The sequence below is a fragment of the Pseudomonas sp. W5-36 genome (assembly GCF_046540455.1).
In the GTDB taxonomy this organism is placed as follows: Bacteria; Pseudomonadota; Gammaproteobacteria; order Pseudomonadales; family Pseudomonadaceae; genus Aquipseudomonas; species Aquipseudomonas graminis_B.
Genome location: NZ_JAXCIQ010000009.1, coordinates 57,672 through 113,724 on the forward strand (window position 1 = coordinate 57,672; position 56,053 = coordinate 113,724).

At 59.1% G+C, this 56,053-nt stretch carries 56 protein-coding genes and 1 pseudogene (2 of these 57 only partly in view); 38 read left to right on the forward strand and 19 right to left on the reverse strand.

Going from position 1 to position 56,053, the window contains the following annotated elements; genetic code table 11:
• A protein-coding gene (locus SLW74_RS16150; RefSeq protein ID WP_410929489.1) for an NADP-dependent oxidoreductase crosses the window boundary here: on the reverse strand, window positions 1–383 show its beginning. 622 nt of this gene lie to the left of the window's left edge; the window shows 383 of its 1,005 coding nt (coding positions 1–383); the start codon lies at window positions 381–383; its stop codon lies beyond the left edge, outside the window.
• A gap of 267 nt (window positions 384–650) precedes the next feature.
• Here SLW74_RS16150 and SLW74_RS16155 point away from each other — a divergent pair, with 267 nt between their 5' ends.
• From SLW74_RS16155 to SLW74_RS16175, 5 genes are all read left to right on the forward strand, one after another.
• On the forward strand, window positions 651–1,412 hold the full coding sequence (locus SLW74_RS16155) for an SDR family oxidoreductase (RefSeq protein ID WP_410929490.1): 762 nt from the start codon (window positions 651–653) through the stop codon (window positions 1,410–1,412).
• Window positions 1,413–1,504: 92 nt separating this feature from the next.
• A complete protein-coding gene (locus SLW74_RS16160; RefSeq protein WP_410929491.1) occupies window positions 1,505–2,989 on the forward strand; it encodes a mechanosensitive ion channel domain-containing protein in 1,485 nt (494 codons plus the stop codon).
• A 320-nt stretch (window positions 2,990–3,309) separates the two neighbouring features.
• Window positions 3,310–3,798, forward strand: coding sequence for an Hcp family type VI secretion system effector (locus SLW74_RS16165; protein ID WP_410929492.1), 489 nt, complete (start codon window positions 3,310–3,312; stop codon window positions 3,796–3,798).
• A 9-nt stretch (window positions 3,799–3,807) separates the two neighbouring features.
• Window positions 3,808–4,782: a hypothetical protein gene (locus SLW74_RS16170; protein ID WP_410929493.1), complete on the forward strand. Its 975-nt coding sequence runs from the start codon at window positions 3,808–3,810 to the stop codon at window positions 4,780–4,782.
• Complete coding sequence (locus SLW74_RS16175; RefSeq protein WP_410929494.1) at window positions 4,779–5,156, forward strand: hypothetical protein; 378 nt, start codon at window positions 4,779–4,781, stop codon at window positions 5,154–5,156. Before SLW74_RS16170 ends, SLW74_RS16175 begins: the two co-directional genes overlap by 4 nt.
• A gap of 348 nt (window positions 5,157–5,504) precedes the next feature.
• Here the strand turns inward: SLW74_RS16175 and SLW74_RS16180 are convergent, their stop codons facing one another.
• The gene (locus SLW74_RS16180) at window positions 5,505–8,216 is read right to left on the reverse strand and encodes an AAA domain-containing protein (RefSeq protein WP_410929495.1); all 2,712 of its coding nucleotides are present in this window, start codon (window positions 8,214–8,216) and stop codon (window positions 5,505–5,507) included.
• Between the two features lie 711 nt (window positions 8,217–8,927).
• On the opposite strand from SLW74_RS16180, the gene sseB reads away from it, so the two are divergent.
• The 3 genes from sseB to SLW74_RS16195 all read left to right on the forward strand — a co-directional run bounded on the left by sseB (window position 8,928) and on the right by SLW74_RS16195 (window position 10,831).
• On the forward strand, window positions 8,928–9,719 hold the full coding sequence (sseB, locus tag SLW74_RS16185) for an enhanced serine sensitivity protein SseB (protein WP_410929496.1): 792 nt from the start codon (window positions 8,928–8,930) through the stop codon (window positions 9,717–9,719).
• Between the two features lie 82 nt (window positions 9,720–9,801).
• Entirely contained in the window at window positions 9,802–10,242 is a 441-nt protein-coding gene (locus tag SLW74_RS16190; RefSeq protein WP_410929497.1) for a hypothetical protein, read from the forward strand.
• Window positions 10,243–10,384: 142 nt separating this feature from the next.
• Window positions 10,385–10,831, forward strand: a complete 447-nt coding sequence (locus SLW74_RS16195; RefSeq protein WP_410929498.1) for a GNAT family N-acetyltransferase — start codon at window positions 10,385–10,387, stop codon at window positions 10,829–10,831.
• Between the two features lie 131 nt (window positions 10,832–10,962).
• Here the strand turns inward: SLW74_RS16195 and SLW74_RS16200 are convergent, their stop codons facing one another.
• The 6 genes from SLW74_RS16200 to SLW74_RS16225 form a co-directional block, all read right to left on the reverse strand.
• Window positions 10,963–11,298 (reverse strand): hypothetical protein, encoded by a 336-nt coding sequence (locus SLW74_RS16200; protein WP_410929499.1) that lies wholly within the window; start codon window positions 11,296–11,298, stop codon window positions 10,963–10,965.
• A 54-nt stretch (window positions 11,299–11,352) separates the two neighbouring features.
• Complete coding sequence (locus tag SLW74_RS16205; protein WP_410929500.1) at window positions 11,353–11,838, reverse strand: YrhB domain-containing protein; 486 nt, start codon at window positions 11,836–11,838, stop codon at window positions 11,353–11,355.
• 713 nt (window positions 11,839–12,551) lie between these two features.
• The gene (locus SLW74_RS16210; protein ID WP_410929501.1) at window positions 12,552–13,352 is read right to left on the reverse strand and encodes a hypothetical protein; all 801 of its coding nucleotides are present in this window, start codon (window positions 13,350–13,352) and stop codon (window positions 12,552–12,554) included.
• 235 nt (window positions 13,353–13,587) lie between these two features.
• Complete coding sequence (locus tag SLW74_RS16215; protein ID WP_410929502.1) at window positions 13,588–13,917, reverse strand: hypothetical protein; 330 nt, start codon at window positions 13,915–13,917, stop codon at window positions 13,588–13,590.
• A gap of 63 nt (window positions 13,918–13,980) precedes the next feature.
• The gene (locus SLW74_RS16220) at window positions 13,981–14,307 is read right to left on the reverse strand and encodes a hypothetical protein (RefSeq protein ID WP_410929503.1); all 327 of its coding nucleotides are present in this window, start codon (window positions 14,305–14,307) and stop codon (window positions 13,981–13,983) included.
• Window positions 14,249–14,680 carry a hypothetical protein gene (locus SLW74_RS16225; RefSeq protein WP_410929504.1) on the reverse strand — a complete coding sequence of 144 codons (432 nt, stop codon included), beginning with the start codon at window positions 14,678–14,680 and terminating at the stop codon, window positions 14,249–14,251. Before SLW74_RS16225 ends, SLW74_RS16220 begins: the two co-directional genes overlap by 59 nt.
• A 1,137-nt stretch (window positions 14,681–15,817) precedes the next feature.
• On the opposite strand from SLW74_RS16225, the gene SLW74_RS16230 reads away from it, so the two are divergent.
• Together SLW74_RS16230 and SLW74_RS16235 are read left to right on the forward strand one after the other, a co-directional pair.
• Window positions 15,818–16,297, forward strand: a complete 480-nt coding sequence (locus tag SLW74_RS16230) for a DUF6882 domain-containing protein (protein WP_410929505.1) — start codon at window positions 15,818–15,820, stop codon at window positions 16,295–16,297.
• Window positions 16,298–17,420: 1,123 nt separating this feature from the next.
• Window positions 17,421–19,250, forward strand: a complete 1,830-nt coding sequence (locus SLW74_RS16235; RefSeq protein WP_410929506.1) for a hypothetical protein — start codon at window positions 17,421–17,423, stop codon at window positions 19,248–19,250.
• Between the two features lie 115 nt (window positions 19,251–19,365).
• On the opposite strand, the gene SLW74_RS16240 is transcribed toward SLW74_RS16235, so the two are convergent.
• Entirely contained in the window at window positions 19,366–19,944 is a 579-nt protein-coding gene (locus SLW74_RS16240; protein ID WP_410929507.1) for a hypothetical protein, read from the reverse strand.
• 305 nt (window positions 19,945–20,249) lie between these two features.
• Between SLW74_RS16240 and SLW74_RS16245 the strand changes: the two genes are divergently transcribed.
• The 3 genes and pseudogenes from SLW74_RS16245 to SLW74_RS16255 all read left to right on the forward strand — a co-directional run bounded on the left by SLW74_RS16245 (window position 20,250) and on the right by SLW74_RS16255 (window position 23,315).
• On the forward strand, window positions 20,250–21,179 hold the full coding sequence (locus tag SLW74_RS16245) for an LD-carboxypeptidase (RefSeq protein ID WP_410929508.1): 930 nt from the start codon (window positions 20,250–20,252) through the stop codon (window positions 21,177–21,179).
• 1,080 nt (window positions 21,180–22,259) lie between these two features.
• Window positions 22,260–22,454 (forward strand): annotated as a pseudogene (locus SLW74_RS16250) (HAMP domain-containing protein); the annotation flags it as partial.
• Complete coding sequence (locus SLW74_RS16255) at window positions 22,452–23,315, forward strand: methyl-accepting chemotaxis protein (RefSeq protein ID WP_410929563.1); 864 nt, start codon at window positions 22,452–22,454, stop codon at window positions 23,313–23,315. The pseudogene SLW74_RS16250 and the gene SLW74_RS16255, both read left to right, overlap by 3 nt.
• A 38-nt stretch (window positions 23,316–23,353) precedes the next feature.
• Here the strand turns inward: SLW74_RS16255 and SLW74_RS16260 are convergent, their stop codons facing one another.
• Both SLW74_RS16260 and SLW74_RS16265 read right to left on the reverse strand, forming a co-directional pair.
• The gene (locus tag SLW74_RS16260) at window positions 23,354–24,544 is read right to left on the reverse strand and encodes a benzoate/H(+) symporter BenE family transporter (protein WP_296314553.1); all 1,191 of its coding nucleotides are present in this window, start codon (window positions 24,542–24,544) and stop codon (window positions 23,354–23,356) included.
• 128 nt (window positions 24,545–24,672) lie between these two features.
• On the reverse strand, window positions 24,673–25,116 hold the full coding sequence (locus tag SLW74_RS16265; RefSeq protein WP_065989338.1) for a MarR family winged helix-turn-helix transcriptional regulator: 444 nt from the start codon (window positions 25,114–25,116) through the stop codon (window positions 24,673–24,675).
• Window positions 25,117–25,197: 81 nt separating this feature from the next.
• Here SLW74_RS16265 and SLW74_RS16270 point away from each other — a divergent pair, with 81 nt between their 5' ends.
• Genes SLW74_RS16270 through SLW74_RS16280 form a run of 3 tightly spaced genes read left to right on the forward strand, consistent with a single transcriptional unit; the run spans window position 25,198 to window position 27,447 of the window.
• Window positions 25,198–26,364, forward strand: coding sequence for a PLP-dependent aminotransferase family protein (locus SLW74_RS16270; protein WP_410929509.1), 1,167 nt, complete (start codon window positions 25,198–25,200; stop codon window positions 26,362–26,364).
• A 60-nt stretch (window positions 26,365–26,424) separates the two neighbouring features.
• Entirely contained in the window at window positions 26,425–27,027 is a 603-nt protein-coding gene (locus tag SLW74_RS16275; protein WP_192134425.1) for a glutathione S-transferase family protein, read from the forward strand.
• A 33-nt stretch (window positions 27,028–27,060) separates the two neighbouring features.
• A complete protein-coding gene (locus SLW74_RS16280) occupies window positions 27,061–27,447 on the forward strand; it encodes a lysozyme inhibitor LprI family protein (RefSeq protein ID WP_369319448.1) in 387 nt (128 codons plus the stop codon).
• A gap of 179 nt (window positions 27,448–27,626) precedes the next feature.
• On the opposite strand, the gene SLW74_RS16285 is transcribed toward SLW74_RS16280, so the two are convergent.
• On the reverse strand, window positions 27,627–27,992 hold the full coding sequence (locus SLW74_RS16285; RefSeq protein ID WP_410929510.1) for a glutathione S-transferase N-terminal domain-containing protein: 366 nt from the start codon (window positions 27,990–27,992) through the stop codon (window positions 27,627–27,629).
• A 79-nt stretch (window positions 27,993–28,071) separates the two neighbouring features.
• On the reverse strand, window positions 28,072–28,617 hold the full coding sequence (folE, locus tag SLW74_RS16290) for a GTP cyclohydrolase I FolE (RefSeq protein WP_065989346.1): 546 nt from the start codon (window positions 28,615–28,617) through the stop codon (window positions 28,072–28,074).
• A gap of 235 nt (window positions 28,618–28,852) precedes the next feature.
• On the opposite strand from folE, the gene SLW74_RS16295 reads away from it, so the two are divergent.
• Complete coding sequence (locus tag SLW74_RS16295; protein WP_410929511.1) at window positions 28,853–29,047, forward strand: hypothetical protein; 195 nt, start codon at window positions 28,853–28,855, stop codon at window positions 29,045–29,047.
• A gap of 467 nt (window positions 29,048–29,514) precedes the next feature.
• On the opposite strand, the gene SLW74_RS16300 is transcribed toward SLW74_RS16295, so the two are convergent.
• The 3 genes from SLW74_RS16300 to SLW74_RS16310 form a co-directional block, all read right to left on the reverse strand.
• Window positions 29,515–30,075: a Smr/MutS family protein gene (locus tag SLW74_RS16300; protein ID WP_065989376.1), complete on the reverse strand. Its 561-nt coding sequence runs from the start codon at window positions 30,073–30,075 to the stop codon at window positions 29,515–29,517.
• A 106-nt stretch (window positions 30,076–30,181) separates the two neighbouring features.
• A complete protein-coding gene (locus SLW74_RS16305; RefSeq protein ID WP_065989377.1) occupies window positions 30,182–30,502 on the reverse strand; it encodes a hypothetical protein in 321 nt (106 codons plus the stop codon).
• Between the two features lie 234 nt (window positions 30,503–30,736).
• Window positions 30,737–31,360 carry a cysteine hydrolase family protein gene (locus tag SLW74_RS16310; protein WP_410929512.1) on the reverse strand — a complete coding sequence of 208 codons (624 nt, stop codon included), beginning with the start codon at window positions 31,358–31,360 and terminating at the stop codon, window positions 30,737–30,739.
• A 253-nt stretch (window positions 31,361–31,613) separates the two neighbouring features.
• On the opposite strand from SLW74_RS16310, the gene prmB reads away from it, so the two are divergent.
• Window positions 31,614–32,522 carry a 50S ribosomal protein L3 N(5)-glutamine methyltransferase gene (prmB, locus tag SLW74_RS16315; RefSeq protein WP_065989379.1) on the forward strand — a complete coding sequence of 303 codons (909 nt, stop codon included), beginning with the start codon at window positions 31,614–31,616 and terminating at the stop codon, window positions 32,520–32,522.
• Between the two features lie 301 nt (window positions 32,523–32,823).
• Here prmB and SLW74_RS16320 read toward each other — a convergent pair whose 3' ends face one another.
• Entirely contained in the window at window positions 32,824–33,624 is an 801-nt protein-coding gene (locus SLW74_RS16320) for a hypothetical protein (protein ID WP_065989380.1), read from the reverse strand.
• 128 nt (window positions 33,625–33,752) lie between these two features.
• Window positions 33,753–34,748 (reverse strand): alpha/beta hydrolase, encoded by a 996-nt coding sequence (locus SLW74_RS16325; protein WP_065989381.1) that lies wholly within the window; start codon window positions 34,746–34,748, stop codon window positions 33,753–33,755.
• Window positions 34,749–34,875: 127 nt separating this feature from the next.
• On the opposite strand from SLW74_RS16325, the gene aroC reads away from it, so the two are divergent.
• From aroC to SLW74_RS16355, 6 genes are all read left to right on the forward strand, one after another.
• Entirely contained in the window at window positions 34,876–35,967 is a 1,092-nt protein-coding gene (gene aroC, locus SLW74_RS16330) for a chorismate synthase (RefSeq protein WP_065989382.1), read from the forward strand.
• Window positions 35,968–35,998: 31 nt separating this feature from the next.
• Complete coding sequence (locus SLW74_RS16335; RefSeq protein ID WP_192134598.1) at window positions 35,999–37,153, forward strand: MFS transporter; 1,155 nt, start codon at window positions 35,999–36,001, stop codon at window positions 37,151–37,153.
• Window positions 37,150–37,764 (forward strand): methylthioribulose 1-phosphate dehydratase, encoded by a 615-nt coding sequence (locus tag SLW74_RS16340; RefSeq protein ID WP_192134414.1) that lies wholly within the window; start codon window positions 37,150–37,152, stop codon window positions 37,762–37,764. The genes SLW74_RS16335 and SLW74_RS16340 overlap by 4 nt, the downstream gene beginning before the upstream one ends.
• 110 nt (window positions 37,765–37,874) lie before the next feature.
• Window positions 37,875–38,420 (forward strand): 1,2-dihydroxy-3-keto-5-methylthiopentene dioxygenase, encoded by a 546-nt coding sequence (locus tag SLW74_RS16345; protein WP_065989385.1) that lies wholly within the window; start codon window positions 37,875–37,877, stop codon window positions 38,418–38,420.
• A 6-nt stretch (window positions 38,421–38,426) separates the two neighbouring features.
• On the forward strand, window positions 38,427–39,110 hold the full coding sequence (gene mtnC, locus SLW74_RS16350; RefSeq protein WP_410929513.1) for an acireductone synthase: 684 nt from the start codon (window positions 38,427–38,429) through the stop codon (window positions 39,108–39,110).
• A 322-nt stretch (window positions 39,111–39,432) separates the two neighbouring features.
• Window positions 39,433–40,149, forward strand: coding sequence for a LuxR C-terminal-related transcriptional regulator (locus SLW74_RS16355; RefSeq protein WP_410929514.1), 717 nt, complete (start codon window positions 39,433–39,435; stop codon window positions 40,147–40,149).
• Window positions 40,150–40,317: 168 nt separating this feature from the next.
• Here SLW74_RS16355 and SLW74_RS16360 read toward each other — a convergent pair whose 3' ends face one another.
• Complete coding sequence (locus tag SLW74_RS16360) at window positions 40,318–40,596, reverse strand: DUF3509 domain-containing protein (RefSeq protein WP_065989389.1); 279 nt, start codon at window positions 40,594–40,596, stop codon at window positions 40,318–40,320.
• Window positions 40,597–41,107: 511 nt separating this feature from the next.
• Here SLW74_RS16360 and SLW74_RS16365 point away from each other — a divergent pair.
• The 14 genes from SLW74_RS16365 to SLW74_RS16430 all read left to right on the forward strand — a co-directional run.
• The gene (locus tag SLW74_RS16365; RefSeq protein ID WP_065989390.1) at window positions 41,108–41,644 is read left to right on the forward strand and encodes an ankyrin repeat domain-containing protein; all 537 of its coding nucleotides are present in this window, start codon (window positions 41,108–41,110) and stop codon (window positions 41,642–41,644) included.
• Between the two features lie 67 nt (window positions 41,645–41,711).
• Complete coding sequence (locus tag SLW74_RS16370) at window positions 41,712–42,236, forward strand: hypothetical protein (protein ID WP_192134410.1); 525 nt, start codon at window positions 41,712–41,714, stop codon at window positions 42,234–42,236.
• Window positions 42,237–42,345: 109 nt separating this feature from the next.
• Window positions 42,346–42,537, forward strand: coding sequence for a PLDc N-terminal domain-containing protein (locus SLW74_RS16375; RefSeq protein WP_037009073.1), 192 nt, complete (start codon window positions 42,346–42,348; stop codon window positions 42,535–42,537).
• Window positions 42,538–42,737: 200 nt separating this feature from the next.
• Complete coding sequence (gene speE / locus SLW74_RS16380; protein WP_065989394.1) at window positions 42,738–43,598, forward strand: polyamine aminopropyltransferase; 861 nt, start codon at window positions 42,738–42,740, stop codon at window positions 43,596–43,598.
• 127 nt (window positions 43,599–43,725) lie between these two features.
• Complete coding sequence (locus tag SLW74_RS16385; RefSeq protein WP_192134406.1) at window positions 43,726–43,977, forward strand: helix-turn-helix domain-containing protein; 252 nt, start codon at window positions 43,726–43,728, stop codon at window positions 43,975–43,977.
• Window positions 43,974–45,185, forward strand: coding sequence for a type II toxin-antitoxin system HipA family toxin (locus SLW74_RS16390; RefSeq protein WP_410929515.1), 1,212 nt, complete (start codon window positions 43,974–43,976; stop codon window positions 45,183–45,185). Before SLW74_RS16385 ends, SLW74_RS16390 begins: the two co-directional genes overlap by 4 nt.
• Window positions 45,186–45,455: 270 nt before the next feature.
• Window positions 45,456–47,528: an LTA synthase family protein gene (locus SLW74_RS16395; protein ID WP_410929516.1), complete on the forward strand. Its 2,073-nt coding sequence runs from the start codon at window positions 45,456–45,458 to the stop codon at window positions 47,526–47,528.
• 169 nt (window positions 47,529–47,697) lie between these two features.
• Window positions 47,698–47,934 (forward strand): hypothetical protein, encoded by a 237-nt coding sequence (locus SLW74_RS16400; RefSeq protein WP_065989399.1) that lies wholly within the window; start codon window positions 47,698–47,700, stop codon window positions 47,932–47,934.
• A 249-nt stretch (window positions 47,935–48,183) separates the two neighbouring features.
• Window positions 48,184–48,522 carry a ribonuclease E inhibitor RraB gene (locus SLW74_RS16405; RefSeq protein WP_065989401.1) on the forward strand — a complete coding sequence of 113 codons (339 nt, stop codon included), beginning with the start codon at window positions 48,184–48,186 and terminating at the stop codon, window positions 48,520–48,522.
• Between the two features lie 460 nt (window positions 48,523–48,982).
• Window positions 48,983–50,392, forward strand: coding sequence for a circularly permuted type 2 ATP-grasp protein (locus tag SLW74_RS16410; RefSeq protein WP_065989403.1), 1,410 nt, complete (start codon window positions 48,983–48,985; stop codon window positions 50,390–50,392).
• Between the two features lie 12 nt (window positions 50,393–50,404).
• Window positions 50,405–51,364 (forward strand): alpha-E domain-containing protein, encoded by a 960-nt coding sequence (locus SLW74_RS16415; RefSeq protein WP_065989404.1) that lies wholly within the window; start codon window positions 50,405–50,407, stop codon window positions 51,362–51,364.
• Entirely contained in the window at window positions 51,361–52,212 is an 852-nt protein-coding gene (locus SLW74_RS16420) for a transglutaminase N-terminal domain-containing protein (protein WP_065989410.1), read from the forward strand. Before SLW74_RS16415 ends, SLW74_RS16420 begins: the two co-directional genes overlap by 4 nt.
• Window positions 52,213–53,069: 857 nt before the next feature.
• Window positions 53,070–54,275 (forward strand): acetyl-CoA C-acetyltransferase, encoded by a 1,206-nt coding sequence (locus SLW74_RS16425; RefSeq protein ID WP_410929517.1) that lies wholly within the window; start codon window positions 53,070–53,072, stop codon window positions 54,273–54,275.
• A gap of 67 nt (window positions 54,276–54,342) precedes the next feature.
• A protein-coding gene (locus SLW74_RS16430; RefSeq protein ID WP_410929518.1) for a 3-hydroxyacyl-CoA dehydrogenase NAD-binding domain-containing protein crosses the window boundary here: on the forward strand, window positions 54,343–56,053 show its 5' portion. 431 nt of this gene lie beyond the right edge of the window; the window shows 1,711 of its 2,142 coding nt (coding positions 1–1,711); the start codon lies at window positions 54,343–54,345; its stop codon lies beyond the right edge, outside the window.

The following is a 56,053-nucleotide window of genomic DNA, read 5'->3' on the forward strand; positions in this document are numbered from 1 at the left end:
AGCGCCGCCAGGTACACCGGCAACGGCACGAGCTTTGGATCGACCTTGTTGAAGCCCTTGGGCTCGCCGACGAAATAATCCTGCACTCCCAGCACGCCCTGAACGTAATCGCCCACCGCGAATTTCGGGTGCTGCGACTCGATCACCTTGCCCGCACCCAACGCGCGCATCACCGCACCCAGCTCGACCGGTGCGATGTACGACTTGCCCTCGTTCATCCAGCCGCGCATGGCCGGGTCCAGGGACAGGTATTCACTTTTCACCATGATCTGTCCCGGGGCGAGGTCGGCAACGGGCACGGTCTGGAAGGTGAAATCTTCGCGGCTGGCGGCACCCACCGGGCGGCGCGCAAGGAGGAATTGGCGGTTGTTCAAGGCAGTCATGGCAGGCTCTCGTTTGCGGTGGCTGAAGGTTTTACGGATCGCAGCAGTGATAGACCGTAACGGTCCGGACAGCAAGGAATGCCACTGTACCGAATGCCCGCCGATCCATGCTGCTGATGGCCCTTGTGGGTCATCATCATCGCCACCAATGGCCCGGCAACCGGCCTCCTGATAGTGCTGACGCCGATTGTGTCGCGACCGCTAAGCTGCGGCCCACCACGGCATGTGCCGAGCCTTCTATTAATACGTACAAAAAAGGACGATCCCATGAGCATGACGTTTTCCGGCCAGGTTGCGTTGGTCACCGGCGCCGCTGCAGGCATTGGCCGAGCGACCGCGCTGGCGTTCGCCGAACACGGCCTGAAGGTGCTGGTGGTGGATCTGGACAGCGCGGGCGGCGAGGGCACGGCCCAGTTGATTCGGCAGGCGGGAGGCGAAGCGCTGTTTCTGCCGTGTGACGTGACCAAGGACGCCCAGGTGCAGCAGATGATGGCCCAGGCCGTGGACGCTTACGGCCGCGTCGATTACGCCTTCAACAACGCCGGCATTGAAATCGAGCAGGGCCGCCTCGCCGAAGGCAGTGAAGCCGAGTTCGACGCGATCATGGGCGTCAACGTCAAAGGCGTCTGGCTGTGCATGAAACACCAGTTGCCGCTGATGCTGGCCCAGGGCGGCGGGGCGATCGTCAACACCGCATCGGTCGCCGGACTGGGCGCGGCGCCCAAGATGAGCATCTACAGCGCGTCCAAGCACGCGGTAATCGGCCTGACCAAGTCGGCCGCCATCGAGTACGCCAAGAAACACATCCGGGTCAACGCCGTGTGCCCGGCGGTCATCGACACCGACATGTTCCGCCGCGCCCACGAAGCCGACCCGCGCAAAGCCGAATTCGCCGCGACCATGCACCCGGTCGGCCGCATCGGCAAAGTCGAAGAAATCGCCGCCGCCGTGCTCTACCTGTGCAGCGACGGCGCCGCGTTCACCACCGGTCACTCGCTGGCAGTGGACGGGGGCGTCACGGCGTTCTGATCGATCAGACCCTTTCAGCAAAAAAGCACACTGGCGCTCCCTGCGAGGTATTCAGCTAAGCTCCACGGGCTGTCCACCCTCAGGGAACGTCGATGGATCATTTGTGGTTCGCCTATCCGCTGATCAGCGCTGCCGTGCTGCTGGTCATCGACCTCACGCTCTGGCAATGGCTGCACCCGCGCTGGCTGCGGCGCAAGCTTGTGTGCCGCCTTGTGCTGTTCGTGCTGTTCAGCATGGCGCTGCTGGATGGCGGGCTCAGTCCGCTGTATCCGGTGCCCGCCGACTGGTCCGTTCCCCGGCATGTGCTGGCCACCATTCTGACCATCGCCTGGTGGCTGTTTGGCGCGCGGACCCTGACCGTGCTCGCGGTCGTGGTCATGGAGCCACGGATCGGCGGCAAGGGTCATCTGCTGCAAGACGTCATGGGCGCGATCATCTTTCTCGTCGCATCAGTGGCGGCGGCCGGCTACGTGCTCGACCTGCCGGTCAAAGGCCTGCTGGCCACCTCCGGCGCCGTGGCGATCATCTTCGGCCTTGCCGTGCAAAGCACGCTGGGCGACGTGTTCTCCGGCATCGTCCTCAACGCGACCAAGCCGTTCCGGGTGGACGACTGGATTCGCGTCGATGACATCGAAGGCAAGGTCATCGAAATCGATTGGCGCTCCACCCACCTGCTGACCGCCGAAGGCAGCATGGCCGTGATCCCCAACGCTATGGCCGCCAAGACCCGCATCGTCAACTTCAGCCGACCGGACCATTTCCACTCCGTCACCCTGTCCATCGAGCAGTCCATCCGTCTGCGGCCCAGCCTGGTGCTGGATTCCCTGGAGAAAGCGCTGCTCGGCTGCCGCGAATTACTGGCCCAGCCCGCGCCATCGGCGGTCGTGGTCAAGTCCGGCCTGCGCATCGTCGAGTACGAAGTCACCGGCTACGTGAAATCCCGGGACCGGCGTTCAGCGGTGCGCAATCAACTGTTCGACCTCATTCACCGGCAGCTCGCGTCCACCGAAACCCGCCAGGACCAGCAACGCCCCGCAACGCGACAGTCTGCCGTGCTCAACACCGTCAATGCGATGCGCATGCTCAGCGACGCCGACCGCGCGCAGCTGGAACAGCACATGCGCCTGGGGGCTTATCCGGCGAAAGACATCGTGCTCGCCGAGGGCGTGGTGCCTGATGCGCTGTTCATTATTGAGTCCGGGGTAGTGTCGGCTTCGCTGCAACGGCCGGATGGCTGGCTGGAAGTAGGGCGCATGGGGCCGGGTGAGCTATTGGGTGAGACGGGTTTTCTGGACGCGACCCCGACGGTGGCGCGTTTTTGCGCGTACACCGACTGCATGATTTACCGGATCGACAAAGCGGATCTGGAGCCGTGGCTGACGGAGCATCCGGAGTTGATTGGGGCGTTGGCCGGGTTGGCGAAGTTTCGGGCGAAGGCGCGGGCGGCGATGCTGGAGGCCAAGCCTGTGGTGGCTGATGCCAGTGGGTTTCTGGGTTGGTTGCGTAAGAATGTCAGGCGGTTTGAGGTGACGCGGGGGCAGGGGGCTGATGATAGAAGAGCAGGGAAGAATGGCTGATAAGCCTGCTGGTTGCTGAGAAGTAACACTGTCGCGGTCAATTGGCGCTTGGCGAAAGCCACTCGATGAAGTCGCCGAACGAGGCTGACGGTAGATCTGGAATCACAAGACCTGCTACACGTTATCGATGCCCAAGGTGATTTCACCGAGTATTCGCACAAGGGGACAAGGGCTCTGGGCAAGCTGGCGTTTGCGCTCAAGTACCTTCATTGTCTGTAGCTGACTCTGCTGAGGGAACTGATGGTTTATGGTGATGTCGTAGTGGCGCTGTACGCCAAATTAACGTGTAGCAGATGGGCTACCAAGGAAAGGTGAAAAAAATGGCTTTCGACGCTTTTATTCAGATTGAGGATATTCCGGGCGAAGCGCTGGACGAGAAGTACGGTAAGTGGATTGAAATTACCGGCTATAATTTTGGTGTTAGTCAAAGCACCTCCGCAACCGCAAGTTCCTCAGGCGGCGCCTCATCTGGTCGCACTACCATGACCAACTTCACCTTTACCAAATACCTCGACAGCGCTAGCTGCAAGTTGCTAGAAGCCAGTTGCGCTGGCCAGCATCTCAAGGAAGTAAAGCTTGTCCTCTGCCGCGCTGGCACTGACAAGTTGAAATACTACGAGGTGGTACTTGAAGAAGTCATCATCGCCGATTACACCCAGACCGCCAGTTCCGGCACCCCCATGGAAATCGTACAGCTCAACTACGGGCGAATCAAAACCACCTACACCCAGCAGAAACGTGTCGATGGAACCGCGGGTGGTAACGTGGCAGGGGGATGGGATCGCATCAACAATAAAAAATATTCGTGAGGCATGACCATGGCCCAGGTGCGATCCTTCATCAACTCAAAAACACAGACCTTCGACTCTTTGAAGGCCAGTATCCCGCTGCCCAAGAATACTAAAGCTAAGTTTGTTGCCCTCAACTCCCACATCTCGGGCGGAGTTGTGCTTGCCGGTGAACTGGTGATTGTGGGCGATGCCTCAACACCGTCGTCTACAGCTCAAGAAGCATTCCTGATGGCAAAGGCTGCCGTGGTGCATACGGCATTGCTTACCAATGGGGTGGAAGCTGATGATTTTTTTCTCGACAATTTTGAGCTGCTCAAACAGGCGATATCCTACACGTCCATGGGTGTAGGAGCTGCGAGTGATGGTTGGGCTAAGCATATGGAAGAGATCAAGAAATCGCTTCAAGCCATCGAAAAACTTTACCGGGAGCACATGGGCTCCGGCACTATGACTCAACGAGATACTTTCTACTCTAAGCGAACAGAACTATTCATGAAGCTTGACAAGCAACTGGATAATTTTCTGTCATATGGGTCCGGGCTTCGCAACGAAGGCTCAATCAAAAGAATGCTCGGGCTCTCAACCAACAGCTATCTGCATGCCGGAGAAATCGCGGGATACGCCGACAAGGTATCTGGGGTGGCGCAGGCCGCTAAATGGGTAAAACGAGGCACCTATATTGGGACAGCGCTTGATGTAGGCGCCACCGCACTGGCAATTCGAAATGCTTGCGCGGTGGGACGCGAGGAACAGTGTACAAGAGCAAAATATGTTGAAAGCAGCTCTCTCGTTGGAAGTTTAGCAGGAGCTGGTTTCATGGGATATGTGGGCGGCTTTGCTGCAGGAGCTGCTTGCGTAATCATTGGTGTTCCCACTGGCGGAATGGGTACACTCGCGTGCGGAGTTGTCGGAGGGGCATTAGGAGGAATGGGCGGTGGAGCCTTAGGTGGAGCGGGCGGCGAAGCATTTGGTGATGTTTTATACGGTAAATTCGGAAAATGAATAGCATTCAGATTGGCTTGGCTAACGGGATCGTATTGTTGCTTTTGTCGTTAGTGTGTTTTTCAATAGCGTTTATTGCCCATAAGTATATTGACGCTATCGAGAGTCGTCTGACCAACTGCTCTTATGTGAGTGATACGCGAAAAGTGTGGGGTAATGCTGGTTTGATGGGAAAAGTCATGCGGGGTGGAGTTATTGCTGCCGTAGTAATGATGCCAAAGATCCATGCTAAACGAGGTTTGGTCGATGCTGGAGAGGTTGGACGCCTCCCTAGTTACTATAAAAAACTTCTGGTTGTTCCCATCGCTTTGGGTTCTGTATTGATTCTTTGTCTCATCGCTCTTAATCTAGCGTCGCGTCTGATCAGTCAATGATTATGCCTCCCCACTAGCCACATTTGCGCGCGCCGGGAACTGTCGCAGCGTGGAACCCCGCGTTGCGATCATTGGCCATTCGCGATGTTGTAAAGGGGAACGGATTTATTTGCTGGGTGAAGTAAATCCGTCTCATATTGAGGGCTCGAAAGCGATCCCTCACCAGCTGTTGCTTTCGATCCGATCACTGAAGCAACCAATGACAAATCTTGAGCCTTACCTGCGCAATGATGTCTCGTGTGGGACGCAATTACCTTCACTGCCTTTCGATCCACCAGATTGCGGCCTGGCTACAGGCAGCTTCGGATCGAAATCTACCAGCGGCGAATGGCCCCGCCGCCGCAGCGCTTAGGCACTCTGAGTAGGACTCGCCCACTGCCCGATGAAGTCGTCAATTCTCCGCTCGATGTCACTTTCCACTGTCCGAAGCCGAAGAATCGGAATGCCACTTCTGGCCAAAATCTCATTTTTCATAGCGTCCCGAGCTGCCTGCACAGGTTGGTCGTGGTAACCCCCATCAACCTCAATCACCCCGATTGGTTTCTTGCCTACTTTAAAATAGAGCACGAAATCGCAACTGGCGCGCCTCATGAACGCCCGCTGGCGCTCCGTCCAGTCGAGGCTACCCGGCGATGCAAGCTGATCCAGCTGGATCTGGGTGTGATATTTCAGTGCCTGATAGGGCGGGGCTGACAGCGCCTCGCGCAGTAACTGAGCAATGATCTGCTCAGACTTGTAGCGCGAATCCTCAGCCCTAAGCCGGGCGTCCAGGCGGGCGAGCGACTGGTCGTACTCGCGGTACAGCAAGTCGAATGCCGATACCACGGGCGCGCGCACGATATGCTCGCCTTGCGCGTAATAGCTGATGTAGCGGATCAGCGCAGCGATGTGGCCATTGTTGTCAGTAAATACCTCATCGCCGGTCACCAGGGTGAAGCGATGTTTGGCCCGCGAAACTGCCACGTTGATCATGCGTGGATCGTCGACGAAATCCAGGCGTTTTTGCATTTGGTTGTAGCGCTTCTTGTCTAGGACGGTAGAGAAGACAATTTCGTCGCATTCGCGGCCCTGAAACTTGTGCACGGTGTCCTTCACGAAATCCGTCGGTAAGTGCGTGCCGGAAAGGCTGACCTGCGCCCGAAACGGAGCAATGTACCCGCGGCCTTCGCTGTCCACTCCGACGGGCTCCCCCTCGTCCTCAAGCACCTTCAGCAGAGAGTCCAATTCCCGAAGGTTGGTGTTAGTCCTGGCGTGGTTACCCTTGGCTGTGACCACCAGCCGCAACGGGTCTTCGCCCTTGTCCTCTGTCATTGGCACCAGCGCGTTGTCGTAGAACTGCTGGTTGCAGAACTGAATGATCGTGGGGTGGCAGCGGTAATGTTCTTTCAGCAGAGTTCTGGGCAGCGCGTCCTGGAACACGGCAATGCACGAATCCAGCAAGCTGTAGCGCTCGCAATCGTAGACATCGGCGGGCGCTTGAAGCCCGAGTGACACAGGTATATGCGGCAACTGTCGGTTGTCTCCAACAACGATCAGATTCTTTGCGCAGCCTAGCGGCAGGATGCCTGGCACGATGTCTTGCAAAGAAGCTTCGTCAATGATCACGTAGTCGAGAACTGCTCCCGGAGCGATGGAGTTCACGATCGAGTGCGTGCCGCTGCCAAGGATAGGGAAGCGCTTCACAAAGACGTCGAAATGCTTGCAGTAAGTTTTGGCATCAAAGCTATCCGACGGCGGCACCTGAAGTTGCAGATGCTGCTTCAGATGGTGCATGGACGCTGATGTAAGTTCGTTCAGCAAGGCTGTGAAGTTCGCACGTGCCAACGATTCACGGCACGCCCGGAGCTCCGCTTCCTTGTGCCGAAGCGACTCATCGTAGTAATGCATCTGCAATGCTTGGAAAACAGCCATGCGCGCTTCGCTATTGGCGAATGGCTTGGTGCGAAAGATTCTAAATTTGAACAGCAGCTCGACTCGGTCTTTGAGATGAATGCGCTGTTCGCCGAGGTAAGCCAGGTAGGCCATGAGGTCAGTAGTCTTGCGCGGTGTCAGGCCGTACTTGTCGAGCGAGCCTATGAGCTGCACATCGCTTTCTGCTTGCCACTGCTGCAAGTGGCGTCGCTCAATGACCAGCTCGTCCAGCTCAATTTGCAGTTGTGCCGCCCTGTTGTGCTCTTGCAGGTGCTGCTTCAAGAGGGTCAGCAACGCTTGGATATCCTCCAGGGACGGCGCAGGCTCGTGCGCGCATGTTGGCCAAGCAGGCAGGTCAGCGAAGAAGGCCTCACGTTTTTTCTGGTTCCCGAGTTGGGCGACCAAGTGGCCCAGGCCGTACTTCTCCAGCTTTTCATAGACGTTTTCTACGGCAGCATTGTTGTTCGACAGCACCGCTACCGTCTGCCCACGTAACAAAATATTGGCCAGGATATTGAGGATTGTCTGGGTCTTGCCGGTCCCTGGCGGGCCCTCGATCACGCTCACTTGCGCGCTGAACGCTCGCTCGACCGCCTGAAGCTGACTCTCGTTAAGCCCGAACGGGTAAATAAGCCCTTGACCCGGCGTCAGCGTGCCGTTGCGGCCCGTACAATAGGCATCCAACGCCGTACCAGCGATGGCGGGAAGTTTGTTTAGCTGGCGCACCACATTGTCGGCAATGTCGCGATCAGTCTTGGACTCAGCCTGATCCCGCCGGGCATTCGCAACGACGGTGATATAGCGGAAGACCGGCGTTTCCTTCATCGCTGTCGGCGCGGTCAAACCGATGCTGTCCATCTTGTAGACATAAGGCTTTTTGGCGCCCGGGTAGTGCACTACGGCGTATCGCTCGTCGTAAATCGTAGCCTTGGCAATGGGCGTAGCTATCATGCTGCCGGGCTTTTGCAGCAATACGTTGGTCAAGTCGCGGCTGGGCGAAACTTGGCAATTACTGAGCGGGCGGGTGTATTTTTTTTTGGAAGGAAAGTGACAGGTCAGTTCCAGGGCTTTGTACTGGTCGCTCCAGCGAATCGTCCAATCGCTGATCTTTCCGGTCTTGTCCTCACCATCCATCTTTATCGAAGCCATCTTCCCTGTCCCTATGCGCATGACGTCCGGCTTGCTTTGCGCCGAACGTTACCTTTCTCCTAAGGGGGTCATAGTGCCATCGTTGCATCCAAGGTCGATAGCCGGTTTATGCGTTTATTCATCTTGCGTATTCCGACCTGGCTAGAAACCTATTGCCTGCGACAGCTGTTGACCTACAGCTGCCTGTTGCGAAGTGCGGGAACCAGCCAGAAGCGATCTGTCGCGAATACTCGGTCTTTGGGATGGTGGGCGATGCGAGCAGCAGTTGCGGTTCGCCGCTGATACTAAACATTGTGGTGCTGGATGGCTGCGGTAGGCTGCCGTGAATTTGCCACAGCAACGGCGCGGCGACGGCGAGTCAGGACCAACCGAAATCAATGCTCACCGATAAGGTTAAGTGATATACCCGCTGAGGGACGGAACATGACCCTGATTACCAGCCTTGAATCAATGTTGGCAAGTGCTGCAGGTCTCAGCACTTGGGTATCGTGGCCGGCTACAGCATTGTATGGGAGCTGTTTGCACTGCTGCGGCAGCTTCGAGGTTAATCATCGCCTGCCCATAGGCGTACTTGCCTTAGACTGAGTCCGCTGCTCCTTACACTGCCGTTTGCCCCAGATTCATTCGTTTACTGTTCTTCCTGTTTTCACAATCACGTGAAAAACTACGCGCTGTTTGCGCTCATTTTTGATTGAACCACGGATGGATATCATGGATACCCAGCAAGAAAACACCCTCGAACAATCACTCAGGATGGCGGCGGATGAACCGGCCCATCGACCTGACTTTTTCACGACGCTGTTGAATTCCACCGTCTACGTGCTTGGCACTGCCGGGACCGGCAAAGGTCATTTCACGCTCGAAGCGGGTAGCGATATCAGCATCGCGAATTGGCACAAAGCTGACGGCTCCCCGGTCATCCCGTTTTTCTCTTCATTGCAAACACTCCAGGCATCCATAGAGAGCGAAGAGTCCTACGTAGAGATCCCGGCAAGATCGCTGTTTGAAATCACACTGGGCGCGCCGCTTTTCCTCAATCCAAAGTCTCCTTACGGTAAAGAGTTCTTGCCGGAGGAAGTGCGCCATTTGCTCTCCGACGGGATCGGCCAGAAGCCGGCGCAGCGCACGGTCGAAAAAAACACGAACGTACTGCTCGGACAGCCGTCGCAATACCCGTCAAGGATGGTCAATTCGCTCACGCAGTTACTCGCCAAACATCGCAACGTAAAACGTGCATTTCTGGCGTTGATGCATGACGCATCGGTTGATCAAAAGCCTCATCTGATCATTGGTATTGAAGCGGACGGAGACATTGAACGGGTCATGCGCGAAGCCGGTAGTGTTGCCGGAGATACCGCCCCGGATGGCGAACCCGTTGACCTCTATCGCGTGACCGAAGGGGGGGAAGGCCTTAGCGATTACTTCCTCAAGGAAACAACGCCTTTCTATGAACGGAAGTCGGCAGGCTGGCTGCGGTCATTGCTTGGTATTGGCAAAGCGTGACAGCGATCAAGCCTGGGCTAAGCGCAGAGCAGGCTTGCGAAATCTTGGTTGGGCTGTGCAGTTTTTTAATGGAGGAACAAGAATGGCTGAAATAAGCAAAGTCTCCGCCGAGTTGGTAGAGCAGATCAAAGCGCTAAGTCGCCAGGGAATCGCCTTACTCGGCCTTACTGGGGATGATGCGCCGGCCGATGTGGTTGCGGCGATTACGGAGCGGGTGCGCAATTGCAAAGCGACTGGCACAACGCTGTCCGAGGAGGAAATGTACGCGCTTGGAGCGTTGCTAGGTAACCAGTACGTAGAAGGGCAAGGCTGGCACTGGGGCGATGTCGTTTGGGATTATGATGAGACGACTGCTGCTGTAGGAGTGCTCAACCACGACAACTCTTTGTTCATCAATCCTATTGGCTGGGTGGCTAAGGTGATGGAGTCCGAGGGTGGTGTTGGCTTTATGCTGAACTACAGCTTGGTGAGCGTACACCAGGTTCCGGTTCGCGAGCCTGATAGCGCGACAGGCCTGTACTGACGCCTCACTCTAAAGAAGGGTGCCGAGCTCAAATTGAACGCTGGTCTTCCTGAATCGACCAGCCGCTACCTGCATTGCCAATAGCAATGCACTTCAAGAGCCTCCTAAGCCAGATAGCTTTCCACCCAATCAAGGAAGATCCATGGGCCAAGTCGATATTCAACTGATCACCCATCTGCACCCGCAAATTCCGGTGTTGGAAAAAGAGGCTGTTGAAGAAGGTTTCAGGTTTCTGACCCGGCTGATTACCGAGTGGGACTCCGGGATCAATCGCTTCAATGCCCGCGGCGAATGCCTCATGGCCGCATATCGAAACCAGCAGCTAATAGGCATCGGAGGCCTTTCAGTTGATCCCTACGCCGACAAGAACATGGCGAGGTTGCGACGGGTCTACGTCAGCGCTTCATCAAGGCGGCATCACGTGGGACAGACGTTGGTAAAGGCGCTTGTTGCACATGCCGCGCAGCGCTTTCAGAGCGTGTGCCTTTTCACCGATACCGCTGTTGGCGATGCGTTTTATCTGAAGTGTGGCTTCTTGGGCATAGATGATGATCATGCCACCCACGTGATGTGCTTGAGCAACATCTGACTCTGCCGGGAATGTCTCTGCGTAGGCACCTCACGTTGCGACATTAAGCTATCCGCGATGTCCGGCTGCGAGACCCTGATTCAGTTCAATTCCGTCTACACGTGTGTAGAGCTGGGGCCCGTAGACAATATTCATTCTTTTTCAGGTACGAACATTTCGGCTTTAGAAGACACCCGGGGATCTTGGCATAGCTCTGTGAGCGCTTTCAGCGAATGCCCGAATACCTGAAAGTAGATATTCTCCACCTCGTTATCGTCGTCAAGAAATATGGACATACTAATAGCGTTGCCTACGTATCTTTTGATCCCTAAGTACATTTCGACAAAGTCGAGCTTCAATTCCTCAATCAAGTGCTCTGCAATATCCTTAGATAGTCGCTGAGAGCTCTCAAACTCCCATCCATCCTCGCGTAAGAGTTTAACAGCCCCGATAGGAACCAAAAAAGCAGCTATGTATTTTTGCTTCATCACTTTTGTACCTACACCCACGTGACTCGTAGAGACTGTCATGTAGCCGCATAGTCACGACGGATAGCGCTCTTGAAGGTACTCGTCAATGTACTCTGCTATAGGCTTAACCGTACCCAATTCGAACAACTCACCGGTATTCCGGTCAATCAGAAATGGGCTATTTCCCGCTAACTGATCAGACGAATCACCAGTTCGTAAATACTCAGCTGACTGATAGCAAAAGAACCACCCCTCCGCGAACTCACCTTCATGCGTAATCTGCAAGGGTATCTCTGAATCCTCAAGATACTCTTTCGCCTTAGTCAGAGCATATTCATAGTCGAACATCAATAGGTCCTCAACAACTGCAATGCCCGCCTGCCATTCAGCTTGATAAAACGCAGACCTGACGCTTTCGACACGGCGGATATTCAGGCTAAGGGACGGGGCAGGTTCGCCCCAATGATTTCTAAACTGAGCACCACCTTGGTAGCCCATTTCCTGCCTTATTCGGTCTTCGATCTGATGCCACGAAGGCACGATATGCCAAAAGAACATTCAACGTCTCCCTGACAATTCCCAGCTTGGGACGCCGCTCGCTTTTTATCATGGTTAAGCGAGTGCAAGAAATTTGGAAACTGAGTATTTCATGACCCAAACGGCCGCCCTAGGTCCCGCCTTCCCGCGATCACGTAGGACGCTTCTGAACTTAAGCAATATCGTCCGCCCCCTCAAGCCGCGCTTTGCGGCGGAGTGTGGTAGACCGATACGGTATCTGAGGAACCCGACGTCGCAGCGTGATAGCTGGATGCGTCGTCAACCGAGCAGTCATCTGCCCGCACCGAGGGTTGAGCCTGGAGCGGGGCGGGTGCCGCCAAAAATGCGGACCCAGGTCTCGCTGCCTCCCTGGAGGGGCCGCCGCTGACCGGAGGTTGCGCCGAGCACTGCCTGTCGGAGACTTGGTAGAGGAGGGTGCCGTGTTCTCGGCATTTGTGGTCCGGTTGCCAGTGAGGCTGTTTCACTGGAGAGAGTTCGAGTCAGAGGGGACTCGTTAGGCGTTCACCACAGCGCCGTTACCGGGTTCCGTCTCGGCGTCCTCTATGACCGCTACGGTCAGGTGGTCGAATTTCTCTGCCAAGCGCCTAAAGTGGCGCTCAGGCTGGGATCCCTATAAAGAATCGCGCTGGGGTTTACCAGCAGCGGATAGGGCACTGCTAATGCCGGTACGTTTTTTTTGTTCTGCCAGGCTCAGTCATCGTCGCGAGTCGTGATCAGGCCGCATTTCCACTAGCATCCTCAAACGTCACCTTGTCGAAATCCAAAACCTTATTCATCACATCCAGAGCACTACCCTTACCTTCAACCGTATTGGTCTTGTAGTTGAAATCAAGTGAAATCCAGCCCTGCAACTTCGCCTCATAATTATTAGGGTATTGGGCCTGCTCAATTGCGGGCAGATTATTGTAGTGGTCGAGTGCGGCAGTAAAAAAATCTGTCAGTTTTCCCGTCCCATTATATTCGGCGATCGAACTGGCTACGATTTTCTGCCGCCAAGCATATTCCTGATCAGATGACTCACTCCACGCCGCGCGGCGTTCATTAGTCGTAAAACTTCCACTATCATCATAAATAATCAGTGAAAGCTGATCGCTCGACATTCCAGCAAACGGGTTCTTGCCGCTGCCATTTAAAAATTGCGTAGCATTGCTCGCACGCGCCAACAACACAGGATCTTGAGTGTCAGGCACTTCAGCGTCATTGGCTTTCTTGTTGGTAAAGTAACCGTCGCCGGAAATCTTACTCAAAAGCTCACTCGCTTTCGCACCAAGCTCCTTCCTGCTTAAACTCGAATCCCTTTCAGTCGCAAGCGCGGCACTCTTACTCAACTGCACAGAGAGCGAAGAAAAGCCACGGGCCTCTTTGGGGCGATCAACAGCAGCTTTTTCAACTGAGGTTTGGCTTTTCGTTATTGATTCAGTTGGGGCTGTCGCCACATTGAGAACTTGTGAACCCGAAAGTCCATTTGAGTTAATTGAAATGACCAAAATAAGACGCTCCCTGTTGTCAGCCATCCCAAATTACGTGGGCTGTAAAATATCATCGGCAGCGCTCTCAAAACCTGAAACGCTTTACGTTGAATGGGCAAACGAAATCGGCGTAGGCCAAGCGTGTAAGCATGGCCAGCAGTACGGCCCCGTCCGAAGATTCACTCAAACCGGGCTTTGCGGCGGAGTGTGGTAGACGGATCCGTTATCTGACGAACCCGACGCCGCAGTGTGATAGCTGGATGCGTCGTCGACCGAGGAACTATCCCGCGGCACCCAGGGTTGAGCCTGAAGCGGGGCAGGTGCCGCCGAACACAGCAGCGGCGCCCACAGTATTGACGGCGTGTTTCGCCAATGAACTCAAGGCCGGGTGCTGTTTGCTCAAGGCGTTGACCGCCGCGCCTTTACCGGCTTCCGACGCGGCGAAGCCACCGGTCAGCGTGGCGACATTGACGGCACCGGAAGGGGTGAAAGTAGCTTTCGCGGTTCTCGATACCGCGCGGAGCGGATCGTTCGCCAAGTTGCGGCTGGCGTTGGCCAGACGTCCCGCTCCATTGGCGAGAGGCGTACCGACGGTTTTCGCGTCCCGCAATGCCCTCAACGCGTCGAGCGATTGGGTTTCCTGACTCAGGTCCTGTTTGGGCTCGGCATCTCTTCATCCGAACAGCAGCGTGGGGCTAATAGTTCCTTGGTCGGGGTGCCGATTGTTAGCGAGGTTCCCGGCACCAGTCCTGGCAGCGAGACCACCCGCAATAGCAAGGGCTGTGTCCACAATGGGCTCGGCCTTCGGATTGATCGCCGCCACCACCGAGCCAACCGCCGTCCTGATGCCATTCCGGATCGTGAACGTCTGCGCCTCTTTGGCGTTCTGGATGGCCAGGTTCGCGGTGGTATCGATAGTCTTCAGGGCGACGTTCAACGACTCATGCAGTTTGTCCTCGGGCGCATGCAGGTAGTAGGCGTCTTCTCGAAGTTTCTTCATGGAAGCGCCGCCCCTGATCCATCACTGACGCTGCCGCGAGTGAAATCGTCCCCAGGGCTGCCGCTTTTGCCACCGGGTTTTGTATGTTTGCCCCGATTCCCGTGATCACCGGAATGGCCGCCTGAATCGACGACGCCACCGCAAAAGGCACGCCGCCAGCTGTACCCGACACCATTGAAGCGTTGCGGTCCATCTTCTCGGCTTTTTCCATCAACGTTCCAAGCTCTTGGAACGAGATGTTCTCCTCCATCAGCTTGTTGACGCGGCTCTCTATGATTTGATCGATTTCTTCCTGGTGCCCCGATTCCGGATCCAGACGATCCTTGTAGGGCTGGAACTGACTGCTCAGGTAGGTCGTGAGCAAATGCTTCATCTCACGGGCTTGGGTCAGCGCGGCTGCGCTGACCTCACCGGATTGAGGATGACCCTGCCCCACGGAAGCGTGGCCGGTGGCGGATGTTGAGTTTGACCGTTGCTGAAGTTCGATGGAGGGTGACGAAACGAGGGGGTTGCTGGCCAGACACGCGCATGGTGAGGTCCTCTCTGGTTCTGGGGATGCAGCCCGATATCGCTGCTATCAATGATGGTTTGCCAGAGGGTGTTTGGCCGAGTGCGGTGTTCCGGTTCCTGTTGGAACAGAGGTATTTGACGGTTGTGTTTCAGGGTGATGACTATTTCCTGTCGACGAAAGGGTGCATGAAAGGAGCCAGGTTTAGCGTGAGTGGCACACAGGGGTATCCACGTTAGGTAGGCCGCGGAAGCAGCGGAAGATATTCGATTGGAGGAAGAAGCATCACATTCAGCAGAGGGCTAAAGCCTTGGTCGTAGCCGAGACACTGTAGTTAATAGGCTTATCATTTCAGCCAATACGCAGCCACCAAATCAAAAAACCTTCCGCCAGCTCAGATGCGACGTTGATTCGGCAGCCGTTGTGAACAGTGTGGAAGTACTCATAGTCACAACCACGGGGCAACTCCAGCCAGCCGAACCGGCAGCTACCGGCCAAAAGCAGCCCTTTTGCAAATCTCCAAGCGCGTTTACAAACCAGATACCGGCACAAGTTTAGGCGAGACGTCATGACACTTTCCAAAGGCGACATCATAAAGCTGATCGATGTTGACCAAGCAAAGGTAGTGCTCTCTGATTGGCTGAACTCCCGGGAGGCGGCTCCTGGAGATATCGCGGAAGTGGAAGAGATTTCAATGGGTGAAGCTGGATGTATCGCTCGCTTGCTGTGCGAGTCACATGCAGGATCTCTCGAATGGAGAGCCTCATATTTTGAGGCTGGATTGACCTATGAGGTGCTTCGTAGCTATCCCAATGATGTCCCCTCTAGAATGCCTGTTCGGGTCCGACTTCCACCTGTCGCCACAGTCAGCTTAGGGTCGATAGCTGTTGGTTATGCCTATGGGCCAGAAAGCAGACAATGCAATGAGGCAGAAACCGCTCGAATTACGTATAGACGTCCGGGTTCAACGGCCCGCGGGCGTTAATCAACAAGGAATATTTGATGTCGGAAGACAATTTTGAGGTGCTGCTTGAAACGGCCATGGCCGCGTTGACGAGCAAGCAGGAAGCATTACAGCAACAGTACGGTTTGGGGGGCATGGCGCGCTGGTGGCTCGATCAGGACACCGCCTCCCTCAGCTTTTTCGATGAACTGGACAGGAAGGTCGCCGAAGCGCTGATTATCAATATCGGCTCCTTTGTACCGAAGCAATCAAGCTGGAAATGGGCTTGGAGTAACCCCACCGTGCCTGATGAACTTCGCGAGCGGGCGTCGCCGCTCAAGGAGCTACAAGCCATTACGGGTTTTGAGTTGTTTGGCGACGAAGAGGCGTTTTCTATCGAGGATGAAGCCATGGCGTGGGAGCTTGCTGCCTTTGCGGTTCAACACTTGAAAGCAGTGGGTTGTTACCGAGCACCTTCTTCGTCCGATGGACCGACGATTTACCTGGCAATTACCGAATTGAAGCGCATTAAGCACTGATGCATGCAATTTCTTGACCCAGTCCTGATTCTATTCGCCTCGCAGCGGGGGGCTGAGCTGGCCTTAGCCAGGCAGTGCTCACCAGACTCAGTTCTCGTGGGCCTATCCCCAACTGCGCGCAATTCCCAGGATCACTGTTCCTAGCCGATCTCATCCTGGCGCCACTGGCAGCTATGGGTCGAAAGCAGCCGGTCGTGGCTGACCGCTTTCGACCCATGGCAGCCAGTGGAGACATGCAGATAGCGGTAAAAAGCATACCTTGAAAAGGTGCCATTTCACATGCGGAGCTATCAAGGACTTCGCATTTGTTAAGTTCAGCTAGTTCCTACCATATACCTCACCCCGCTGCTGAAGGGCGACGAAGGCGGCTGCTGTTATCAGTTTATCTGTCCAGTTCCTGGTTAACCATATGGTCAGAGACGCGCCGGATAGGTGCCACCACAGCATCTGTTGACTTGTGTTTTGTTTGGTCAGGTGATCAGAAGCAACCCACCAGGCGACTCGCATATTCCTATCAGTTTTCCCTTTCAAAATGAAAAGGTCGTACAGATACGTATACGGACTTAACGGCACTATTACCGGCTCGCCTGAGACTTTGGCGAGGCTCCATACCCACTCACGCTGCGGTGCCGATATACCCTGAGGTGGCGGCACAGGGTATTGCGAAATTCTATAAAGGCCGACCCAATAGGCACCCCAGGGTAGGATGAGCGCGAGTCCGAGAATTCCGATGAGCAAAAGGCCGACACCACGCATCATGAGGAAAGAGTCCTTTTGCCAGAAATTGACCATCGTACATCAGTAACTTCTGTTTCTGGCGGAAAACGATAGGTCGTGGCTGATCGCTTTAGACCCAGAACATGTAACAACGTCGGTCAAAAATTGCAGCATGCCTTCACACAAGAAATCTGAAACGTTACGCTGAGTCTACGGACTAGGATTTCGCATAGAAACGCGGGCTTTCGATCTGTTAGGGTCTTGGAGAACGTTATCGAACAGCCAGGACCTAAGGCGACCGGGGCGACCGAGTGATTTTACGGCGAAGCGGGCGCGATCCTGTAAACGCCCTTGTCGTGGTACCTTGCGGCTGGTGTAGAGCACGTCATTTAAAATAAGGCAGCACATGGAAAGTGCAATCTGGTCTCCGACTCACATCATCTCTTTTGGCATAGGCTTTCTGGTCGGCAGCTTGCTACGACTCGTGCTCAATCAGTTTAAGTCCCTGGTATCCCGCCTGGAAGGGCCGCAGGCCCAGGGTTTCTCCAACTATGCATTCTGGATTGTAGCAGGGTGGGTTCTACTGGCCAGCTACCTGCTTTACATACGAAACAGTCCTATTGGGTCTCAACTTCATTTGGCCGGGGCCCTGTACGCGGGGGCCTTATTGCCATTTGCCGCTCAAGCGGGGCTATTCGTCTGGATCAAAAGAGCCTTGCACCGTTCGACTCACACTGGTCCCCACGAGCCAATGGCTTTCCATGCTCTGACCAACCTTGAACGCCTGGCACTTTCAAGCCAATCACTGTCCCACCTGGCTATGTTGGTGTGGTGTGTCTCGCTGTTCCTGCCGGTGTTTGCAAAGTCGCCATACAAATACGAGTCGGGCGGCGAGGTGTTGCTTGGGGGTTGGATGGGTATAGTGGTTCTGCAATTCGCCTGGTTTGCCAATCCACTTTTCTTGTTTGCCTACGTCCGTTTGCAGAATGGCCATGGCGCGATCACCTACGCAGCCATTGCATTGGCGGTTTCCTTGGAAACCTTCCTGAACGTGCCATTTTTAGGGGCATATGGATATGGCTGGGGGATGATTTTGTGGTTCGTCAGTTTGGCGCTGTTGTTTGCCGCAGCGGGTGCTCATGAGTTGCGTGGTGGCCTGCGGCCTACGCTCGAAAATCATGGCTGGATGCGTACCTTCGGTATCGCGTTGGCGGCGGGGATCGCAGTCGCTGGTATAGGGCTGTCTGCAATTGACCACTCTGGGGCGAACCAAGCGGAAACTGCGCGCATGGCAAATGTTGCGATCAAGCGAGGTGCGGTTTGTCGCCTGGAGCCTGTATCCGTTTCTCCGCTGGTGACTCCTCTTGCCGGGGCTGTGGAAATCAAGCAGATGAGCGCGGGCTCACAGGCCAAGTCGAACGAACTCAGTGTGGTGCGCAATCTGCTGTCTTGGGGTTTCCCGGTTCTGAGGATGGATGGACGTGACTTTTTCTACATTCGCAGCGACCGGGAATCGTTGCTCAGTTCCGTGCCCGCACGGGGGGCACCTGGCGCTACCTTGGAGGTCGGGGGGACTCGGGAAGAAGTTCAGCTGCGCTTGTTTGATAATCAGCATCGCCCATTGCTGGAGCAGCATTGGTTTCTCCAAAACAAGGGGGAAGGCTATTGCCCCGACTACTACCCTGACCCAACTCCCGAACAGCCACCTCGCGCGATCATCAGCGCGGCGTTAAGAATCGTTGCCCCAGCGGTTGAACGCAGGCAGGCTGCCATACAGACGCGCTTGGCCGGCGAGGTAGTCGGGCGCAGTCAAGGTTCCCCAAGCAAACCCCGGCCTATCCGCAACGCTAATTGTGGTCAAGATACGGGTTGGAGGGAGTCTGAACGACTAAGTAACGTTCTCACGTCCGCCCGCGCTCAAGGCTTTTGGATAGGGGAGCAGGCTTTCTATCCGTCCACCCAGTTTTATGGCAAGGCGCTGTGTCAAGGAGAAACTATTTACCTGTACGACGCCTCGCTACCGAGCGCAGGCCAGGCGTACCTTACGTTAGAGAAGCGGCGACGAGCCGGCCTTTTGCTTGTAGGCAGCACGTTTATAAGCATCAAGGATGCAGCGATAGCCGGAGACACATTGCAATTGGAAAGCGTGGAAGAGTCCAGCCAAGGCCTCATTATTGAAGTCAGCAGTCCCTCATTGGGGTTGAGTTTTCGTGTGAAGGCAGGGGTTGGCTTGTAGCTCCACAGTCCGAGTACGATTGTGGGTGATGTGCTCTTCTGGCCCGCGAAGGGCAGTTATCGACCCATAGCTGACGGACAGCTGTATTTAAGAAAGCAGGGGGGCGGTTCAGTGTTCACAGACGAGATGCAAACTCTTGGAGTCGGTCGAACAGCCTGAACCCGACATAGTCAGGTTTACGCTTGTACAGCAACCGATAATAGCAATCCCAGTAGCTAATCATTCGGTCCCGTGTGGCCTGAAAATACCTCGGGTTGTCTCTGATGAAAGCGCCGTAAAGCACAGGGTCAAGCATGGACAAGTGGGATTCGCAGGTGTCGAGCATCTCGATCACATACTCGCCAGTGAGCTGAACAACGAATGGAACAACCCAGGGTTCGGAGACCGAGAGGATGCGCTCAAGTTGGCGCTGGCGCACATAGCCATTGTGGTGCCTGGTCAGTAGGCATGAGTACATAATGCCTAGCGTCCGGCTTAGAGACCTACCATCCTGCTCGCTGCCCTGGTGGTGGATTCGGTATGGAATGACCACACGATTTTTGTCTGCTGTGACCTCTATGCCTCGATGATCAGCAAATCGAGTATCGCCCATGACCAAGCTCAGACGAGCTGCCTCCAATTTCAGGTAGGGAGGAAAGGCGTCAGCGATTGATTTCGGCGTGGCTGAAGTTTGTAGCGTGACATCGCTTTCCATGGCGAACCTTTTTCTGCTTATTCTGCTTTTACGAAAAGTCTTTTATTTAGGATAACGGCTCAAGCCGTGCCCGTCTGCTATTGGCCGAAAGCTGTCTTTCGCGAAGGGCAGCTTCGGGGCGATAACTGCCACTCCAAGGACCGCTAAACAGATACGGCCCAGAACTCAGCGAAGCATCTGCGCACTATTTTTTCGCAACTGTGGCTGCGCTCAGTTCTACCCACCACATCTGCACCCCCCACTGGCTTCACTCCCCCCAGTGCTCTACATTGCACCATCACCAAACACCCGCCGAGCCTTCAAAAATGCCTGCCTCCCGCCCAACCCTCCACCCTCAAGTCCTTCGCGCTGGCGACGCCGTGGCGCTGGTGTCCCCAGCCGGCCCGGTCGCCGAAGCCCGGGTGGAAGCAGCCGTGCGGGAACTCACGTCCTGGGGATTACGCCCCCGCGTCTACCCCCACGCTCTGGACAATATCGGGTTCCTGGCAGGCACCGACGCCAATCGCATTTCCGATCTAAACGACGCCCTGGCCGACCCTGAAATCCGCGCCGTGCTCTGCAACCGGGGCGGCTACGGCGTTCAACGCATCCTCGGTCAACTCGACTACGACGCCGTCCGCCGCGACCCAAAACTGGTAGTCGGTTTCTCGGACATCACCGCCTTGCACGCCGCACTCTGGACCCACACAGGCCTCGCCACAGTCCACGGCCCAGTCGCCGCGCAGCTTGAGAAGGGCGGCATCTTTGCCAGCACGCTCAAGCACGCATTGATGAGCACCGAGCCTTCCATCATTCATGCCGACCCGGCTGAACCCACTTTCACCGTGCGTACGTCGGGGACGGTGGAGGGTGTCTTGCTTGGTGGCAACTTGAGCATGCTGAGCACCTGCATCGGCACGCCGTTCATGCCCGACTTGGAGGGCGCGATCCTGCTGCTCGAAGACGTAGGCGAGCTGGCGTATCGGGTTGACCGCAATATCACTCACTTACTCAATTGCGGGATTCTGCAACGACTCGGCGGTATCGCGTTGGGTCAGTTCAGCGAGCCCGGTCACGGCAATAACCCGATCCGGCCGCCCGATGTCTTGATCGAGCGTCTGGGTGATCTGGGCATTCCGGTGCTGGGCGGTCTGTCCATCGGCCATGGCGACCCCAATCTGGCGGTGGCATTGGGCAGTCGTGCGGTGCTGGACACCGAGGCGGGTACGCTAACTGTGGCCCCGGCCACGCGCTAGTACGACGATGACCATTCTGTTAGCGACTTCGATCTAGCTTTTTGCCATCATTCTGCCGTCAAGACCTTGTTTTGCCCCGTGGGCATTGCGAATCTTCACGGATATTGATTGGCCGTGCGCGGGTGGCCTTGCCATGTGCGCCCTCAAGCTGTGGAGCGGAAACTGATGATGTCAGCCGTGAAGACGCGTTTCGCCAATCTGGGGATGGCCAAGAAGCTGGGCATTGGGTTCGTGCTGGTGCTGCTGTTGACGGCGCTGGTCGCTTCCATCGGGGTCTGGTCGTTGCGTTCCATCAGCGCGCATTTCGACAGCCTGAAGGCGATGACGGCACTCAACGGCGACGTGAATCGCGTGCGGTTGCTGGAGCAGGATTACGCCTTGCACGGCGATCCGAAGGTGGTCGATCAGGTTCGCACCGGACTCGATGGCCTGACTGCCCAGGCGGAGCAGCTCAAGGCGAGCGCGCCGATCAACGAGCAGGTGATGGGCCAGGTGCAGCAAGCGCTGGCGGCCTATCGTGCGTCGTTCGACGAGTTTGTCAGCATCAGTCAGAGCAAGGACCTGGCGCTGGAAATGGCCAGTTGGTCGGTGTCCAGCGTTGCCAATAACCTCGACGTGTTGCAGGCGGGGCTTGCCGACGACGGTGCTTACACGCTGAAGGATTCCCAGGGCCAGCAGGGCGCGGAATTCATTGAGCAGGCCGGTCAGGTCAGCCAGGTGTCGAAACTGATGATGCAGGCCATGGATGAAGCCCGGGTGCGCCTCGACAAGAGCCGCAAGACGGGCTCGGGCGAGGAGGTCAAGACCGGCAAGATCGAGCAGGCGGTGCAGGCCCAGGAACTGGCCGAGCAGCTCAAGGGCGTGATCAAGGACGCCGGTTACCTCACGGTGCTGACCGAAGTGGGCGGGCACATCAGCAATTTCAGCGACAAGCTCAACGAATACACCGGGCTGCTGGAGTCGGAAGCGAAGGTCTCGCAACAACTGGCGAGCAACGCCAAAGCCGTGGTGCAGCAGGTCAATCAGGCCTATGACGCGGAAGGCCAGTCGATGCAGAGGGAGTTGCAGGCCAACGCGATGATGATCATCGGCTCGTCCTTGTTGGCGCTGCTGGTCGGGCTGATCGCGGCGTTGGTGATAACGCGCCTGATCGTCGCGCCGCTTCGCAGCGTGATTGCCACGGCCCAGCGGATTGCGGCCGGGGACCTGAGCCGCACCGTGAACGTCACCCGCAAAGATGAAATCGGCCAGTTGATGCAAGCGATGCAGCAGATGGGCGCAGGCTTGAGCACCATCGTCAGCGGGCTGCAGGCGGGCATCGAGCAGTTGGCGACGTCCGCCCATTCCCTCTCGGCGGTCACGGAGCAGACCAATCTGGAAGTCAGCAGCCAGAAGGAAGAGACCGAGCAGGTGGCGACGGCGATGAACCAGATGACCGCCACCGTTCACGACGTCGCACGCAACGCGGAGGAAGCGGCGCTCGCGGCGCAGACTGCCGACACCAAGGTCGATTCCGGCCAGGCCGTGGTGCGCCAGAGCATGCAGCGGATTGAACAGTTGGCGTCGTCGTCCCGTTCCGCCAGCGATTCGATCGAGAACCTCAGCGCGGAAATCCACAACATCGGCACAGTGCTCGGCGTCATCAAAAGCGTCGCCGAGCAGACCAACCTGCTGGCGCTGAACGCGGCCATCGAAGCGGCGCGGGCGGGGGAGCAGGGCAGGGGCTTTGCGGTGGTGGCCGATGAAGTTCGCGCGTTGGCCAAGCGCACGCAGCAGTCCACGGAAGAAATCGAGCGGCTGGTTACCCGCCTGCAAAGCGGCGCCCAGGCGTCAGTGGCGCAGATTCAGAGCAGTGGCGAGCTGGTCAAACTGGCGGTGAGCGACGCCCTCCAAACCGAGAGCGCGCTGGGCAGCATTGCCGCGGCCGTGTCGATGATCCAGCAGATGAACCAGCAGATTGCTGCTGCGGCGGAAGAGCAGAGTTCGGTGGCGGAAGAGATCAACCGCAGCGTCACCAGCATCCGTGCCAGTGCCGATCACTCCGCGCTGGCGATGCAGGGCAACGCGGCGTCAAGCATCGAACTGGCATCACTGGGGTTGGAGCTGAAAGGCATGGTCGGGCACTTCAAACTGTGAATCCGGCGGCCCGTTCTTTGGGCCGCGCGGCATCATCCTCAGGCCTTGCGGCCGTTCAATATCACCAGCGTCAATACCCCCGCGACAATCCCCCAGAACGCCGAACCGATGGAAAACAGCGTCAGCCCCGACGCGGTGACCATGAAGGTGATCAGCGCGGCTTCGCGTTCCTTGGGCTCGTTCATGGCCACGGTCAGGCCGTTGATGATCGAGCCGAACAGGGCCAATGCGGCAATCGACAACACCAGTTCCTTGGGAAATGCCGCGAACAATGCCGCCAGCGTCGCGCCGAACACCCCCGCGATGGCGTAGAAAATCCCGCACCAGATTGCCGCCGTGTAGCGCTTGTCGCGGTCTTCGTGGGCGTGGGGGCCGGTGCAGATGGCGGCGCTGATGGCCGCGAGGTTGATGCCGTGGGCGCCAAAGGGCGCAGTGATCAGCGAGAGGATGCCGGTGGCCGTGATCAGGGGCGAGGCGGGGACCTGATAACCGTCTGCGCGCAGCACTGCGACGCCCGGCATGTTCTGCGAGGTCATGGCGACGACGAACAGCGGGATGCCGATGCTGACGGTCGCAGCGATGGAGAATGAAGGCGTGGTCCACGCCGGCATCGCCACTTCCAGAGCGAAGCCGCTGAAGTTCAGCAGGCCGAGCATGCCGGACAGCGCGACACCGACCAGCAAGGTCACCAGCACGGCGTAGCGCGGCGAGTAGCGCTTGACGATCAGGTAGGTGAAGAACATGCCCAGCACCAGGCCGGTGCGGTGTTGCGCGGCGACGAAGATTTCGCTGCCGATCTTGAACAGAATGCCCGCCAGCAGGGCCGCCGCCAGTGACGTCGGCAGACGCTTGACCAGCCGTTCGAAGCTGCCGGTGATGCCGCAGATGATCACCAATACCGCGCAGGTGATGAACGCGCCGATCGCTTCAGGGTAGGCGACGCCGCCCAGGCTGGTGATCAGCAATGCCGCGCCCGGCGTCGACCATGCCACGGTAATCGGCGAGCGGTAGCGCAGCGACAGGCCGATGCTGCACACCGCCATGCCCATGAACAGCGCCCAGATCCACGAGGAAATCTGCGCCGAGGTCAGCCCGGCGGCCTGACCGGCCTGAAACATCAACACCAGCGAACTGGTGACGCCGGTCATCATGGCGATGAAGCCGGCAACGATGGCGGAGGGCGAAGAGTCGGTCAGCGGTCGCAATGGCGCGAGGGGCACGTCAGTCATGCGGGTCTATCCTTGGCGCAACGGTTGAACAGAGCAGCCAGCCTATACGCAGTGGTCATGTCCCGTTGCAATACAGCCGTCGGCGCAATGGTCGGCACAGTTTCGGCAGTGCCCTGTAACGCGGCCGATCAGCCGCGGGTCATCGTGTTGCCCAGCGCCTGATTCACCGCCATCCAGCCATCCACCGCTTCACGCCCGGCTTCGGCGAACACCCGTTGCAACAGCTTGACCTGCTCGCGGCGCAACGACTCTTCAAACGTGCGGCCCTCGGCGGTCAGCTCCAGCAGGCGCTTACGTTTGTCGTCCTCGGGCGCGACGCTGAGCACCAGTTCCATCTCGATCAACTGCCGCAGCGGCGTGTTCAGCGCCTGCTTGCTCACCCCCAGCTTGCCGAGCAGTTCCTTGACGCTCAGGCCCGGATAGCGGGCGATGAAAAACACAATGCGCTGGTGCACCCGACTCAGGCCACGGCGGTCGAGCATTTCATCGGCCTTGGCGGTGAACGCCTGGTAGCCGAAGAAAAACGCTTCCATGGCAATTTGCTGGGTCGATGAATTTTTAAGGTCAAGCATATTGACGTATCCGTGCGCGGCATCGTAATTTCGGTCAAGCAGTTTGACGTATTCCCCTTTCTTTCCGCCAGCGGTGATCCGATGCCATTTTCCGAACGCGTTACCCGTTTGAAGAGTTCACTGATTCGCGAAATCCTCGCCGCCGCCCAGCGCCCGGAGATGATGTCGTTCGCGGGCGGATTGCCGGCCGAAGCCATGTTGCCGAACAGTGAATGGTCTGACATGCCGCGCAGCGTCGGCCAGTACGGCATGAGCGAAGGCGAGCCGCAGTTGCGTGAAGCGCTGGCCGCCCAGGCCCGGGCGTTGGGCATCGACTGCGACGCGAGTCAGGTGATGATCGTCAGCGGTTCCCAGCAGACGCTGGACCTGGCCGCCAAGCTGTACATCGACAAGGGCACCGAAATCCTCCTCGAAGCGCCGACCTATCTGGCCGCGCTGCAGATCTTCCAGCTGTTCGGCGCCGACTGCCTGACCGTCCCGTTGCTCGCCGAAGGCCCGGACCTTGCAGCGCTGCGTCAGCGACTGGAGCAGCACTCGCCGTCGTTCGCGTACCTGATTCCCACGTTCCAGAATCCGTCGGCGGTGCGTTACAGCGAAACCGCGCGGGATGCGGTGGCGGCGTTGCTCGACGAATTCGGCGTCACGCTGATCGAAGACGAGCCTTACCGCGAGCTGACGTTCGACGGCGGCAGCGCGCGGCCCATCGCCAGCCGCCTGAAAACAGCCAGCTGGATCTACACCGGCACCGTGTCGAAAACCCTGATGCCGGGCTTGCGCGTCGGCTACCTGATCGCCACGCCTGACCTGTTTCCGCATCTGCTCAAGCTCAAGCAATCGGCGGATCTGCACACCAATCGCGTGGGGCAATGGCAGGCGTTGCAGTGGATCGGCAGCGAGCACTACGAGCAGCATCTGCTGGAGCTGCGCAGCTTCTACCGGACCCGTCGCGATGCGTTTGAGGCCGCGCTGCAGCGGCACTTCGCGGATCTCGCTGAGTGGAACAGCCCTCAAGGTGGACTGTTCTTCTGGCTGACCCTTAAACACAAGCTCGACACCCGCACCTTGCTCGACAGCGCGCTGGCGCAGAATGTGGCGTTCATGCCGGGCGAGCCGTTCTTTGCCGACCCGGACGCCAACCCGGGGTATCTGCGGCTGAACTTCAGTCACATCGACCCCGAGCGCCTGGACGAAGGTTTGAAGCGGCTGGCCGACGTCATTCGGCAAACACAGCTTTCACAGGCGGCCTGATACATTACGCACACGCACGACCGGCAAGACTGACGGCACACGATTGAGGGGAGAGGGTTGATGTACAAGGTTTACGGCGATTACAACTCGGGCAACTGCTACAAGATCAAGCTGATGCTCAACCTGCTCGGCGCGGAATACGAGTGGGTGCCGGTGGACATTCTCAAGGGCGAGACCGAAACCGAGGCGTTTCTGGCGAAGAACCCGAACGGCAAGATTCCGGTCCTTGAGCTTGAAGACGGCACCTGCCTGTGGGAGTCCAACGCGATTCTCAACTTCCTCGCCGAAGGCACGCCTTACCTTCTCACCGAACCGCGGCTGCGCACGCAAATGCTGCAGTGGCAATTCTTCGAGCAGTACAGCCACGAGCCGACCCTGGCGGTGGCGCGCTTCATTCAGTTTTATCTGGGGATGCCAGAGGAGCGGATGGAGGAATACCACTCGCTGCACCGGCGCGGTAACAAGGCCCTGAAAGTCATGGAGCAGCAGTTGCTGCGCACGCCGTTTCTGGTGGGCGACAGTTTCTCCATCGCCGACATCGCGCTGTACGCTTACACCCATGTTGCCGATCAGGGCGGCTTCGATCTGGCGCAGTTCCCGGCGATTCAAGGGTGGCTCGCCCGGGTCAAGCAGCAACCGGGTTATGTCGGCATGCTGGACTGAGGTTTGGCGCTGTTCACTAAAAGGAGATGAGACATGCAGTACAGGATGATTGCAGTGGGAATGATGATGGCGTTGGGCATCGGCTGCTCGGCCCAGGCTCAGGACTGCGACGCCAATCAGGCGTCGATGAATCAGTGCGCGAGCCAGGAGTACAAGGCGCTGGACGCGGAATTGAACACCCAATACAACGCGCAGATGGGCTACCTGAAGACGCCGGCGCGCAAGAAGGCGCTGCAGGATGCGCAGAAGAAGTGGATCGCATTTCGTGACGCCGATTGCCAGTATCAGGCCGGCAAGCGGGAAGACGGCGGGAGCATGTGGCCTCTGGTTCAGGCGCAATGCCTGTCAGCGCAGACCAAAGTGCGGGTTGAGCAATTGAAGGCGTATACGGCGTGTCGCCAGGAAGGTTGCCCGAAGTAAAGGCGTAAGAGGCCAGGCGCTAAATCATCAGCGGCTGAAACGGCCCCTTCCCGGCTAAAGCCGGTCCTACTCAGCGCATGGGGTGTGTCAGTGGGACCGGCTTTAGCCGGGAAGAGGCCAGTCATTACACTGGATTACGTTGGAGCGGCGTTGACGCATCGGCTATGTAAGCAGCATCGTCAAACTGCGGAGAATCGCTTCTCCAGGTAATCAACGATCACCTTCGATTCATACATCCACACCGTCTGACCTTCTTCCTCGATCCGCAGGCAAGGCACTTTGATCCGGCCGCCGCCACTCAGCAATGCCTGGCGATCCGGCTCGTTGTTCTTCGCGTCACGAAGGGCCACTGGCACGTTCAAACGGCGCAGCGCCCGGCGGGTTTTCACGCAGAACGGGCAGGCGTGGAACTGATACAGCGTCAACGCTTTCGCCGACGCCTCAACGGCAGCCTGCGCTTCGGGAGAACGCTTCTTTTTGCTCGGCCGGGTCAGAAAATCGCCCGCGATCACGAGCTGTCCGAGACCGACTCTCACTGCTTTCATCAACACGCTAAAACCTCACTCGGCGGCACGAACCGCCAGACAGCCGCAGCCTGATGCTGCGGCCTTCAGGACGCCAGGATCACTTGATCAGGCTGAGAAACTCGGTGCGGGTCGCGGCGTTTTCGCGGAATTCACCCAGCATCACCGACGTGATCATCGACGAATTCTGCTTTTCGACGCCGCGCATCATCATGCACATGTGCTTGGCTTCAATGACCACCGCCACACCCAGGGCGCCGGTGACCTGCTGAATGGCTTCGGCGATCTGGCGGCTGAGGTTTTCCTGGATCTGCAGACGACGGGCGTACATGTCGACGATGCGCGCGACCTTCGACAGGCCCAGCACTTTGCCGCTCGGGATATAGGCGACGTGGGCCTTGCCGATGAAGGGCAGCAGATGGTGTTCGCAGAGCGAATACAGCTCGATGTCCTTGACCACCACCATTTCGCTGTTGTCGGAGCTGAACAGCGCACCGTTGGTGACTTCTTCGAGGGTTTGCTCATAGCCGCGGCAAAGGTACTGCATGGCTTTGGCTGCGCGTTTCGGGGTGTCGCGCAGGCCTTCGCGGGAGACGTCTTCGCCGAGTTGACCGAGGATGGCGGTGTAGTTCTGTTCCAGAGTCACAGGGGTGTGTTCCGTGTGGGTTCAAAAAACGCAGGGTTGCAGGCCTGCAAAGGCGCACATAGTAGCGTAGCTGGACGCGCAGGGGTACGACAGGCGGCCCGGACCCCTGCGGCATGGCGCCGCCGGGGCAGTGTCAGCTGACCTTTACCCAACCTTTACCGAGGGGATATGTCGGAATGTGTCGGCGTGATGTCTGACGTAACGGGTGACAGATGCCCGGATGAAGAGAGTGCTCATGATGGTTAGCCGAATCGCGAAAATCGCACTGGTGATTGCCCTGGCGTCGTCGGTTTCGGGGTGTTTTTTCGGACCGGGTTGGGGCCGCCACGGCGGTGGCTGGCACGAACACCGTTATTACGACGGCGGCCCCTACGATGGCGGGCGGGGCGGTTATGGGCCCGGACCTGGGCCGGGTTACTACCGCCGCTGATTGTCACTGATCATTTGAACGCGTAAAGCAAAGGCTGCGACGGGATTGCCCATGCCTCGCGGCCTTTTTTGTCGGCAGCTGCTTCGTACCTGTTTCGATACCTGATCGCTACCAAACCACGACGCGGATTCACGGGCGTGCGCTGTCAGAAGCAGCAGGTGATGAATGCCTGAGATCAAGCCCGTTTTGAGAGAGAAAACGAAATGTTGAGTCGTATAGCGAAAGTCGCGATGGTCATCGCGGTGATGTCAGCCATGTCCGGATGCTGGCCATTCTGGGGCCCGGGCGGCGGAGGCCACGGTGGTCACGGAGGCGGTGGCGGCGGTCACTATGAAGGTGGCGGCCCGGGTGGCGGCGGCGGTGGCGGCGGTCCTGGTCCAGGTCCGCGCTGATCGGATAAACGCTCAATGAGCGGTGGGAGCGGGCGGGTTGGCGCTCCCACAGGGACTGGTCAGCAAGTCCCCGCGTTACTCGTCACGCCCTTCCATCATGGTCCGCTTGAGGATCACGTACACCGCACCGGCGCCGCCATGCTTGGCGATGCACGATGCAAATCCCAATACCTGCTGATGCTGACGCAACCACGTGTTGACGTGGCTCTTGATCATCGGTCGCTTGCCGTCCAGCCGCACGGCCTTGCCGTGGGTGATGCGCACGCAGCGCACTTCAAGCTTGGCCGCCTCGGCCAGGAATTCCCACATCGTCTCGCGCGCCATTTCGACGCTCATGCCGTGCAGGTCCAGGCTGCCTTCGAAGCTGATCTGCCCAAGCTTGAGCTTGCGCATCTGGCCTTCCTGCACCCCGTCACGGGCCCAGTACAACGTGTCTTCTGGGCCGACATCGATCACGAACTGGTCTGACAGGCCATCAACGGTAATCGTCGCATCGGAACGCACGGTGGCCGCCTGACGAAGCTTGGCCAGGTTCTTACGGTCGGTTTTGGGTTTTCCTACGTCCGCATGTTCAGTCTTGATGGGCTTTACGCCGCGAATCTCACTTCTGAACAGGGAAAAATCGTCGTCTTGCATGGTGGTCTCCGCGAAGGGGGCCAGTTTAACCGCGTCACGCCATAATCGGCGCGACTATCGATGATTTAGACTCTCGATGATTAAACGGCAGCGGATGACGCGAAGGTCAGTCGTGTTTCTTCATCAGATGGGGAGACATGTTGAGTTCACCGGCACGACGACGGCGGCGGCGACTGCGGCGCCAGAACCAGATACCGACGTACAGCATCAGCAAACCGACAATCACCGTCACCACGGCGCCCGCCGGACTGGCGTTGAGTTCGCCCAGCGCAACAGGGTTGCCGATCAGACTGGCAATGCCGGCCATGGCCAACAGCACGCCAGCGGTGGCCAGAACGGCCGAAATCGCAGCGATTATGCGCATCCGCCAGCTGCCCTGGCCCTTGGGGCGCAGGCGACGGGCATCAAAACCATCGGATATTTTCATTCCGATTTCCTCTATGGGTATCGGCGCTCTGACCAGCGCAGTGTGGGGGTGGTTCCCGCCTGGCCAGGTTTCAGGGGCATCACGCATTGATTACGGATAGGCGGTCAGGTGAACGGGATTACCCTGCCTGACGACTGCATTTGTACGCCTTTTCTTCAGGAACTGCCGGAAAATGATCCGCGCGAGGGGCCTGCGCAGTCAGCTCGGTTGCAACAGCTCCTGTCGAGGGAGGAATCAGATCAGGTCTTTGGTCAGCGCCAGTTTGGCGAAGTTGTCATTCATGATTGCCATCTCCGCCTGCTGCACCAGCTCGGCTTTGATGACACCGCTCGGGGTCGGCAGGTCGCGGGTGGCGCAGGCGTCTTCAACCAGCGTGCAGCGAAACCCGTAATCCTTGGCCGCGCGCACGGTGGTGCTGACGCTGGAGTGGCTCATGAAACCGCAGACCACCAGGTCCAGACGGCCACGGCTTTCCAGCAGGCTGTGCAGGGTGGTGCGGTCGTCGGTGGAGACCGTGCCATTCAGCGCGTTGGGCAGGCGTTTTTCGATGATGACTTCATCACCCTGTGGCTGCAGTTCGGGGACAGATTGCCCGCGCTCGCCCTGGGGATCGAACATGCCGCCGACGGTGCCGAGATGGCGCACGTGAATGATCGGCGACTTCGCAGCACGGGCTGCGGCGACCAGTTTGACGATGTTGTTGATGGCGTCCTGAACGCCGGTCAGGGCCAGGGGGCCGCTGAGGTATTCCTTCTGCGCATCGATGATGATCAGCGTGGCATTACTCAATGTCGCCGCTGCGTATTCACGGCCACTGAGTTGAAACATGGTCTTTGGACCAGTGTTTGAAACAGACATCGGGGGGCTCCTTCGAGTGGGGCTTTTGCCACATTGTCCACTGGCAGAGCGATTCTGTGAATCGCCGTGCGCACAGACCTCGCTATTTTGCCGGGCTTCAAGCCGTCGAGCAGGTCGCGGTTGCTGTCATAGTGCCTGCAAAACGAGGCAAAGACTGCGGAAAATTTTGCGCGGGGCCGTCGCGCCCGGTGCGGGATCGTTTGTTGCGTGGATGGCTGATAGAATCGCCCGTCGTTTTTTCAAGGAGTCTGCCGTGATCACTTCCCGCCTGCGCACCCTGCGCGATCATATCCGTTGGGCTGTCAGCCGATTCCACGGGGAAGACCTGTTTTTCGGTCATGGCACCGACAACGCGTGGGACGAAGCTCGCCAGCTGGTGCTCGGCGCCCTGCACCTGCCGTGGGAAATTGCCGACAGTTACCTGGATTGCAACCTGGAAGACGAAGAGCTGGTGGCGGTTCAACACCTGATCAAGCGACGCATCGAAGAGCGCGTGCCCACGGCGTATCTGCTGGGTGAAGCGTGGTTCTGCGGGATGTCATTTATCGTGGATGAGCGCGTGCTGATTCCGCGCTCGCCCATCGGTGAACTGATCGAGCAGCGGTTCGCACCCTGGCTGGCCAGCGATCCGGCCCGCATTCTCGACCTTTGCACCGGCTCCGGCTGCATTGGCATCGCCTGCGCCGACGTGTTCCCCGACGCTGAAGTGGTGTTGGCGGATCTGTCGTTCGAGGCGCTGGAAGTGGCGAATCAGAACATCGAGCGCCATGGTGTGGATCAGCGCGTGTACACCGTGCAGGGCGATGGTTTCGACGGCCTGCCGGGCCAGCGTTTTGACCTGATCGTGTCCAACCCGCCGTACGTCGATGCCGAAGATTTCGCCGACATGCCCGACGAATACCAGCACGAACCCGAGCTGGCGCTGGCCTGCGGTGACGACGGCTTGAACCTGGTGCGGCGCATGCTGGCCCAGGCAGCGGACCACCTGGAGGAAAAGGGCTTGTTGATCGTGGAAGTTGGCAACAGCCAGGTTCACGTCGAAGCGCTGTACCCGGAAGTGGATTTCGCCTGGCTGGAATTCGAGCGCGGCGGCCACGGCGTGTTCATGCTGACAGCCGAGCAGTGCCGCAATCATCAGGACCTCTTCGCGGCGCGGATCTAGTCAGGCCATCCGCGGGCCTCTTCCCGGCTAAAGCCGGTCCCACGAGGACACGGCATCCATCCAGATTCACCGCGCATGCTGGATGTAGGACCGGCTTCAGCCGGGAAGGCGTCGGTCGTCACGCCGCAAATCTGATGGCGAGCACACAGGCCTCTTCCCGGCTAAAGCCGGTCCCACGAGGACACCGCATTCATCCAGATTCACCGCGCATGCTGGATGTAGGACCGGCTTCAGCCGGGAAGGCGTGGGTTGTCATCCCGGAAATCTGATGGCGAGCACACGGGCCTGGCTTAACGCCGGGTCACCGGTGCGTCGCAATCCAGATCAGCAGGCCGGCCTGAAACACGGCAAAGGTCACCAGGCAGGCGATGGTGAAGCGCAAGCCGGCGTCGTCCCGGCGGTATTTGTTGACCTTGTCTTCGGTCTTCTTGATCGTAACGTCCTGTTCCTGAATCCTCTGTTCGGCCTGTTGCAGCATCTGCGCGGCGTCGAGGATCTGCACGATCTGGATTTTGTCGGCGTTCCAGGTGTTATTCAGGTTGCCGACCTTGGCGTCTTTGATGGTGCCTTTCAGGTGCTGCGCATCGGCGTAGACGACTTCGAAACCCTGGGTCTTGAGGAAGTGATCACGACGCAGGCGCGTGTCCTCGTTGAGCGCATCCTTGTTGGCCAGCGCCACGCCTTCGATTTTGTACGCGGCACAACGTTTCTGCGCCCAGGTGATGCCCTGAGCCAGCATGAAGCGCCCCAGACCACGGTTCCACGGGTCGATCTGCAAACCGGATTCCGGGCCGACGCGGACGCTGCGATTGGCGTGGTCCACCCAGATATCCAGTCGATTCTGCTCTTTACGGACCTTCTGCCCCGGCAACTGATAGCTCATGCGCAGCAGGCTGAATTCCTTGTTATGGCGCTCGGCCTTGCCGAACTCGACGAACCGCAGCGGGCGTGCGCCGGTGGCGCGGTCGGTGGGCAGAGGCGCCAGACGCAGCATCGAGAAGTGCTCGGCGTGGACTTCTTCCCACAGCACAGGCGCGGCGACTTCGCCTTCTTTGGCATCGGTCGGATCGACCGCGTCGGTTTGCATGGTTGCTTCTGTCATCACGGCGATCCTGTTATCGACATTGCCTAGCACATGGCACCGGCACACGATGCCAGCAGACTGCTATCGGCCGTTTCTGACGAAGCTGAAGGGATCCTGCGTCGAGCTCGAATCGAAGAACACCGGCCTCAGGCGGCCGGTATCGAGTCGAGGAATTTCAGGATGCGATCGGTGACTTCGCTGGCCAGCGGCAGCTGTGGATCCTTGTAGGACGCCAACTGCCGCTTGATGTCCATCGGCACGATGCGCAGCACGTGGTTCATGCCGTCGATGATCGCCAGTTGCGAGTCGGGTTTGGCCTTGTGCAGCAGCTCGGCATCGCCCACGCCCACTTGCATGTCGTTGCGCCCCTGAATGATCAGCGTCGGGATCTTCAACTGCCCAAACGCCGCCGTCGGGTTCTGCCGGAACAATGAAATCAGATAAGGCTGCACACTCGGCCGGAACACCACCTGAAGGGGCTCGGGCACGTCGTTGTCGGTCTTGCCGGCTTTGATCTCTTCGATCAGTTGCTCACTGCGCGCCAGCAGCGGAGGAGGGAGGCGATCCTGCAGTTGCTCGCGGACCACTTGATCCACCGGGCGACCGGTGCCGGCTACCGAGATCAACGCCACGGCGCCCGCACGTTCTGCCGCCAGGGTGGCGACCAGCGCGCCCTCGCTGTGGCCCATCAGAATCAGAGGGCCCAGGCGCGAGTCGGTCTTGAGCTTGGCGGCCCAGGCGACCGCGTCGTCGACGTACTTTTCGATGCTCAAATCGCGCTCGTCCGGGGTGGCAGGGCGACTGGCCGCGACGCCGCGCTTGTCGTAACGCACGCTGGCGATGTTGTGCTTGGCGAGGATCAGCGCGAGACGCTTCATGCTGTCGTTGCGCCCGCCGTCGGAGTTGTTGCCGTCACGGTCGGTCGGCCCCGAACCGGCGATGATCAACACCACTGGCACGGGTTTGGTCGATTTGGGCAGCAGCAGCGTGCCGAACAGCTCGCCGGTCCCGGTGTCCAGGCTGATGGGGCGCTGCAGCACGACGGGCGTTCCGGCGTGGGCGATGGACGACAGCAGGGTCAGGCTCAAGATGATCGCTCGCAGCGGCCAGAAGCCGCGAATCAGGGGTAAGGCGCTTAGCATTGCAGGACCGTCATCAATAAAGTGTCAATTGGACGCGGGCAAATGAATAAGGTTCGAGGATGAACTGCGCCATAAGCCTGCGTATACTGGCGCGCTTGAGTTTTTGAACGTCCTCGGAGCCTCCCGCATGTCCGGCAATACCTACGGCAAGCTGTTCACTGTCACCACTGCCGGCGAAAGCCACGGTCCGGCACTGGTTGCCATCGTTGACGGCTGCCCGCCGGGCATCGAGCTGTCGCTGGAAGACCTGCAGCGTGACCTCGACCGCCGCAAGCCGGGGACCAGCCGCCACACCACCCAGCGTCAGGAGCCCGACGAGGTCGAAATCCTCTCCGGCGTCTTCGAAGGCAAGACCACCGGCGCGTCCATCGGCCTGCTGATCCGCAACACCGATCAGAAGTCCAAGGACTATTCAGCGATCAAGGACCTGTTCCGGCCCGCCCACGCCGATTACACCTACCACCATAAATACGGCCTCCGCGACTACCGTGGCGGCGGTCGCAGCTCGGCGCGGGAGACCGCCATGCGCGTCGCCGCCGGGGCCATCGCCAAGAAGTTTCTCGCCACCCAGGGCATTACCGTTCGCGGCTACATGAGCCAGCTCGGCCCGATCGAAATCCCGTTCAAGACCTGGGATTCGGTGGAAGACAACGCGTTCTTCAGCCCCGACCCGAGCAAGGTGCCGGAGCTGGAAGCCTACATGGACCAGCTGCGTCGCGATCAGGATTCGGTGGGCGCGAAGATCACGGTTGTGGCCGAAGGCGTGATGCCCGGCCTGGGCGAGCCGATTTTCGACCGTCTCGACGCTGAACTGGCCCACGCGCTGATGAGCATCAACGCGGTCAAGGGCGTCGAGATCGGCGCCGGTTTTGCCTGCGTTGCCCAGCGCGGTACCGAGCACCGCGATGAGATGAGCCCCGAGGGTTTTCTGTCGAACAACGCCGGCGGCATCCTCGGCGGGATTTCGTCCGGCCAGCCGATCATTGCGCACCTGGCACTGAAGGCGACGTCCAGCATCACCACGCCGGGGCACTCGATCGACGTCGATGGCAACTCCGTTGAAGTCATCACCAAAGGCCGCCACGACCCGTGCGTCGGCATCCGCGCCACGCCCATTGCCGAAGCGATGATGGCCATCGTGCTGGTCGACCACCTGCTGCGCCATCGCGGCCAAAACGCTGACGTGCGTGTCACGACGCCGATTCTGGGTCAGCTGTAATGCCTGAGCCGCGCGTTGCCGCCGCGGTCATCTGAGCGTGGCGGCGCTTCCTTACTGGCGCCTCGCCAGCTTCTATCTCTTCTACTTCGCCCTGCTTGGGGCCACGGCGCCTTACATGGCGCTGTATTTCAGCCACCTGGGTTTTTCCGCTGCGCGCATCGGCGAGTTGGTAGCGATCCCGATGCTGATGCGCTGTGTCGCGCCCAATGTCTGGGGCTGGCTCGGCGATCACACCGGGCGACGTCTGGCCATCGTGCGCTTTGGCGCTCTCTGCGGGCTGGCCTGTTTCAGCCTGATTCTCGTCGACACGTCCTACGCCTGGCTGGCAATGGTCATGGCGCTCTATGCGTTTTTCTGGCACGCGGTGCTGCCGCAGTTCGAAGTCATCACGCTGACGCATTTGCAGGGCCAGACTTCCCGCTACAGCCAGATCCGGCTGTGGGGATCGATCGGCTTCATCCTCTCGGTGGTCGTGCTGGGCCGGATGCTCGAGTGGTTCAGCCTGGATTACTACCCGCAACTCTTGCTGCTCATTCTGGTCGGCATTGTCGCCAGCAGTTGGTGGGTGCCGAATGCACAACCGGTGGTCTCGGGCGCGCGGGTCGCAGGGGAGGGGTTTCTCAGGCAGTTGATGAGGCCGGGCGTGCTGGCGTTTTACGTCAGCGTCGCCCTGATACAACTCAGCCACGGGCCGTATAACACTTTTCTTACGCTGCACCTGGAACACCTCGGTTACACCCGCGGCATCATTGGCCTGCTCTGGGCGCTGGGGGTGATTGCCGAAGTGTTGATGTTCATGCTGATGAGCCGTGTGCTGCAGCGATTCAGTGTCCGCCAGGTGCTGATGACCAGCTTCGTGATCGCCGCCTTGCGCTGGCTTTTACTGGGTAATCTGGCCGATCATCTGGCGATTCTGATCGTCGCCCAACTGATGCACGCGGCCACCTTCGGCAGTTTTCATGCCTCGGCCGTGCACTACGTGCAACGCAGCTTCGGCCCGCGCCAGCAGGGTCAGGGTCAGGCGCTGTACGCCGCCCTTTCCGGCACCGGCGGGGCGATGGGCGCTTTGTATGCCGGGTACAGCTGGAATGCGCTGGGCGCCAGTTGGACCTTTGCCATTGCGAGTCTGGCGGCCGTGGCCGCTGCTGTTCTGACCGCCACATGTATGAAAGAGGAGCGCGTATGAGTCGCGAAGCACTGGTGCGGGAAATCATCGAAGCGGGGCAGTTTTTGTACGCCCGGGGCTGGTCGCCCGCCACCAGCAGCAATTATTCCGTGCGCCTGTCGCCGACCGAAGCGCTGCTGACCGTCTCCGGCAAGCACAAGGGCCAGTTGGGCATGGACGACGTGCTGGCCACCGACCTTGCCGGCAACAGCCTGGAGCCCGGCAAAAAGCCGTCGGCTGAAACCCTGCTGCACACGCAGCTTTATAGCTGCAAGCCGGCGGTGGGCGCGGTACTGCACACCCATTCGGTCAACGCCACCGTGCTGTCCCGGCTCACGGCCGGTGATCATCTGGTGTTCGAGGACTACGAGCTGCAAAAGGCCTTCAGCGGCGTTTCCACCCACGAATCAAAAGTGCTGGTACCGATTTTCGACAACGATCAGGACATCGCCCGGCTCGCCGACAAGGTCCAGCCCTGGCTGGATCAACACCCTGACTGCGCCGGTTACCTGATTCGCGGTCATGGTTTGTACACCTGGGGCGCGAAGATGAGCGATGCCTTGCGCCAGATCGAAGCCTTCGAATTCTTGTTCGAATGCGAGCTCAAGACGCTGTCCGTGCTCAACCGCTGATCCCTGACGTACGCAACGATCAACGCACCGCAGCGTTCCCACTGCCTGAATCAACGTGTCGGATCGGCCCCAGAGCCGACCGATGCGGACCGAACCGAGGAAGCCCCGAAATGAGCAGTCTGTCCGTTTATCACGTGTCATCCCCCGAGCTGCCCAACAAGGTCCTGACGCACCTGGAAGACATTGCCTCGACCCTGGCCGAGCACGGTGTGGCGTTCGACCGCTGGCAGGCGGCAGCGCCCATCACCCCGGGCGCCAGCCAGGAGGAGGTCGTCGCGGCCTACCGCACCCAGATTGACAGGCTGATGACCGAGCGCGGTTACGTGACCGTCGACGTGATCAGCCTCAACAGCGATCACCCGCAGAAGGCCGAACTGCGCGCCAAGTTCCTCGAGGAGCACCAGCATGGCGAAGATGAGGTGCGTTTCTTCGTTGCCGGCCGTGGGCTGTTTACCCTGCACATCGACGACTTTGTCTACGCCGTGCTGTGCGAAAAAAACGACCTGATCTCGGTGCCGGCCGGCACCCGCCACTGGTTCGACATGGGCGAGAATCCGCATTTCGTCGCCATCCGCCTGTTCAATAACCCGGAGGGCTGGGTGGCCAAATTCACCGGCGAAAGCATCGCCGGCCAGTTCCCGCGTCTGGAAGACTGATTACCCATGACCATTAAAGCGATCCTGACCGACATCGAAGGCACCACCAGCGCGGTGAGCTTCGTCTTCGACGTGCTCTTTCCGTATGCCAAACAGCATCTGCCCGCGTTCGTTCGCGAGCATGCCGCCGACCCCGAGGTGGCCGCGCAGTTGCAGGCCGTGCGCAACGGCAGTGCCGAACCCGATGCGAGCGTTGATCGGGTGATCGAGATCCTGCTGCAATGGATCGCCGAAGATCGCAAAGCCACGCCGCTGAAAGCCTTGCAAGGCATGGTCTGGCAGCAGGGTTATCAGGCCGGCCAGCTCAAAGGGCATGTCTACCCGGACGCCGTGGAGGCGCTGAAACGCTGGCATCAGGCGGGGTACGCGCTTTACGTCTACTCCTCGGGCTCGATCCAGGCGCAGAAGCTGATCTTTGGTTGCTCCGAGGCGGGCGATCTGTCCGGACTGTTCAGCGGCTACTTTGACACCACCTCCGGGCCCAAGCGGGAGGAGGCGTCCTATCGATCGATTGCGTCGAGCATCGGTCAGCCGGCGGACGCCATTCTGTTTCTGTCTGACATCGTGGAAGAGCTCGATGCGGCGCAAGGGGCCGGCATGGTCACCTGCGCACTGGTGCGCGATGGCGGAGAACTGGATGGGCACATCAACGTCAGCAGTTTTACGGGGATAGAGCCCTGCGCTTTCTGACGATTCAAGCGTGCTGAAAACCGACGGCCGATGTCTTTGACATTGGCCGTTTTTGTATCCAAATGCGGAAAAATGTAAGTTGGTTTTTGTTCGTTTGTGGGAAGTTGCTTGTTTTACGGTCAGGCATGCCTGTTTGTTTTTGACGCTGTGTTTAACCCTCCTCGACTGTGTAACCCTTCGCCTGCCGGACCCTGACAGCTTTTGAGTGCGCCTCGTGCGGTCGTGTTGACGACAGCACCTGACGCCGTTTTCAGCTGCCATGCATAAAAAATCCAAGGGGCATCAGGGCCGCGCATTTGATGGTTTTAAACGGGAGGGGAACATGAAAAACGCGCAGACAGGGACGCTGAGTCCGTTGATACAACAAATGGTCACCAGCATCACTGAACAGGATGGCGATGCGGCCATCGCCAACGCACTTGACTGGCTGAGAGCTGAATGCCGCAGCGAACGGGCCATGCTCTATCAGTACCGAAACGGGGCGCTCCTCAGTTGCATCACGTCGAACGTCGACAGCTATTGGAAGGACCTTTATTGCCAGGGACGTCTGATGATCGAGGACCCGGTTATCCGCTGCTACCGACACACCATGGGCTTTCTGAATTGGGAAGAGGCCTTCAAGACCTACCCGCCGTCGCCGGCCTACATGGCGGCGGTGGAGGATTGCGACCTCCTGCCAGCCTTTTCCTACGGCTACAGCAGCCAGACGCGGGCTAATCAGGGTGTCATCACCATTTGCACGCTCAACGGCATGGAGCGCCCGCTGACCCACAACGATCGTTACCTGCTGACGAGTCTGGTGCCGATGCTTCATGTGGCGGGGAAAGGGCGTCAACTGCAGACCCGAGCGCTGTCGCCCAAAGAGCTGGAAATTCTCAAGTGGGCGCGGGAAGGCAAGACGGCGTGGGAGATCGGGCTGATAAAGGAAGTCTCGGAAGCAACCGTCAAACATCACTTCAAGAGCATCTACGCCAAGCTCGGGGTGACCAATCGTGCGCAGGCGGTGGGCGAGGCGTTGTGCCGAGGGATTATTCAATAGGCCCGCTCTGAGAGACAGCGCAGCAATGACTGTCATTGCGTGAAGGGAGTGACTCGAAAAAAGCTCAAAAAAAACCGCGATAGCATCAACTATCGCGGGAATCTACAAGGGATGCTTCGATGAGAGTGAAACGTGCTGCTGCCGGAACGCAATGTTCCGGCCTGATACCTATCGGGTGTGATAAGTAGGCAAATCAAAACGGTGCTGGCTTTGCAACATCGAGATGGCGGGCAGCTCGCTGGCTTGTGCGGCCAGGTCGCGACGAATCGCGCTGATCACCCATTCCAGTTGCACTGGGGTGTGCAGTTGAGCGTAGGACACGCAGCGACGGATGTTGGTGCCTTGATCGTTACGCAGAGTCAACAGAACCCCGCCGTCCGGACGCGGTTGAGTGGTGACTTCGAAATCGGAAAATACGGATGCGAATTTTTCTTGGATGAAAGTCATGTCTAGAGGCTCCATTGCTCATGGGATAACAAGCTTGGAATGACTAGTGCAGTGACTGTGCCAGTTTTTGAGGTTAAATAAATATCAATGAAATCAGCGGGTTACGGTTTTTTAAAAAATGCTGCCTCGTGCAATTTGCATGAACGCCTCTCGTGCATCCTGCAATTTACCGGAGTTGGGAGTGAGTGTTGGGTGACGCGGGGAGGGGTGCACGCATTGCGTGACATGACTGAGACAGCGGTATAGGGGATTTATTTCACGTTGTTGCGAAATTTTCTCGGTGAGCGTTCAGGCGCCACTATCACCTCCATTGAAACCGATGGTTGGGCGCCGATCATTGGTGCTGGCAGGGTTGGCGTCATGTGTGACGGCGCCCTCTGCGCTGCGCGCCTGGAGTTGTTGCTGTGAGTGGAACTACACGCTTTGTCCATGGCTCATAGATTGCCTGGCCCGTAGATCGCCGCATCCTTTGATTCATACCGCGCAATGCATTGCGCTACTGGAGTTACCTATGTCCGAAGCCCCCAACACGACCGGTTCTGCCACGCGCATGACAGACGAAGAAGCACTGGAATTTGCCGAGCAGGTATTCGACCGGGCCCGTGCTGGCGACGCCCCGATGCTCGACCGGCTGCTGGAAAACGGCTTGACCCCCAATCTTCGCAACCACAAAGGCGACACGCTGTTGATGCTGGCCAGCTATCACGGTCATCAAGACGCCGTGCGGGTGCTGCTCAAGCACAAGGCTGACCCTGAACTGCGCAACGACAACGGCCAGAGCCCCATCGCCGGCGCTGCTTTCAAGGGCGATCTGGAAACCGTGAAGATCCTCGTGGAAGCTGGCGCAGAGGTTGAAGGCGCTTCCGCCGACGGCCGCACGGCATTGATGATGGCGGCGATGTTCAACCGTACGGCGATCGTCGATTACCTGATCTCCAAGGGTGCCAACCCTCATATCCAGGATGCCAAGGGCGTCACTCCGCTGATGGCCGCGCAGACCATGGGTGCGACCGAGACCGCCGAGCAGCTCACCCGTCTGGGGGCGTAAGCGATAGAGGCGCGCCGCATTTCCAGCTATTCTGCGCGCCTGTTTTCCAGCCCTCGGACGATCTGCCATGAAAGCTTCACTCATCGAATTCATCAGCAAGATCAGCTCCGGCTGCATGAGCGATGAAGAAATCGAAAAAATCGCCGATGAGGCCACCCAGGCTTACGGCGATCCCGATGCGTTCCTGACCGCCAACCCTGACATCAATTTCGACGACACCTTCCCGATCCCGCTGGGGGAGTGGGTGGTGATCGGCAGCCTTCCCGACACCGTGTTGTTTCAGGCCGATACCTATCCCGACCTGCTCACCGAGATCATGGCGTCGTTTGGCCCGAACGTAATGTTCAACATCAAGCCCAAACAGCTGACCAAGGCCGAACCGCTGGCCGCGCTTAACCGTATACAGATTCAGCTGTCCAGCATGAACAAGGACATGGGCGGGTACGTGTTGATGGACGTCAGCGAGCCGCTGGACCACGTGCTGCAAACGGTGCTGGTCTACGGCGCCGACGTTGAGAGAGTCATGGCACTCGGCGTTGAACTCGGCCTATTGATCGAGCCCGCGCTGGAGGCGCTCAAGGCGCAGATTTGATCGCCTTCGACGCGTTTTGCTGCGCAGACAAATATCCCTGCCGACCAACGGAACCCTCGTTGCAGGCCACCACTCTCAAGTGGGCAAGCCTTCAATAAGGAGCAACACCATGGGTTCTACTTTCAACGGTCTGATCGGCCTGATCATTCTGGCGCTGGATATCTGGGCCATCATCAACGTGCTGAAAAGCGGCGCGGAAACCGGGAAGAAAATTCTCTGGATTTTGTTGATTGTCATCCTGCCGGTGCTGGGCCTGATCATCTGGGCAATCGCTGGCCCTCGTGGCAACGTGCGTATCTAGTAGCGTGCATCTCTAGAAGCGCAGCAAGGCTTCAGAACACATGACGCCCGACTGGCCTGGCCAGTCGGGCGTTTTTGTTGGGGGCGGATTACCTTTGCGCCGCCACGACATTCGACCTGTCATGCGCCGCGACGTAGAATGCGCGCCTTCTTGTGGGCGGCGCGCCGTCCTGTCATCAGTAGTTATCGGGGACTCCATCCATGAGCGATTATCAAGAAACGTTGTACGAAGGCTATGGCCAGCGCTTTCGCATGGAAAAAATGCTGCATGAAGTGCGCACCGAGCATCAGCATCTGGTGATCTTCCAGAACCCGCGCATGGGTCGCGTCATGGCGCTGGACGGCGTGATTCAGACCACTGAAGCCGACGAGTTCATTTATCACGAGATGCTCACCCACGTGCCGATTCTGGCCCACGGCCGCGCCAAACGCGTCCTGATCATCGGCGGTGGCGATGGCGGCATGCTGCGCGAAGTCGCCAAGCACGCGACGGTCGAGCACATCACCATGGTCGAGATCGACGGCACCGTGGTCGAGATGTGCAAGGAATACCTGCCGAATCACTCCAAAGGCGCTTTCGATGATTCGCGTCTGAACCTGGTCATCGACGACGGCATGCGCTTCGTTGCCAACACCGAGGAAAAATTCGACGTCATCATTTCCGATTCAACCGACCCGATCGGGCCGGGCGAAGTGCTGTTCTCGGAGAATTTCTATCAGGCCTGCCATCGCTGCCTCAACGAAGGCGGCATTCTGGTCACGCAGAACGGCACGCCATTCATGCAGTTGAGCGAAGTGCAGACCACGGCAGGGCGCATGAATGGACTGTTCGCCGACTGGCATTTCTATCAGGCAGCGGTGCCCACCTACATTGGCGGCGCGATGACCTTTGCCTGGGGCTCTACGGATTCCCAGCACCGCAAGATTTCGCTGGACACTTTGCATCAGCGGTTCGCCGGCAGCGGCATCGTCACCCGTTACTACAACCCTGAGGTCCACATCGGCGCCTTCGCATTGCCGCAGTACGTGCTTCAGGCGATCAGCAAGCCAAGCAACGCCTGACCCCGCTGCAAGGTTACGTAAACCTGACATCCATGGGCTGATGTCAGGTAAACGTAACTTCTCCTTGATCGCCCTGCATGTCACGTATACATTCCATTCATCGTTGAATGTTATGCAGGCGTGACAAATGGACGCGACGTTGTTGCTTGAGCGGCTGGGTAGCCAGATCGAAGAAATGCGTAGGTCCCGCGGGCTGACTCAGGTTCAGTTGGCCTACCAGTCGGGCATGACACGGCAAAAGCTTGCCGAAGTCGAAAAAGGCAGCCCGACCGTGGCGGTGAATTTCTACGCCAAGGTCCTGGCCGCGTTGAATGCCGAGATAAAAGTCGTCTCCGCACGACGTCCGACGTTTGAAGAGCTGCGCGAGGTGTTCCAGTGAAACCCCTGGATCGTGTACGCATTTTTACCCCGGAGGGTGAGAGTGGTGAGCTGTCGGCATCGGCGTCCGGCGACTACCTGTTTCGCTACGGCCTGGACGCCAGCCCGGCGTCGCAGATCAGCCTGACCATGGGGGTTCGCGATGCGGCCTACGCATCGCGCAGCCTGCACCCGGTCTTCCAGATGAACCTCCCCGAAGGCTTCGTGCTGGAACAGCTGCGCAATCGCCTCGCTAAAACCACACCCATCAACCCGATGCTGCTCATGGCATTGACCGGCAGCGGTTCGCCGGTCGGCCGCGTGGCGGTGGCGTCTCCCATGATCGACGAGTTGCTGGGTGGCGCGGGCCCCGTCCCAGGCAGAAGCCTGGGGCAGATACTCAGTTGGGACGGGACGCAGGATCTGTTTGCCGAACTGGTCGATCAGTACATTTTGCGCACCGGGATTTCAGGTGTTCAGCCCAAAGTCATCGTGCCCGACTCGGATTTCGTGACGCACCCGAAAGCCACGCTGTTGATGCCGGAACTGATCGTCAAATCGGGGAGGGCGGACTTCCCCGGGTTGGCCGTTAACGAGTACGTATGCATGGACGCTGCGCGCAGAGCCGGCATGCCGGTGCCGGAATTTCATCTGTCGGATAACCGCCAGCTGTTCGTCATGCGCCGTTTTGATCGTGATGCTGAGCAGCGGGCCATCGGCTTCGAGGACATGGCTGTGCTGATGGGCCGGGGCACCGAGCAGAAATACGACTCCAGCTACGAAAACATCGCCAAGGCCATTCGCCTGTTTTGCGCGCCTGAGCATGTGCGTGAATCGCTGGATCAATTCTTCGACATCGTCGCGCTCAGTTGCATGGTCGGCAACGGCGACGCCCATCTGAAGAACTTCGGGGTGTTGTATCGCGACCCGCTGGGGGCGGACGCGCAACTGGCGCCGGCCTACGACATCGTCAACACCACTGCGTACATAAAAGACGACGCGCTTGCCCTGCGTCTGGATGGCTCAAAGAGCCTGTTCGGATCGCGGCTCGGCATTCTGAGCCTGACGTCGACCTGTGACATCCGCAAACCGAACGTGCGCATTGCGCGACTGATCGCGGCCGTGCAGGCGTCCCTGCAGGAAAACGCCTCGCTCCGCCCCCACGCGCCCCTTGTCTTTGAAGCCATCGAGCACGCCGTCGAGCGCTATGCCCAGACGTTCAAGGTTTGATCCTGATTCGAGGCTTTGTAAGAAAATATGTGAGGGGGAACTAATCAACGGAATTTTCACCGTTTCTTCGGGAAGATTCGCGCCGTTCCGAGACTGCTCCCTGATTGTGATAACCGTTTGTGCCGATCCGTCATGAAGAATGCGCGGCATCGGTGGTAAACCGCGGAGGTTCACGTAATATTTGGCCCCCGCAGCCCGGACCGGCATTTCGATGAGGTCGGGCGCACAGCTTTTTGAACTTAAACCTGAATCCAACGGATCCCACAACCCATGGCCAAAACGGACGCCCCGGCGCGCGCGCCGCAACCTACCGTCAAATCGCACCTGGCCTATACGCTCCTGAGCGGCCTGGTGCTGATGGTTCTGTACACCCTTCTGCGCGTAGCGCTGCTGGTCTATAACCGCGAAGGCATCGGTGCGACGCCAGCTTCGACCTTCGTCGAGGCGTTCGCCAATGGCCTGCGGTTCGATTTGCGTCTGGTCGTGTACATCCTGATTCCCCTTCTGCTGTCCCTGTTCAGCGCGCGCATGATGGCGGCCCGTGGGGGCTTCCGCTTCTGGCTGACGCTGGTCGCGAGCCTGACCGCGTTCTTCGGCCTGATGGAGATGGATTTCTACCGTGAATTCCACCAGCGCCTGAATGGCCTGGTGTTCCAGTACGTCAAAGAAGACCCGAAAACCGTCCTGAGCATGATCTGGTACGGCTATCCGGTGGTTCGCTATCTGCTGGCGTGGGCGCTGGTCACCTGGCTGCTGAGCCTGGTCTTCAAAGGCGTCGATCGCGTGACCCGGCCCCGTGGCGGGTTTAACGTTGCCAGCGCTGACAACCGTGTGGTGGCGCCGTTGTACAAGCGCGCCGTGGTGTTCCTGCTGTGCCTGGTGGTGGCCGTCATCGCTGCTCGCGGCACCCTGCGCCAGGGCCCGCCACTGCGTTGGGGAGATGCGTACACGACCGACTCCAACTTCGCCAACACCCTCGGGCTAAACGGCACGCTGACGCTGATCGCGGCGGCCAAGAGCCGGATGTCCGAAGACCGCGACAACATCTGGAAGGCGACCCTGCCTCAGGCCGAAGCCCAGCAGGTCGTTCGTGACATGCTGCTGACCGCCAACGACAAGCTGATCGATCCAGAAAAAGCTGCGGTGCGTCGCGATTTCACGCCGCCGCCGGCCAACACGCTGCCGATCAAGAACGTCGTCGTGATCCTGATGGAAAGCTTCGCCGGGCATTCGGTGGGTGCGCTGGGCGACGAGTCGAACATCACGCCTTACTTCGACAAACTGTCCCAGGAAGGTCTGCTGTTTGATCGCTTCTTCTCCAACGGCACGCACACCCACCAGGGCATGTTTGCGACCATGGCCTGCTTCCCGAACGTGCCGGGCTTCGAGTACCTGATGCAGACGCCGGAAGGCAGTCACAAACTGTCCGGTTTGCCGCAGCTGCTCAGCGCGCGCAAGTACGACGACGTGTATGTCTACAACGGTGACTTCGCCTGGGACAACCAGTCGGGCTTCTTCAGCAACCAGGGCATGACCAACTTCATTGGCCGCAATGACTTCGTCAACCCAGTGTTCTCGGACCCGACCTGGGGCGTGTCCGACCAGGACATGTTCGACCGTGGCGCCGAGGAACTCAAAGCCCGCGAAGCCAAGGGCAAGCCGTTCTATGCGTTGCTGCAGACCCTGTCCAACCACACGCCGTACGCACTGCCGGCAAACCTGCCGGTCGAGCGTGTGACCGGCCATGGCACGCTGGATGAACACCTCACCGCCATGCGTTATTCGGATTGGGCGCTGGGTCAGTTCTTCGAGAAGGCCAAGAAAGAGCCGTACTACAAGGACACGCTGTTTGTGGTCGTCGGTGACCACGGCTTCGGCAACAACGAGCAGATCACCGAGATGGACCTGGGCCGCTTCAACGTGCCGATGCTGATGATCGCCCCGGGCCTGCAAGACAAGTTCGGCAAGCGCAGCAGCATCGTCGGCACGCAGATCGACATCGTCCCGACCATCATGGGCCGCCTGGGTGGCGATACCGTGCACCAGTGCTGGGGCCGCGACCTGCTCAATCTGCCGGCAGGCGACGAAGGCTTCGGTGTAATCAAGCCATCGGGCAGTGAGCAGACCGTGGCGCTGGTCACCGGCAACCGGATCCTGATCGAACCCAAGGAAATGGAGCCGAAAGTGTACAGCTACGAGTTGGGCACCAAGCCCCACGCCGAGCTGATGCCGAATGCGCCGGACGTCACCGAGTTGCGCAAGAAGCTCGACAGCTTCCTGCAGACCGCGACCAAGAGCCTGCTGGACAACACGGCAGGGGTCAAAGACGCCAAGCCGCAATGACCGCAGCCTGATGAAGAACGCCCCGAGACCGGGGCGTTTTTTTTGCCTGCGGATCGTTGGCATCACGCTGCTAACGTCAGCCGGGCGCTGACGATTCGGGTTGAACGTCGTTGCGCTGCAAGGGTCAAGATCACTAGGCCGTTGTCCGGCCCTTACTGAGGAGACATTGATGAAAGTGTGGACTATTTCGTTTCTGGACAAAGACGGTGTGCAGCAAACCCTCGATCTTGAATCCGATCACCGTCCCAGTGATGAAGAGGCTGCGCAGCGAATCCGTCCGATCCTGTTTCCGGTCGCCAGTGATCTTGATCTGATCGACCTCGACGGTCGCACCGCCGAGCCCACCGTGAAGACACTCAAAGAGCAGAACGCGGTACAGATCATCTCCATCGTAGAAGCCCCCTAAAAAGCCTGGATTTCCTGCCACCCTGCCAATTGGCAACGCCCTATCAATGCGCGTACTCTGCCAGTGAGGTCGGTGAAGCATCTACCCGAGGCAGCTCGCGCACGTATGCCCGTTTTGTAAAACGCACCGGCCTTGTCAGCGACATGCTTGAGTCCCGGGCGGCAGATGACCTGCCGCTACACGCCTCGCCATCGGGGAGTGTTTCGGGATAGTTGAAACTCTATCTATCGTTGCATAGGAGGACGTTTCATGAGCACAGCCTATCAAGAAGACGTCAGCAGCCATGTTCTGCGCTGCATGAAAGAAGGCGGTTTCGACTTCGCACGCATTCACCCCATCGAGTTCTATGCCACCTTTCCGGATGAGGACCGGGCGCGTCAGGCGGCGGAAAAATTTCGCGGCGAGTCAGTCAATGTTCAGCTCAATGCTCTGGAAGACGGTGCGTGGCACCTGGAACTGAGCAAGTTGATGTACGCAACCTACGACGGGATAGGCGACTTCGAGCAGGATTTCCAGACCGCGATTTTCGGTCTGGACGGGGAGGTTGAAGGCTGGGGCGTCAAGCAGGAGCTCAAGCGCCTTCATTGATCGGGCTTAATTGACAGTCAGGCCCGAAAACAGGGCATGCACGATTGAACGCCGTCTCTCGGCTCCACGGCAAATCAGTGGCGCGGGAGAGGCACCGAGCCGAATCGCAGGCAAAAAAAAGCCGCTCTCATGGGAGCGGCGGAAAGGGAATATCGGGTGGCGTTGCCAATCAGGTTTTGAGCCAATCGCCTTGTGGAATCCGGCGGGTTGGTCTGCGGTATGGGGCGATTATGCTCAGTGCGCGTAACGCGCGGAAATGAACTGTGGCTATGCCTGCGATAGATTTTCAAACGGAACGACGCTTCGCCATGAAGCGCCGGGGAACGGGTTAGGGCGCATCGTGCACAGGAATGGTGCGGACGCTCCGGCTGTTTAATTCAACCCATTGATATTAAAGCGTTTATGCCGATGGCACGGGCCTTGCGAAGGCTCTGGTGTCCATGGTGACAAGGAGTACGGCATGATCCGCACCTTTTATGACGAGATGTACGATGCGGGCGGCATAGTCCGTCCGCATTATCGGGAATTCGCCCGCTGGTTGGGCGAAGCGCCGCCTGAGTTGCTCGCTCAGCGCCGGCGTGAGGCCGATCTTTTGTTTCATCGCGCCGGGATCACGTTCACGCTGTACGGCGACGAGCAGGGCACCGAGCGGCTCATCCCTTTCGACACGATTCCGCGCAGCATCCCGGCCAGCGAGTGGCGGGTGGTAGAGCGCGGCTGCATACAGCGCGTCAAGGCGCTGAACATGTTTCTCGCTGACCTCTATCACGATCAGCGCATCATCAAGGCCGGGATCATTCCCGCCGAACAGGTCCTCGCCAACGAGCAATACCAGTTGGCGATGCAGGGCCTGAATCTTCATCGTGACCTGTATTCGCACATCTCAGGCGTCGATCTGGTGCGTGATGGCGACGGCACGTATTACGTGCTCGAAGACAACCTGCGCACGCCTAGCGGTGTGAGTTACATGCTCGAAGACCGCAAGATGATGATGCGGCTGTTCCCCGAGCTGTTCGCCGCGCAGCGCATCGCGCCGATCGATCACTACCCGAACCTGCTGCTGGACACCCTGAAAAGCTCCAGCCCGCTGGATAATCCGAGCGTCGTGGTGCTGACGCCCGGGCGCTTTAACAGCGCGTTTTTCGAGCACGCGTTTCTGGCTCGGGAAATGGGCGTCGAACTGGTGGAGGGCGCTGACCTTTTCGTGCGCGATGACCGCGTGTTCATGCGAACCACCGACGGCCCGAAAGCGGTCGACGTGATTTACCGCAGGCTCGACGACGCGTTCCTCGATCCGCTGGCATTCAACCCGGATTCAATGCTCGGCGTGCCGGGCCTGCTGTCCGCGTACCGTTCGGGCAATGTGGTGCTGGCCAATGCCATCGGCACCGGCGTGGCGGACGACAAGTCGGTTTACCCCTTTGTGACCGACATGATCCGTTTCTACCTCGACGAAGAGCCGATCCTGAAGAACGTGCCGACCTGGCAGTGCCGCAAGCCCGAAGAGCTGTCCCACGTGCTCGCCAATCTGGGCGATCTGGTGGTCAAGGAAACCCAGGGCTCCGGCGGTTACGGCATGCTCGTGGGCCCCGCCGCCACCGCCGCGGAAATCGAGTCGTTCCGTGCGCGGCTCAAGGCCAAGCCCCACGCGTATATCGCGCAACCGACCTTGTGTTTGTCGACCTGTCCGACCTTCGTCGAGAACGGCATCGCCCCGCGCCACATCGACCTTCGCCCGTTCGTCCTGGCTGGCCGCGAAACCCGTGTAGTGCCCGGTGGTCTCACGCGCGTTGCCTTGCGCGAAGGGTCGCTGGTGGTGAACTCGTCGCAGGGTGGCGGAACCAAGGACACCTGGGTGGTCGAGGATTAAGGATGCCTGCCAATGCTAAGTAGAACTGCCTCGGATTTATATTGGATGTCGCGGTACCTGGAGCGCGCCGAAAACCTCGCGCGGATGCTCGACGTCAGTTACTCGCTGTCGCTGATGCCACAGGACGGACGCGGGGATGGCCTCAATGAAATCGCCATGCCACTGCTGATCACCGGAACCCTGGACGATTACCTGGAGCGCCACGGCGACCTGCACGCCGAGCGCTTGCTGCACTTTTTCGCGCTGGACGCCGAAAACCCCGCCAGCATCTTCAGCTGCCTGGGCGCGGCGCGGGCCAGTGCCCATGCGGTACGCGGGCGTATTACTGCGGACATGTGGGAAAACATCAACGCCACTTACCTGGAAATTCGCGGCATCGCCGAGCAGGGATTGAGCCGCTACGGCATGAGCCGTTTCTGCGAGTGGGTCAAGGAGCGTTCGCACCTGTTCCGCGGCGCGACCTACGGCACCATCATGCGCAACGACGCCTTCCGGTTCATCCGTCTGGGGACGTTCATCGAGCGCGCCGACAACACCCTGCGCATGCTCGATGCGCGTTATGAAATGCTCGAATTGCGCGGCCCGTCCGCCAACGCGGCGGCAGACAGTTCCGCCGCCGGCTACTACCAATGGAGTGCGCTGTTGCGCGCCTTGTCGTCATTCGAGGCGTACACGGAAGTCTATCGCGACGCACCGGGTGCTCGTCAGGTCGCTGAATTGCTGCTGTTGCGTGCGGATATTCCGCGCTCATTGCGTGCGTGTCTGGAGGAGCTGGACATCATTCTCGCCAGTCTGCCCGGGGCCAATGGCCGTCCCGCCCAGCGTCTGGCCGCCGAGCTGGACGCTCGCCTGCGCTACACCGGCATCGACGAGATTCTCGATGAAGGCCTGCATGAGTGGTTGAACGAATTCATTCCACTTCTGGCCCAACTGGGTAGCGTCATTCACACTTCTTACCTGGAGGCTGCATGAGACTCTCAATTAGCCACGAGACCACTTATCACTACGACGATCAGGTCCGCGCCAGCATCCAGTATTTGCGTCTGACCCCCCACGACAGCGAGCGTCAGCAAGTGCTGAGCTGGCAGTTGGCGTTGCCCCGTCCGGTGCGCGCGCAGATCGATCCTTTCGGCAATATTCTCCACGTGCTGACCCTGGACGAACCCCACGAAGCGATCGTGATTGGCGCACGTGGCCAGGTCGAGATCGACGAGAAGCGCGAGTCGGAACATGAGAGCCAGTCGTCGCTGCCGTTCCTGCGTTTCACCCGCCTGACCGAAGCTGACGAAGCGATTCGCGCCTTCGCTGTCGCGCAGACCCAGAAGCGCACCGACCGCACTGCGCTGATCGATATGATGCACGCGCTCAACGAACACATCACTTACACGCCGGGCGCGACAGCGGTGGATACCTGCGCCGCCCAGGCATTCGCCAACCGCGCGGGCGTCTGTCAGGATCACACCCACGCATTTCTGGCCTGTGCCCGCAGTCTGGGGGTGCCGGCGCGCTATGTGTCGGGTTATCTCTACAGTGACAGCAGCGAACATCTGTCCAGCCATGCGTGGGCAGAGGCCTGGATCGACGACGCCTGGTACAGCTTCGACGTGACCAATCAGTTGGCGATCCCGGAGCGGCATCTGAAGCTGGCGGTGGGCCTGGATTATCTGGATGCCTGTCCGGTACGTGGCATGCGCCGCGGCGGCGGTTGTGAGCAGATGCACGCCAAGGTCGTGGTGTCGCCCTCAGCGCCGATTGCGGTCCCGGCGGCGAAGAAAAAGCCTGTTCCCGCGCCGATGATCCAGGTGCAACGCCAGGGCTGATCAGCCCGTTGCGGTCGAGCGATCAGCTCGGCCGCGTTCCCACGGTCTGCGCGCCACTCAGTGCGACAGACAGCCCTGCGTTCATTTCGCCCAGCGCGCTGACCTCATACAATCAGCCCCCTTACGATCCGCTGCCAGACCACCCGCCGCCACGCCATCCAAGACGCGACCACGCGATACCCGCACGGCCAACGGCTGCCTGTTTGAAACAGGCAGCCGGCCAAGTGCGTGTGGGGGTCTGCAGGTAGCAGAGCGAAGCATGCTCAGCCGAACAGTCGCGTCATGTTCGGCAGGATCAGCAGCAGTGTGGTGGCGAAAACGATTAATCCGGCCTGACGTATTTTCGAGCGTTTGAACCTGAACTTGAACATGGTAAATGCCTTTTCTTGTTATTCCTGAGCAACAGAAACCCATGGACCTTGGGCGTGACCAAGGCGAGGGTTGGCAAAGGTGAGGCAAAAGAGCAGGTGCCCCGATCAGCAAATCGCGGGCGGCAGGCGCTGGGTGAAACGATTTTGTTATGGCGCCACTGCTACTGACTAAACCTTAGAAGCCACGTGCCGTGCGGTTTAGATCATTGAGGATTAACCAGTTGCGCCTTTATAACTTGAGCACTTTAGGCGAATGGCCATCGCTCAAATATTCGCCTGCTAGACGCCTGCGTCCAAAACGGTCCACGCTCAATAGCTCGCTACCGTTCGTCCGAGTCCGAAACTTCGCACAACCCGCTACCCTGTCACTTGATCCGGCGAAACAGCGCGCCCTGTGTGTCGCTTCGTGATAGACAGTGCCCCCATGACAGTTCGACTGTCGATCGCACAGATAAAAAGACAGTTCATCGGGTTAGCGAGGACAGGATGACCGAAGCGTTTATTTACGATGCCTTGCGCACGCCGCGGGGCAGGGGCAAGTCGGACGGCGCGTTGTACAGCGTCAAACCGGTGGAGCTGGTGGCAGGGCTGTTGAAAGAACTGCAAGTTCGCAATCACCTCGACACCCACCACGTCGATGACATTGTGCTGGGCTGCGTCACGCCCATTGGCGATCAAGGCGCCGACATCGCCAAAACCGCAGCGCTGGTCGCCAATTGGGCCGTGAGCGTGCCCGGGGTTCAGGTCAACCGGTTCTGCGCCTCGGGGCTTGAAGCGGTGAATCTGGGGGCGATGAAGATCCGCTCCGGGTTCGAGGACTTGGTGGTGGTGGGCGGCGTGGAGTCGATGTCTCGCGTGCCGATGGGCACTGACGGCGGCGCCTGGATGCTGGACCCGCACACCAATCTGCACACCCACTTTACGCCCCAGGGGATCGGCGCCGATCTGATCGCCACCCTCGAAGGCTTCAGCCGCGACGACGTCGACCTGTTCGCCGTGCAGTCCCAGCACAAGGCGTCACTGGCGCGCGAGCGGGGTGCGTTTCGCCGTTCGCTGGTGCCGGTTAAAGACCAGAACGGCCTGCTCTTGCTCGACCATGACGAGTTCATCCGCCCCGACACCACGTCCGAGGCCCTGGGCAAGCTGCGCCCGAGTTTCGAGGCGATCGGTAAAATGGGCTATGACGCCACGGCGCTGCGGGTCTACAGCCACGTTGAACGGATCGAACACGTGCACACGCCGGGCAACAGCTCCGGCATCGTCGATGGCGCCGCCTTGATGCTGCTCGGCACCGCGCAAAAAGGCCAGGCGCTGGGGCTGCGACCACGGGCCCGCATTGTGGCGACGGCGGTGACCAGCACCGATCCGACTATTATGCTCACCGGTCCTGCGCCCGCGACGCGCAAGGCTCTGGCGCGGGCGGGGCTGACCATTGATGACATCGACCTGTTCGAGGTCAACGAAGCCTTCGCCTCGGTGGTGCTCAAGTTCATCAAGGACATGGGCGTCGACCCCGACAAGGTCAACGTCAACGGCGGCTCGATTGCCCTCGGCCACCCACTGGGTGCCACGGGTTGCATCATTCTCGGCACGCTGCTCGACGAGCTGGAAGCCCGGCAGTTGCGTTACGGCCTGGCGACCCTGTGCGTCGGCGGCGGTATGGGCATCGCGACGATCATCGAACGGGTATGAACGTGGAGCACGATAAGCGCTTCGCCCACCGCCTTTATCCGATAACTGTTTCAGGAAGAAAGACCGCATGAGCGATGCCATCCGCTACGAAACCGGGCCGGATCAGATCATCACGCTGACCATCGACATGCCCGGCCAGCAGGCCAATACCATGAATGCGGCGTATCGCCAGGCCATGGCGGAGACCCTTGAACGCCTGCTGGCGGACAAAGAGGCCATCGCCGGTGTGATCATCCGCTCGGCGAAGAAGACGTTCTTTGCCGGCGGAGACCTCAACGAGCTGAGTCAGATTGACGCCGCCCGCGCTGCCGCTTTCTACCAGATGACCATGGACGTCAAGGCCCAGCTTCGCGCGCTGGAAACATTCGGCAAACCGGTGGTGGCCGCCATCGAGGGTTCTGCATTGGGCGGTGGCCTGGAGCTGTGCCTGGCCTGTCACCATCGCATCGCAATCAATGGTGGCCAGGTCAGATTGGGCTTGCCGGAAGTCACCCTCGGTTTGCTTCCGGGTGGCGGCGGCACCGTGCGGCTGGTGCGCATGTTGGGGCTGGAGAAAGCCCTGCCGTTGCTGATGGAAGGCCGGACCCTGGGCGTCGATCACGGGTTGAAACTCGGTGTGATCGATCAGTTGGCCAGCGACGCCGATGACCTGATGGCCAAGGCGCGTGAATGGATTATGGCCAATCCGGCGCCGATCAAAGCCTGGGATCAACCGGGGTTTGAATTGCCCGGCGGCACGCCTGCGCACCCGAAAGTGGCGCAGATGCTGGCCGTCGCGCCGTCGATCCTGCGCAGCAAAACCTGGGGTTGTTACCCGGCGCCGGAGAAGATCCTGGCCGCCGCCGTGGAAGGCGCGCAGGTGGATTTCCATACGGCGGAGAAAATCGAGGCGCGTTACTTCACCGAGCTCGCCACCGGCCCCATCGCCAAGAACATGATCGGCAGCTGGTTTCAGCTCAACCGGGTCAAGGCGGCTGAGGCGCGGCCCAAGGCGCCGCCGGTGTTCAACATGCGCAAGGTCGGCATTCTCGGGGCGGGGTTAATGGGTGGCGGCATCGCCTATATCACGGCGGTGGCGGGCGTCAGCGTGATCCTCAAGGACGTCAACCTGGCGGCGGCGCAGAAGGGCAAGGATTACTCGGCGCGGTTGCTGAACAAGCAGGTTGCCAACGGTCGCCTCACCGAGGCTCAGCGCGACGCCGTGCTGAGCCGAATCAAGCCGACCGGCCGCGACAGCGATCTCGAAGGTTGCGACCTGATCATCGAGGCGGTATTCGAGAATCGCGAGCTGAAAGCGCAGGTCAGCGCCGCCGCCGAGCAGGTGGTGGTGCCCAATGCGGTGATTGCGTCCAACACCTCGACGCTGCCCATTACCGGGCTGGCCAGCGCCATCAGCCGGCAAGAGCGCTTCATCGGCCTGCATTTTTTCAGCCCGGTGGAGAAGATGCGCCTGGTGGAAATCATCAAGGGCGCACGCACCAACGACATGACCCTGGCGCGGGCCTTCGATTTCGTTCAGCAGATCGGCAAGACCGCGATTCTGGTCAACGACACGCGCGGCTTCTTCACCTCGCGGGTGTTCGCCACCTATGCCGATGAAGGCATTGCCATGCTCGGCGAGGGCGTCAGTGCGCCGATGATCGAGACCGAGGCGCGCAAGGCCGGGATGCCCGTGGGGCCGCTGGCGGTGTCCGACGAGGTGTCGTTGAGGCTGATGAGCCAGATTCGCCAGCAGACGCGCAAGGACCTGGCCGAGCAGGGCGTTGAGCTGGCCGGGC

Excerpts from the sequence above, each read along its gene's own strand:
- SLW74_RS16170 (WP_410929493.1), top strand. The coding sequence starts at position 3,808 with ATGGCCCAGGTGCGATCCTTCATCAACTCAAAAACACAGACCTTCGAC.
- SLW74_RS16235 (WP_410929506.1), top strand. The coding sequence starts at position 17,421 with ATGGAAAGTGCAATCTGGTCTCCGACTCACATCATCTCTTTTGGCATA.
- SLW74_RS16345 (WP_065989385.1), top strand. The coding sequence starts at position 37,875 with ATGAGCAGTCTGTCCGTTTATCACGTGTCATCCCCCGAGCTGCCCAAC.
- SLW74_RS16155 (WP_410929490.1), top strand. The coding sequence starts at position 651 with ATGAGCATGACGTTTTCCGGCCAGGTTGCGTTGGTCACCGGCGCCGCT.
- SLW74_RS16400 (WP_065989399.1), top strand. The coding sequence starts at position 47,698 with ATGAAAGTGTGGACTATTTCGTTTCTGGACAAAGACGGTGTGCAGCAA.
- SLW74_RS16305 (WP_065989377.1), bottom strand. The coding sequence starts at position 30,502 with ATGAAAATATCCGATGGTTTTGATGCCCGTCGCCTGCGCCCCAAGGGC.
- SLW74_RS16165 (WP_410929492.1), top strand. The coding sequence starts at position 3,310 with ATGGCTTTCGACGCTTTTATTCAGATTGAGGATATTCCGGGCGAAGCG.
- SLW74_RS16285 (WP_410929510.1), bottom strand. The coding sequence starts at position 27,992 with ATGAAAGCAGTGAGAGTCGGTCTCGGACAGCTCGTGATCGCGGGCGAT.
- SLW74_RS16275 (WP_192134425.1), top strand. The coding sequence starts at position 26,425 with ATGTACAAGGTTTACGGCGATTACAACTCGGGCAACTGCTACAAGATC.
- SLW74_RS16255 (WP_410929563.1), top strand. The coding sequence starts at position 22,452 with ATGGGCGCAGGCTTGAGCACCATCGTCAGCGGGCTGCAGGCGGGCATC.
- SLW74_RS16260 (WP_296314553.1), bottom strand. The coding sequence starts at position 24,544 with ATGACTGACGTGCCCCTCGCGCCATTGCGACCGCTGACCGACTCTTCG.
- SLW74_RS16355 (WP_410929514.1), top strand. The coding sequence starts at position 39,433 with ATGAAAAACGCGCAGACAGGGACGCTGAGTCCGTTGATACAACAAATG.
- SLW74_RS16395 (WP_410929516.1), top strand. The coding sequence starts at position 45,456 with ATGGCCAAAACGGACGCCCCGGCGCGCGCGCCGCAACCTACCGTCAAA.
- SLW74_RS16205 (WP_410929500.1), bottom strand. The coding sequence starts at position 11,838 with ATGTTCTTTTGGCATATCGTGCCTTCGTGGCATCAGATCGAAGACCGA.
- SLW74_RS16200 (WP_410929499.1), bottom strand. The coding sequence starts at position 11,298 with ATGAAGCAAAAATACATAGCTGCTTTTTTGGTTCCTATCGGGGCTGTT.
- SLW74_RS16220 (WP_410929503.1), bottom strand. The coding sequence starts at position 14,307 with ATGAAGAAACTTCGAGAAGACGCCTACTACCTGCATGCGCCCGAGGAC.
- SLW74_RS16230 (WP_410929505.1), top strand. The coding sequence starts at position 15,818 with ATGTCGGAAGACAATTTTGAGGTGCTGCTTGAAACGGCCATGGCCGCG.
- SLW74_RS16325 (WP_065989381.1), bottom strand. The coding sequence starts at position 34,748 with ATGCTAAGCGCCTTACCCCTGATTCGCGGCTTCTGGCCGCTGCGAGCG.
- SLW74_RS16265 (WP_065989338.1), bottom strand. The coding sequence starts at position 25,116 with ATGCTTGACCTTAAAAATTCATCGACCCAGCAAATTGCCATGGAAGCG.
- SLW74_RS16410 (WP_065989403.1), top strand. The coding sequence starts at position 48,983 with ATGATCCGCACCTTTTATGACGAGATGTACGATGCGGGCGGCATAGTC.
- SLW74_RS16240 (WP_410929507.1), bottom strand. The coding sequence starts at position 19,944 with ATGGAAAGCGATGTCACGCTACAAACTTCAGCCACGCCGAAATCAATC.
- speE (WP_065989394.1), top strand. The coding sequence starts at position 42,738 with ATGAGCGATTATCAAGAAACGTTGTACGAAGGCTATGGCCAGCGCTTT.
- SLW74_RS16365 (WP_065989390.1), top strand. The coding sequence starts at position 41,108 with ATGTCCGAAGCCCCCAACACGACCGGTTCTGCCACGCGCATGACAGAC.
- SLW74_RS16360 (WP_065989389.1), bottom strand. The coding sequence starts at position 40,596 with ATGACTTTCATCCAAGAAAAATTCGCATCCGTATTTTCCGATTTCGAA.
- SLW74_RS16195 (WP_410929498.1), top strand. The coding sequence starts at position 10,385 with ATGGGCCAAGTCGATATTCAACTGATCACCCATCTGCACCCGCAAATT.
- SLW74_RS16245 (WP_410929508.1), top strand. The coding sequence starts at position 20,250 with ATGCCTGCCTCCCGCCCAACCCTCCACCCTCAAGTCCTTCGCGCTGGC.
- SLW74_RS16310 (WP_410929512.1), bottom strand. The coding sequence starts at position 31,360 with ATGTCTGTTTCAAACACTGGTCCAAAGACCATGTTTCAACTCAGTGGC.
- SLW74_RS16210 (WP_410929501.1), bottom strand. The coding sequence starts at position 13,352 with ATGGCTGACAACAGGGAGCGTCTTATTTTGGTCATTTCAATTAACTCA.
- SLW74_RS16280 (WP_369319448.1), top strand. The coding sequence starts at position 27,061 with ATGCAGTACAGGATGATTGCAGTGGGAATGATGATGGCGTTGGGCATC.
- SLW74_RS16415 (WP_065989404.1), top strand. The coding sequence starts at position 50,405 with ATGCTAAGTAGAACTGCCTCGGATTTATATTGGATGTCGCGGTACCTG.
- SLW74_RS16385 (WP_192134406.1), top strand. The coding sequence starts at position 43,726 with ATGGACGCGACGTTGTTGCTTGAGCGGCTGGGTAGCCAGATCGAAGAA.
- SLW74_RS16375 (WP_037009073.1), top strand. The coding sequence starts at position 42,346 with ATGGGTTCTACTTTCAACGGTCTGATCGGCCTGATCATTCTGGCGCTG.
- aroC (WP_065989382.1), top strand. The coding sequence starts at position 34,876 with ATGTCCGGCAATACCTACGGCAAGCTGTTCACTGTCACCACTGCCGGC.
- SLW74_RS16190 (WP_410929497.1), top strand. The coding sequence starts at position 9,802 with ATGGCTGAAATAAGCAAAGTCTCCGCCGAGTTGGTAGAGCAGATCAAA.
- SLW74_RS16225 (WP_410929504.1), bottom strand. The coding sequence starts at position 14,680 with ATGAAGCATTTGCTCACGACCTACCTGAGCAGTCAGTTCCAGCCCTAC.
- SLW74_RS16300 (WP_065989376.1), bottom strand. The coding sequence starts at position 30,075 with ATGCAAGACGACGATTTTTCCCTGTTCAGAAGTGAGATTCGCGGCGTA.
- SLW74_RS16160 (WP_410929491.1), top strand. The coding sequence starts at position 1,505 with ATGGATCATTTGTGGTTCGCCTATCCGCTGATCAGCGCTGCCGTGCTG.
- SLW74_RS16180 (WP_410929495.1), bottom strand. The coding sequence starts at position 8,216 with ATGGCTTCGATAAAGATGGATGGTGAGGACAAGACCGGAAAGATCAGC.
- SLW74_RS16295 (WP_410929511.1), top strand. The coding sequence starts at position 28,853 with ATGATGGTTAGCCGAATCGCGAAAATCGCACTGGTGATTGCCCTGGCG.
- SLW74_RS16270 (WP_410929509.1), top strand. The coding sequence starts at position 25,198 with ATGCCATTTTCCGAACGCGTTACCCGTTTGAAGAGTTCACTGATTCGC.
- SLW74_RS16420 (WP_065989410.1), top strand. The coding sequence starts at position 51,361 with ATGAGACTCTCAATTAGCCACGAGACCACTTATCACTACGACGATCAG.
- SLW74_RS16320 (WP_065989380.1), bottom strand. The coding sequence starts at position 33,624 with ATGACAGAAGCAACCATGCAAACCGACGCGGTCGATCCGACCGATGCC.
- SLW74_RS16405 (WP_065989401.1), top strand. The coding sequence starts at position 48,184 with ATGAGCACAGCCTATCAAGAAGACGTCAGCAGCCATGTTCTGCGCTGC.
- SLW74_RS16425 (WP_410929517.1), top strand. The coding sequence starts at position 53,070 with ATGACCGAAGCGTTTATTTACGATGCCTTGCGCACGCCGCGGGGCAGG.
- sseB (WP_410929496.1), top strand. The coding sequence starts at position 8,928 with ATGGATACCCAGCAAGAAAACACCCTCGAACAATCACTCAGGATGGCG.
- SLW74_RS16370 (WP_192134410.1), top strand. The coding sequence starts at position 41,712 with ATGAAAGCTTCACTCATCGAATTCATCAGCAAGATCAGCTCCGGCTGC.
- SLW74_RS16340 (WP_192134414.1), top strand. The coding sequence starts at position 37,150 with ATGAGTCGCGAAGCACTGGTGCGGGAAATCATCGAAGCGGGGCAGTTT.
- SLW74_RS16175 (WP_410929494.1), top strand. The coding sequence starts at position 4,779 with ATGAATAGCATTCAGATTGGCTTGGCTAACGGGATCGTATTGTTGCTT.
- mtnC (WP_410929513.1), top strand. The coding sequence starts at position 38,427 with ATGACCATTAAAGCGATCCTGACCGACATCGAAGGCACCACCAGCGCG.